This is a genomic window from Psychromonas sp. MB-3u-54, from assembly GCF_002836415.1.
Taxonomy (GTDB): domain Bacteria; phylum Pseudomonadota; class Gammaproteobacteria; order Enterobacterales; family Psychromonadaceae; genus Psychromonas.
Genome location: NZ_PJBP01000172.1, coordinates 1 through 57,671, shown reverse-complemented (window position 1 = coordinate 57,671; position 57,671 = coordinate 1). Strand labels below are relative to the sequence as shown.

Here is a 57,671-nt window from a genome sequence, read left to right as displayed (position 1 = left end):
AAGATGATGTAGTTAATGCCGAAGGTCCTGTTTTAGTTGATTTTTGGGCTGAATGGTGTGGACCTTGTAAAATGATTGCTCCTATTCTTCACGAAGTTGCGACTGAATACGCAGGTAAAGTGACTATCGGTAAATTAAATATAGACGAAAACAGCGCGACCCCGCCTAAATTTGGTATTCGCGGTATTCCAACTCTGTTATTATTTAAAGACGGTAAAGTTGCCGCTACGAAAGTGGGTGCACTTTCCAAAACCCAACTTGTCGAATTTTTGGATGCAAATATCTAAAAGATTAAATACGGATTGAACAAGTTGTGATCTGCAGCATGTTCAATCTGGACTAACGCGCAATTAAGTGCTACCCTTGTGCTCAAAATACAAACAAACAAACAAACAATAAATAAATCCCTGACATCACTTACTATCACTCACTTCAAAGCTGCATACCTAAAAAACTTATGAATTTAACTGAATTAAAAGATACACCGGTTTCTAACCTTGTTACGCTTGGGGAATCGATGGGGCTAGAAAATCTAGCTCGTTTAAGAAAACAAGACATTATATTCGCAATTCTTAAGGCTCACGCCAAAAGTGGGGAAGATATTTTTGGCGCCGGTGTGCTTGAAATATTGCAGGATGGTTTTGGTTTTTTACGAAGCTCCGAAAGTTCATATCTCGCCGGCCCCGATGATATTTATATCTCGCCAAGTCAAATTCGTCGTTTCAATCTTCGAACCGGTGATAGTGTTGATGGTAAGATTCGGCCGCCTAAAGATGGTGAGCGTTATTTTGCATTATTGAAAATTATTGAAGTTAACTTCAATAAGCCAGAAAACTCCCGCAATAAAATTCTTTTTGAAAACTTAACGCCCATTCACCCCGATGAACGTTTTCGTTTAGAAAATGGTAATGGCAGTACCGAAGATATTACGGCACGTATTTTGGATCTAGTCTCGCCAATTGGTAAAGGTCAACGTGGTTTGATTGTTGCACCGCCGAAAGCGGGTAAAACAATGTTACTGCAAAATATTGCTCAAAGTCTCAGTATTAATTACCCGGAAGCTGTCTTAATTGTATTATTAATTGATGAGCGTCCGGAAGAAGTAACTGAAATGAGCCGGTTAGTGAGAGGCGAGGTGGTTGCATCAACATTTGATGAGCCGGCTAGTCGTCACGTGCAAGTTGCTGAAATGGTTATTGAAAAAGCAAAACGTCTGGTTGAGCATAAAAAAGACGTGGTTATTCTGCTTGATTCGATCACACGTTTAGCACGTGCTTATAATACTGTTGTGCCAAGCTCAGGTAAAGTACTGACAGGTGGTGTTGATGCAAATGCTCTGCAACGCCCTAAACGTTTCTTTGGTGCGGCTCGTAATGTTGAAGAGGGTGGCAGTTTAACTATCCTTGCGACTGCTCTGATCGATACTGGCTCTAAAATGGATGAAGTTATTTATGAAGAGTTTAAAGGTACCGGTAACTCTGAAATTCATCTGAACCGTAAACTGGCTGAAAAACGGGTTTATCCTGCTATTGATATTACGCGTTCAGGTACTCGTCGTGAAGAATTACTTACTAAGTCCGATGAATTACAAAGAATGTGGATTTTACGTAAAATTGTACATCCAATGGGTGAAACAGGTGCAACTGAGTTCTTGATTGATAAGCTTGGTCTAAGCAAAACAAATGATGACTTTTTTGACGCAATGAAAAACCAAAAATCAAAATAATCAGCTTTATTGCGAAAAAACGCTACTTTTAAGTAGCGTTTTTTTTTGTTTTTTTTCCATTATAAATTGGATCCCTTATGAAATTTGATGATTTACGTGACTTTATCGAGCAACTCGAGGAGCGGGGACTTTTAAAACGTATTAAACAAGAGATAGATCCTCACTTAGAAATGACGGAAATCTCAGATCGCACTTTACGTGCAGGTGGGCCCGCTCTTTTATTTGAGAATCCGAAAGGTTTTGATACTCCTGTTCTGACTAACTTATTTGGTACAACCCAGCGAGTGGCATTGGCGATGGGCCAGGATGACGTTGCAGCTTTAAAAGAAGTTGGGAAATGGTTGGCTTATTTAAAAGAGCCTGAGCCGCCCAAAGGGTTTAAATCGTTATGGGAAAAACTGCCAATATTTAAGCAAGTGTTAAATATGCCGACCAAAAAAGTGCGCTCACCGGCTTGCCAGCAGGTGATTATGGAAGGTGATCAGGTTGATTTAACTAAACTGCCTATTATGACCTGTTGGCCGGGTGATGTTGCACCTTTGATTACCTGGGGTTTAACCATCACTAAAGGTCCCTATAAAAAGCGTCAAAATTTAGGAATTTATCGCCAGCAGTTGTTAGGGAAAAATAAGATAATAATGCGCTGGTTATCGCATCGCGGCGGGGCGCTTGACTTTCGCGAGTGGCAAGAAGTTAATCCGGGTAAACCTTTTCCTGTTTCGGTTGCCTTAGGTGCTGATCCGGCCACCATTTTAGGTGCGGTAACTCCTATCCCTGATACTTTGTCAGAATATGCCTTTGCGGGTTTATTACGCGGCTCGCGCACTAAAGTAGCAAAAAGCATAAGCAATGATCTTGATATTCCAGCAACGGCTGAAATAATATTAGAAGGTTATCTGCAGCCTGGAGAGGAAGCGCCAGAAGGCCCTTACGGTGACCATACGGGTTATTATAATGAAGTTGACGATTTCCAGGTAATGACAGTGACGCATGTGACGCATCGCGAAAATCCTATTTACCTGAGCACTTATACGGGACGTCCGCCCGATGAACCTTCAATTTTAGGTGTCGCGCTTAATGAAATATTTGTCCCTATTTTACAAAAGCAGTTTCCCGAAATTGTCGATTTTTATCTGCCACCGGAAGGTTGTTCATACCGTATGGCGGTTGTTTCGATTAAAAAAAGTTATCCGGGTCATGCCAAGCGAGTGATGTTCGGCATTTGGTCTTTCCTACGTCAGTTTATGTACACCAAGTTTATTATTGTTTGTGATGATGATGTCAATGTGCGTGATTGGAATGATGTGATTTGGGCGATTACGACACGTATGGATCCATCCCGAGATACCACATTGGTCGATAATACACCCATTGATTACCTGGACTTTGCTTCTCCCATTTCCGGATTAGGCTCAAAAATGGGCATGGATGCAACCAATAAATGGGCTGGAGAGTCGGACCGGGAATGGGGAACACCTATTTTAATGGATAAAAAAGTAAAAGAAAAAATAGATGATCTTTGGCAAGACTTAGATATCCTGTCATAATCTGGATGTTATTTTTTTGTTACATTCCTGTTTTTCTGGGACCTATTATAAAAAGAGAGATTAATGCAACCTGTTACTTGTAAGATCACTTCCATCGAAAAGTTAAATACTTTTTTATACCGCGTATTTTTACAACCCGTTGAGCCCGTTTCTTTTAAGGCCGGACAATACGTTTCAATTGTGATGGGGGAAAATGATAAACGTCATTTTTCAATAGCGAACGCACCAACAGGAAATCAAATTGAGTTGCATATAGGGGCGACACCCGACAACAACTATGCCATGCAGGTTATTGAAAAAATGCAAAATGAAGGCGTAGTTGATGCTGAGATTGGCAATGGTGTTGCTTATTTACGTGAAAACTCGAAGCGGCCGATTATTTTGGTGGCAGGGGGAACAGGTTTCTCATATGTAAAATCTCTGTTAGAGCAAATTGTTGATCTGCAATTAGAAAATCCGGTTTATCTATACTGGGGAGTGAAAGAATACTCGCATTTTTATTTTGCAGATGAGGCTTGTGGTTGGGCAAACGATCATAAAAACATCCACTTTCATCCGGTGATTGAGCTGCCTGAAGCGCAGTGGCAAGGTCATCAGGGTTATGTTCATCAAGCTGTTTTGAATGAATTTAAAGATTTAAGTGCCTTTGATATCTATGTCGTTGGCCGATTTGAAATGGCAAAAATTGCTCGGGAAGATTTTGTCAAACAAGGTGCGTTGATTGAGCATATCTATGGAGATGCGTTTGCCTTCATTTGATTTATCCAGTCACTTTATTGTTGCCTTCTAGTGTTAGCGGTATTCCATTTTTTTGAGATACCGCATCTCCGCCAGACTTAACTGCCTCTCTTATTTAATTAAATTCGCTGAAGCCTTTAAAAGAAGGTAAAATGCGCCGATATATTTTATAGAGAGTATGAAAATGCCCAACGAAGTCGATAAATTTAGAGATATCCGTCCTTATAACGATGATGAAATTCAACCTGCCATTCAACGCGTTATTAAAAATGATGAATTTATTAATGCCATTATCAGCTTCCGTTTTTCTAAAATTGCTAAATTTATGGGATTTTTATTAAAACCTTTATTACGCCGTTATTTTTTATATAAATGGGGCGGAATTAATAGCATTGATGAGATGCAAAAAGTGGTTGGCGGTTATATGGAACACATGATCGCATCGACGACAACTGGCTTTACCTATTCTGGCCTTGATAAAATTGACCCGGCCCAAAATTATCTTTTTGTTTCAAATCATCGAGATATTGCAATGGATCCGGCCTTTGTAAATTGGGCTTTATATTCAGAAGATTTTAAAACCGTGCGTGTTGCTATTGGAGATAATCTATTAAGCAAACCTTATGTTTCCGATTTGATGCGCATGAACAAAAGTTTTATTGTGCAGCGTTCCGTTTCGGGTATACGTGAAATGATGAAATCACTGGCGCAGTTATCTGATTATATTTTTAGCTCTTTACAGGGTGAAAGTAATATCTGGATTGCGCAAAGAGAAGGGCGGGCAAAGGATGGTTTTGATAAAACTGAGCCTGCTATTATTAAAATGTTTTACGTCAACGGTAAAAAACAAAAAATAGATTTCTCAGATTATATCAATAAGTTGAATATTGTGCCCGTTGCAATTTCCTATGAATTGGACCCCTGTGATCAGCAAAAGGCGCAGGAACTATATGACAAAGCGCAATTTGGCGAGTATAAAAAATCAAAATATGAAGATATTGAAAGTATTGTCCGAGGCATTACCGGGCAAAAAGGGCGAGTTCATGTGGCTTTCGGAGAGCCGCTAAAGGGAGAATTTAGCGATGCAGAGGCAGTTGCACAGGAAATCGATCGGCAGATTTATAAAAATTATCATTTACACTCCTCTAATTTTATTGCCGCCAAGCAAGACTTACCTTCTATTGATAGTGCTGCTCAGGAGCTCTTTCATGCCCGCTTACAGGGTATTAAACCGGAGTTACAAGAAATAGTATTAAAAATGTACGCAAATCCGGTCAGTAACCATATAAAGTGATCGAGCGTTCCTCAACTAAAAAACATTTCTGTTATGCACATATCGAAAAATTCCTTATGTGCCTATTTTTGTCATACTCAATGTGTAACATATTGAAAATAAATATTTTTAATTTCCCTGTTGTGACAGTTTAAATTTAGTGTAAAACAACTCACAGAGTTATCCACAGACATTTCTGCAGGAAAAGTGAACAAGCACTTACATTTACCGGTAGATATTTAAGTCTTCGCTCAACAAAAAACGCTTAGTGGAGAATAATTATGCGCAAACTTATTAACAATAAAAATTTATTGATGAATTTGTCAATAAATTAACGGCTCATCGATTGAACCATTCTCACCTGCATTTGCGATTACTTAGCGCGTAACCGATACCGGCACTTCCAAGTTTTCAGCGGATCGGTATAATCAAAACTAATTTCTCTTTTATTTTGGTAACAATCCGATGGCAACTATTCCGGAAAATCCTTTTATCCTTGTTGATGGTTCTTCATATCTCTATCGCGCTTTTTTTTCACCTCCACATTTAACCAACTCTGCAGGAGAAGCTACGGGGGCTGTTTATGGCGTGGTTAACATGCTGCAAAGTTTATTAAAACAATTTAATCCCAGCCATGTTGTGGTGGTTTTTGATGCGAAGGGAAAAACCTTTCGAGATGATATGTACACTGAGTACAAATCTAACCGTCCCAGTATGCCCGATGATTTACGCATTCAAATTGAGCCTTTACATGAAGTTATTAAGGCGATGGGTCTGCCTATTTTAACTATCCCGGGTGTTGAAGCCGATGATGTTATTGGTACGCTCTCCCGCCAGGCAAGTGCACGGGGGATCACCACCTTAATCAGCACCGGTGACAAAGATATGGCACAACTGGTTGATGCGAATACGCTATTGATCAATACCATGACTAATACCGTGCTTGATGTGCAAGGCGTTAATGAAAAATTTGGTATTCCGCCTGAATTGATTATTGATTACCTTGGCTTAATGGGAGACAAGGTCGATAATATTCCCGGTGTACCGGGTGTCGGCGAAAAAACGGCTCTGGCTATGTTACAGGGGCTGGGCTCGATGGATGATATTTACCTAAATCTAGAAAAATTGGCAGCTCTCGGCTTCCGTGGCAGTAAAACCATGGCTAAAAAGATGCAGGACAATGAAGCGATGGCACGGCTTTCCTACCAACTTGCCACCATTAAAACCGATGTTGAATTATGCGAAAGTTATGATGACTTTAAGCCTAAAGCGCAAGATACGGATGCATTGATTAAACTTTTCGGACAATTGGAGTTTAGGCGCTGGTTATCTGCCCTGTTAGACAATGGCAGTATGGTTAACCATCAAGGTGCTGTTTCCAGCCCTGCGACTAGTTCGACTAGCACTGCCGCTGCTAACTCCGCAACCTCCAGCATTGATCGCAGCGGTTACAAAACGATTTATACGCAGGGGCAATTAACCCAGTGGATTGCCAAATTGGAAGCTGCGGAGTTATTTTCCTTTGATACAGAAACAACCAGCCTTGATTACATGCAGGCCAGAATAGTAGGTCTCTCTTTTGCTGTTCAAAGCAATGCCGATAGTGACGATCAGCCTATTATCGAAGCGGCATATTTACCGCTGGATCATGATTATATTGATGCGCCCAAGCAATTAGATTTAACGACTACCTTAGAAAAACTAAGACCCTTATTAGAAAGTGACAAATTTAAAAAAGTCGGCCAAAATTTAAAATATGATCGCAGTGTATTGCTCAATCACGGTATTGAATTAAAAGGTATCAAGTTTGATACTATGCTTGAATCCTATGTCCTTGATAGCACCGGGCGACATGATCTGGATACGCTGGCGCTGAAATATCTTGGTCATCAATGTATTTCATTTGAAGAAATCGCAGGGAAAGGTAAAAAGCAGCTTCCCTTTAATCAAATCAGTATTATAGAAGCTGCGCCCTATGCAGCCGAAGATGCAGATCTCACCCTGCGTTTACATTTACAGTTATTTGAACAATTGTCAGCTGAGTCTAAGTTGTTATCTGTTTTTAATAATATTGAATTACCTTTATTAACCGTTCTTTCCAACGTCGAACGTGGTGGTGTTGAGATTGATAGTGATTTATTGACTAAGCAGAGTGCTGAAATAGGTAAACGCTTATTGGAGCTTGAAGCCTTAGCCTATGAAGAGGCAGGTAAACCCTTTAATTTGAGTTCACCAAAACAGCTGCAGACCATTCTTTATGATGAGCTGGCGTTACCGGTTTTAAAGAAAACACCCAAAGGTGCGCCATCAACAGCCGAAGAGGTCTTACAAGAATTGGCCTTAACTTATCCTTTGCCCAAATTAATTATTGAGCATCGTGGTTTAAGTAAATTAAAATCGACCTATACCGATAAACTGCCAAAAATGGTTAATGAAAAAACCGGACGTTTGCATACCTCATATCAGCAAGCCGTCACTGTCACCGGGCGCTTATCCTCAACCGATCCAAACCTGCAAAATATCCCCATTCGCAGCGCCGAAGGACGCCGTATCCGTCAGGCTTTTATTGCCCAACCCGGTTATAAAATTGTGGCCGCCGATTACAGCCAAATTGAATTACGCATTATGGCTCACCTTTCACAGGACAAAGGGCTGCTAGACGCCTTTTCAGCGGGCAAAGATATTCATAAAGCAACGGCTTCAGAAGTGTTTTCGGTGCCCTTAGATGAGGTTACTACGGAGCAAAGGCGCAGCGCTAAAGCGATTAACTTTGGTCTTATTTATGGCATGAGTGCATTTGGCTTGGCTAAACAGCTTAATATTGGTCGTCACGAAGCACAGTTATACATGGATAAGTACTTCAATCGCTATCCTGGGGTGCTTACCTATATGGAAGATACGCGCAGCTTGGCTAATGAAAAATCTTATGTTGAAACGATTTTAGGCCGCCGCCTGCAACTGCCTAATATTAAATCGCGTAATGGCATGCTTAAAAAAGCGGCCGAGCGTGCTGCAATCAATGCGCCGATGCAGGGGACTGCTGCCGATATCATTAAAAAAGCGATGATTGACATGGCGGATTGGATTGCACAAAAGAGTCCAGGCAGCGTACAGATGTTAATGCAGGTACACGATGAATTGGTTTTTAGTATTAAAGAAGAGTTAGTTGAGTCTTACACCAAAGAGATTCAAGCCATTATGGCGAAAGCCGCTGATTTAGATGTGCCACTGATTGCCGATGCGGGTGTGGGTGATAATTGGGACGAGGCGCATTAACTAATATTTTTGAAGTTTTTTTGAAATCCTATGAACTTAATCGAAGTGCCGTTGACTAATCTTATGAATTAGTTAAATTCATAGTTACTTCCTTAGTTTTCCCCGTTACAATTTTTTGTAACGGGGTTTTTTTTTGCTTTGAATAAAGTGTGCTGCTAAACCCGGTTATTATTATACTTCAATCGCTGAAGCGCGCTGGCATTGAGCACAAAATCCGTGAACTTCTAAGACCTTATTGGTGATTTGAAAACCAGATTGTGTAGCCTGCTGAGCAAAAGCATCATCAATAACAGGATCACTTAATTCAATTACTTTTTTGCAACTATCACAAATCAACAACTGCATCGGGTGTTCACAGCCAAAATGAGCACACATCAGATAAGCATTTAAAGATTCAATACGATGAATAAAATGGTTCTCTAACAGAAATTCTAAAGCGCGATAGATAGTCGGCGGTTTAGCATTTGCTTCATGCTGTTTTAATCGTTCCAGCAAATCATAGGCGCTTACCGCTCCTTTTTGTTCAGCCATCAGGAGAAACACCTGTTGGCGTATTGGCGTGAATCTGATTCGTTTTTGTTTGCAGATATCGGTAGCGCGTCGTAATAAAGATTCTTGCATAAAGATGCTCGCGATAATTAAATTTGATTTGGAATAATGACTGATATTAACATAAGCAGTAATATTTCTGTGTTGATTAGATAAAATTGTTTTTTGTGTTGATGCGCTCATTTAATATGAATGCATTTATTCAACTTATTTTCTCCCGTCCTATCCTTACTGAGCACCTTAATTTTCACTATTCTTACCTCACTGTATTTCTGATTGGATTTATTTGTTGCCGTTTGCACTAAAATAAAGAGGTCATTGCGCGCAGAATGCAAGGAGAGAGCAAATGTTGAATAACGTTAATTTCGCCGTTCATTGTTATTATTCCTGCAATAGTGCTGGACGAGATTTTTTTGTCGGAGATAGTCATGGAAAATATTCACTTTTGATGCAATCTCTTAAGAAGATTAACTTTGATTCGAGTGTGGATCGATTATTCTCGGTGGGCGATCTGATTGACCGGGGAGAAGCTTCTTTTGAGTGCCTGAAACTGGCGGAAAAAGAATGGTTTATTCCCGTTATCGGTAACCACGAGCAATTTTTACTGGAAATGGGAGACGATAATCCTGATAACAAAATTAACTGGTATTTAAATGGCGGCGTTTGGTGGGAGGCGTTAAATGAGGAACAACGGAAAAGAGCAAAGCGCATTGTGGAAAGAAACTATAGCTTAACGCTGACTGTAGCAACTGGTGCTGGAGAGATTGGTGTGATTCATGCTCAATATCCCTTTGATAAATGGCCTGTTAATGAAAAAGAGATAAGCAGTGAGGATTATAATGAACTGCTGTGGGGAAGAGACTGTGTTAAAAATGATTACCAGCGATTTTTTGCAGGCGTTGATTTTATTGTCTCCGGCCACACACCCGTCAATAAATCCTTTTTAAAGGGGCAACAATTATTTATTGATACGGGGTGCGGACATCAAGTCAGTCAGGATCTGCAGGATCCTCGTTTGACGATCTGCGAGTTTGCAGAGAGCTGTATTAAAATAGTTACTATGTCCGAAAGAATGTCCGGATCATCAAGTATTCAGATTTAACTGTGGGGTATTGCGTTAGATAGGGTGGGTGCGTCAAAGAAATGGAAACGCTGACCAGCAATTGGTAAACGGCTTCAAATCGCTTATGATTGCGTTTGAAAACCATCTTAAAGATAATCTTTAAAAACCGCAGTACACCGCATTATTTACCGGGTCCTAAAATATTAACCTTTAGATAGGCTTTATATGTGTTAGCGCTCTGACTGATAACTGCTTATCCTTTTCTAAATAAGCTGTTACAGCATTTTTATTACCGTATTTTGTTAACTGGCCGCAGGAAATTTAAGCGGTATTTTTTTGAACCTTTTCGTCAATATAAGCCGTCACTTTAACTTGTTGTTCTGTGCTTAAGTACAGGTCCAGTTTAGTTCTGCACCATAAAATATCTTCTGCAGTTTTAGCAAATTCCTTGGCAATAAAATAATCGCCTTCCCAGCTGTATAAGCCGTTGCCGAAATAAACGCCAAAATCAGCTTCTGATGTACAGCCATCGAATAACTGCCACGCTAAGGTTCCAAACTGAATGAGATAACGATTTGCTGAGCCAATTGTGTTGCGCGATTAAATTCTCAGGCCGTCATCGAAAAACTGTTTAACCCATGGATCGGCCGCCTTAATGATCGAACATGCTTTACGCTGAAAACGGGTGTTGGTCTTTTCATTAATTATGGTCACCAGCCATAAACCATCGACCCGCTGCACTTTTTCAGCCCGACGCAGTTTGACTCGGCCGACATTGCATTAAGAATAACCATCCGCGCGTCATCAACCCAGCAGTCTGAATATTCGAAACCTTTAGTGATCTCTTTTGTCATCAGACCTGATTCAGCCAGGTTAACCTGCCGGCTTGAGTCTAAGATTGTCCGCTTACCCAGGTGATCATATAAAAACAGGCCAATACGAATCATCCAGGCCGGACGTAAAAAGGGGCAATGCGGTAAACTGAAGCGCATTGCTTTAACAATATGGGGCGTTTTTTTAGTATGGCTTCCCGTTCTGACAGTGCTTCAGAGACCAAACGAAACTGATCATGTTCTAAATAACGTAAACGGTCATGAACCAGCTGGGAATTTGCAGATGAAGTTGCTGAAGCAAAATCAGCCGCCGTCATATAATCCGACAGTTAACCCTCTGCCGGCAGCATCTGTGGCAATACTTGCGCCATTGATGCCGCCACCAACAACAAGCAGATCTAAAATTTGTGGGTTTTCCTGTTTTTGCTTGTCGTTATGCATATTAAGATCTTCTTCTTTATTTAATGGGGCTCGAACGAACATTATCGGGAATATAAAGCAAGTTTAGATCATTTATAGTGTAAAGCCTTTTTATTTTCGAGAACGAACCTTTGGTGTTCTTTCGAGATTTTATTTTTATATTTAAGCTGTGTTGAGTGATGTTTTTTGGCTTTCTGAATTTTTTAATGACTAGATTAAAATTTATTTTTCCATGTATCTTATTGTTAATAATAATTAAATGTTTATTTTAAGTGGCTAGGTTTAAAAAGATCCTGTTTTTCATTGGATGTTCGTTTGTGATCGACTTCATGGATTTATCTGTTCATATCTGTGATGATAGTGTGATAAATTCGTGATAACGAAACTATCGTGAGCGGAAACGCTTTTTTTATTGTTTTTTTTTTGGTTCGATTGCTCAAAATACACTCGCTAATTACATTGAGGAACCGTTTATGTTCGGTTTATTTAAACCCGTCGCACATATTGAGCGTCTGCCTGAAGGGCAGATTGATCCAATATACAAACGCCTGCGCTGGCAACTATTTTTAAGTATTTTTATCGGTTACGCGGGTTATTATTTGGTTCGTAAAAACTTCACTTTAGCAATGCCGTTTTTGATTGAAGAATATGGCTACAGCCGTGGTGATCTTGGTGTGGCGCTGGCAGCCGTTTCCATTGCTTATGGTTTATCGAAGTTTTTAATGGGGAGTGTATCGGACCGTTCTAATCCGCGTTATTTCTTGGCAGCCGGTCTAGTGATGTCGGCTTTGGTTATGCTTTGTTTTGGGTTTATGCCTTGGGCGACGGGCAGTATCACAGCGATGTTTATCCTTTTATTTTTGAACGGTTGGTTTCAGGGAATGGGCTGGCCTGCCTGCGGACGAACGATGGTTCATTGGTGGTCTCATAAAGAGCGCGGCGGTCTTGTTTCGGTTTGGAATGTGGCGCATAACGTCGGTGGAGGCTTGATTGGACCGCTATTTTTATTAGGTTTATGGGCCTTTAATGATGACTGGCATGCCGCATTTTATGTGCCGGCAATGTTTGCTTTATTTATCGCTGTTTTTGTCTTCCTGACCATGCGCGATACGCCGCAATCTTGTGGTTTACCAGCCATTGAAGAATATAAAGACGATTATCCTGAAAATTATACTAAGTCATTTGAGACGGAATTAAGTGCTAAAGAGATCTTCTTTAAGTATATTTTGAAGAATAAACTTTTATGGTATATCGCAATCGCTAATGCATTTGTTTATATGATCCGTTACGGCGTACTCGACTGGGCACCGGTTTATTTAAGTGAAGTAAAAGAGTTCTCGGTTGATAAATCATCATGGGCTTACTTCTTATACGAGTGGGCAGGCATTCCCGGCACATTATTATGCGGCTGGATGTCGGATAAATTATTCAAAGGACGACGGGCACCTGCCGGTATCTTATTTATGGTACTGGTAACTATTGCTGTTTTCGTTTACTGGTTTAACCCTGCTGGTAACCCTATGGTTGATATGTTTGCTTTAGTGGCTATCGGATTCTTAATCTATGGTCCGGTTATGTTAATTGGTTTGTATGCACTTGAGCTTGCACCGAAAAAAGCGGCTGGTACAGCGGCGGGTCTGACCGGTCTGTTCGGTTACCTTGGCGGCGCTGTAGCAGCGAATGCTCTTTTAGGCTATACCGTTGATCATTTCGGCTGGGATGGTGGTTTCTTAATGTTAACTATCTCCTGCGGGTTATCTATTGTGTTCTTTACACTGGCGATGTTCGGTGAAAATAAGGTACACGCACAGCGCAAACTTGATAGGGAAGCTGAAGAACTGGTTCCTGCCGCTGTATAAGCTGCGAAAGGTTTTTCTTATTTAATCAGCATCCGGATCTTACTATTAATAGTCAGATCCGGATTCAATGTTTTTTACCCGCCTCAATTAATAAAATTTTATAGTGCCTAGTTAGAATGGCTTATAAAAAGTTAGGCTGCAGTGTCTGAGCAGACTTATATATTTAATCATAAGGAATAATGAAACTATGTTAAAACAGTTATTAAATCAGAAAAAAATGCTCCTGAGTTTACTGATGATTTCATCAGCAGCAAGTTTTGCTCACGCTGAAAAAATAGTTGTCGCCCATCGCGGTGCCAGCGGTTATCTTCCAGAGCATAGTATGGAAGCTAAATCGATGGCTTATGCCATGGACGCTGACTACATTGAACAAGATGTGGTGATGACCAGAGATGATTTCTTAGTGGTACTGCATGATCATTATCTGGATCGTGTTACTAATGTCGCAGATATATACCCTGATCGTAAACGTAAAGACGGCAGATATTACGCTATCGATTTCACTTTGGCAGAAATCAAAGGTCTTAAAATGACTGAAGCATTTAATATTAAGGATGGAGAGCAAACGGCGGTTTATGCACAGCGTTTTCCAATCTGGAAATCTGATTTTAAGGTACATACTTTAGAAGACGAGATCGAAATGATTCAGGGCTTAAATATAAGCACGGGTAAGAATATCGGTATCTATCCTGAAATTAAAGCGCCCTGGTTTCATCGACAAGAAGGTAAAGACATTAGTGTGGCAGTATTAAAGGTGCTTAAAAAATACGGTTATACCAGCAAAACTGATTTAGTCTACTTTCAGTCTTTTGATCCAGAAGAGTTAAAACGTGTTAAATATGAGCTGCTTCCAAAATTGTCTATGGACATCAAGTTAGTGCAGTTAATGGCCGAAACAAGTTGGGGTGAAACCATGACGTATGTCGATGGTAAACCTGTTGCTTATGACTATGACTGGATGTTTAAGCCTGGTGCGATGAAAAAAATAGCAGAATATGCGGATGGTGTAGGTCCCTGGTATCCTATGGTCGTTGCGCCAGAATCAGAAAAAGGGAAGTTAATATTCACCTCTCTTGTTAAGGATGCACATCAGGCCGGCATGCAGGTTCACCCTTATACCTTCAGGATAGATGAAGGACAAATTCCGGAGTATGCTCAGGATTTTGAAGGTTTCTTAGATATTTTCTATAATAAAGCCGGCGTAGACGGGGTCTTTAGTGATTTTCCGGATCGTGTGGTTAACTTTTTAAAGACACAAAAAAAGTGATTCAGGTTGCTTATTAATAATAAGCACTTATCAAAATGATAAGTGCTTATTTTTTTAACGCTCATCTGGAACCACTTCAAAGGGAATTTTGTGCGCTTTTAATAATGCAGTAATTTCTTTCGGCGGCGGCCGGTCGGTAATTAGCATATCTATTTCTGCTATATTACCAAGGTTAACCATCGCATTACGGCCAAATTTTGTATGGTCAACCGCCAGATAGACACTGCGGCTGTTTTCTATAATGGCTTTTTTAACCCGTACTTCATGATAATCAAAATCTAATAACGAACCATCATAATCAATCCCGCTGATACCCAAAATACCAAAATCCAAACGGAACTGTTTAATAAAATCTAAAGTCGCCTCACCGACGATACCACCGTCTTTATTACGCACTTCCCCCCCGGCCAGGATAACTTTAAAATCCTCATTACCCATCAATATAAACGCGACATTGATATTATTGGTCACAATCTGTAAATCTTTGTGCGTTTTTGCTAATTCTCGCGCAATGGACTCCGGTGTCGTACCGATATCAATAAACAGTGTTGCACCGTTAGGTATGTATTTTACCAAGGCTTCTGCAATGCTGTCTTTTTCGTTTAGCTGCATGGCTTTGCGGGTATTATAAGCCGTATTGATCGAGCTGAGTGGGGTCGTTGCGCCACCATGATGGCGACGTATTTTATTTGCATCGGCCAGTTCATTTAAATCTCGGCGAATAGTCTGAGGACTTACTTTAAAGTGCTCAACAAAGTCGTCGGTGCTTACATAGCCATTTTTCTGTACAAGATCGATGATTTTCTGATGTCTGGTAGTTTGCTTCACGAAATACTGCTCCTTGTTCTCTGTATTTAATCCTCTAACTCCAATGAAATAAGTTTACCGTGACGGTAATGAATAGCAATGAAATAACAAGGTTGCTGAGCGATATGATGGTTATTAGTTTCGAATTGAAAGTAATTGGATATTAAAGCCCACGTTTATACGCGAACACTCGATATGATGAGCGATTCGATTAGATTTCGAATGACTAAACCTTCAGCTTTACCTCAAACTATCCCGGTAATCCGCAGCAATGAGAAGTCATTGTAGGAAAAACACTGCAATTGGCCTTAATCACTGTCCTGAAAATTTATAATCCCAGTGTGGAAGTTGTACTTTCGCCGATTGATTAAAAGAATAGTGGTAGGGCCTAAATAAGGGGAAAGCAACTTGCTGGGAGCCTAAGGTCATTATGATTTTATTTAAAACCACTCTCACGCAGGCGTTTATAAACGGTATTTCTGCTCACGGATAACTTTGCTGCGGTTTTTGAAATATTACAATTAAGCGACTGATATAACGCCACTATGTCGTTTTTGTTCGAATCTGTATCGTCTGCCGGTGATTTATTTTCCGGTCTGGTAATTAAAGGCTGATCATGACTTTCATCTGCTTCCATATCAATAAAAAAATCATCGGGGAGGTGCTCAAAGTCAATCGCTTCATTATCTGACATTGCCTGCGCAATTTGAATCACACTGACCAATTGACGAATATTACCCGGCCAGGGATGACGGTAAAAGCTCTCCATGGCGCGCTCTGTGATCCCGGCAGACTGTTTGTTTTCTGCGTAATAGTTAAGGAGAAACTGAATCAGTTTATGACGGTCATGCCGGTGGCGGAGTGCGGGTAATTCTATATTTAAACCGCTTACCCGGTAATATAAATCCTGACGGAAGGTGCCTGCTGCGACCGACTCTTTAAGATTGCAGTTGGTGGCAGAAACAAGTTTGAAATCGACCGGATAGGACTCGGTGCTGCCCAGAGGATTAACCCTGCGCTCCTGCAATACCCGTAATAAACGCGCTTGAACATTGAGTGGCATATCTCCAATCTCATCTAAAAATAATGTCCCTTTATCGGCTTTGCGGATTAGGCCGATATAACCTTTACTGCTTGAGCCGGTAAATGCGCCTTTCTCATAACCAAAAAGTTCTGATTCAACTAACTCCTGTGGAATAGCGGCACAGTTTACCGTAATCAAATTCTGTTTGCTGCGCAGGCTTGAATAATGCATCGCTTTAACAAATACTTCTTTACCCACTCCCGTTTCCCCGGAGATTAAAATAGGAATATCTTTGTCAATAATGCGCTTGCTTTGGGCGACTGCTTTCTCGATAACGGGATCACCAAGGTTAAGCTCATCCAATAGAAACTTGTGTTGATCCGATACATGCCTGGCTGACTTTTCAGGCTTAATCTCGGTTCTAAAATCCAATGCTCGGGGTTTTACTTGTACGGGCTTATGTACTATCCCATGTACTCTGAATTGTTGAGTGGTCACTAATGGAACCTGAAAACCTTCGGGTTGATTGACTAACTGACTGACATTAATCATAAACAGATGCGATATATTCACTAGTTTTAAATCACAGCCAAGCATGATTTCTGCTCGGTGATTCGCTGAAATAACTAAACCATTTTCATCAAATACGATTAATCCTGACCACTGACTATCAATATTTTCGATGCTGGTATTAAAGCGCAGTATAAAATATTCACTCTTAAAGTGGGAGGTAATCAGTTGATTCTCTACTGCTTGCGACATTATTTTGACCAGCCCCAGAGTATGTGATTCAGGCAGGTAAGTATCTGTTGATATATCGATGACCCCAAGCATCTCGCGGTTTATACCAAAAATAGGAGCCGCTGAACCGGTCATAAAACGGTTGGAAATTAAAAAATGCTCATCCCGCTCAATCTGCACTATGTTGCCGGTTTTCAGCGCAGTGCCTATTGCATTTGTGCCTAATGTGGATTCCTGCCAACCGCTGCCGGGAGTAAATATCTCTTGATTATCCCGCTTAAAGCGCTGATCACCCCAATTTTCAAGCACATAACCCTGATGGTCAGCCAGCATTACCTGACTCTTACTGTTGAGCAGTAAGTTTTCATAATAGGGTAGTACTTCATTGTGCGTTGTTGTCAGAAGGCGATGATGCTCATCAAGTAATGAAGACAGCGAGCCACCACTTAGGCGTTCAATATTTGGCTTTGAATTGTGGGTCAGTCCGGACTCTCGGCAGCGTTGCCAGGACTGTACTATCATCGCTTCATGTGTCCTATGATGTACTGGTTTTGTGGGCATTTTATTGCTCCCCTATTCTTCATTGTCGCGATTAAAACATTGTAAGCTTTGCGTCTTCATGTTCGAAAAAGAGCCTATTATGATTACAAACGCGCATTAATACATTTACATTGATCACGCAATGAGTACAAATACATCTGGCGGGTATTTAATTATAATATTTGTGATTAAGATCGCCTCATTATAAATATTTTATGTTTTTTTTAGTTGAATAGTGAGTTGGATCACGCTCATGAATATACTTTCTCTTTGAAATAGAAGGATATTTCAAAGAGAAAGTAACCGTGTTACGGAAAAATATTAACAATAATCCCCTCTTAGTGGGCCTTTCCCCCGAAAATTAATGCTTACGATTGATTAATGCCAACAGAAACAATTAGTTTAAAACACTTCAACTATTGATTTAAATGAGTATTCCGACCTTATTAATTCAGATCATCATTTTTTTGCTATAAGCGTCCTATTCAATTTTAGCCTGTGAATGAGTAGAAGATGAATATATTTATTTACAAGCTGTTCACATTTTACTGTGATCTGTTCACACTTACTCACATCCTGTTCACATTATGTTAACAAGAGTGCTCATTAATCTGTTTGTTTATTTTCAAAAAAAAAGAAAAAAATTTTATTCACTTTAAGTATCAGTCGGTTACGTTTTTTTGTAAAAGTTGGCATGAATTTAGCTTTGTAGTATGAGAATTGGACAAATTGCACAGAAAATGATTTTTTGTCTCACTGTTAATCAAAATGGAGATTATCGCCTATGTCCCTGACATTGGAAAATGTAACCCAAATAGTAGATGGCCAGTACTATATCAATAATGCCAACCTGACTTTTGAATCAGGCTCTTTTAATGTACTGCTTGGCCGCACCTTATCGGGAAAAACGAGCTTGATGCGTTTAATGGCCGGATTGGATAAACCGACTTCAGGTCGAGTGCTGGTGAATGGGCTCGATGTAAGCGGTGTGCCAGTGCGAAAACGCAACGTATCAATGGTTTATCAACAGTTTATTAACTACCCAAGCATGACCGTATTTGACAATATTGCTTCTCCGCTGCGTTTAGCTAAGGAGTCTGAAGCCGTCATTAAACAGAAAGTGATAGAAATTTCCGATATGTTGCAAATTACCCCCTTTCTTTCGCGCATGCCTCTAGAATTGTCGGGAGGGCAGCAGCAACGCACCGCGATGGCCCGTGCATTGGTAAAAGATGCCGATATTATTCTCTTTGACGAACCTCTGGTGAACTTGGATTATAAACTGCGTGAAGAGTTGCGTGAAGAGATGCGCGAATTATTTGCGAGGCGCAATACCATTGCTGTGTATGCAACCACCGAGGCTAATGAAGCACTGGCACTCGGCGGCACGACCACTATATTGCATGAAGGGCAGATTGTTCAGAGCGGCCCAACGGCCGAAACTTACCATAAGCCTTGTAACGTGATCGCCGCGACGCTGTTTAATGAGCCGCCGATTAACATGATTCCCGGGCGTATCACTAAAACCGAAGTCACCTTTGATAACACCGTTCATTTTCCGCGAACCAGTGAGCTTCAGTCTCTGCAGGAAGGCGATTATCAATTTGGAATCCGCCCCAGCCATTTGAGTTTATTACCTAAAAATGACGATGATCTGGAAATTTCAGTTCAGGTGGAAGTCGCTGAGATAAGTGGTTCCGAGACCTTTTTACACGTGCGTAATCCGCATTTTGAAATGGTCCTGCATTTATCCGGTGTGCATAACTATACCGTAGATGAAAAAATTAAAATTTATGTACCCACCCATAAACTCAATGTATTTCATGAGGATGGCAACTTAATCCAGGCATGTAGCCGCAGAGTTGAGGATAATTATCATGGCTGAAATTCACTTAAAATCGTTAGCGCATAGTTACAATAGACATGCAGAAAAACCAGAATACGCAATCCGAGAGATGGATCATGTGTGGCATGACGGAGGAGCTTTTGCGCTATTAGGGCCGTCCGGGTGTGGTAAATCTACCCTGCTTAATATCATTTCCGGTTTATTGAAACCTTCCGATGGTGAAGTGTTATTTAATGGTGTGAAAGTTAATGACATTCTACCGCAAGACCGCAACATTGCTCAGGTTTTCCAGTTTCCGGTGGTCTACGACACTATGTCGGTGTTCGATAACTTGGCCTTCCCGCTGCGTAATATGGGCGCGGGCGACGCCAAAATTCAATCCAAAGTAAGCGAGATTGCAGAAATACTTGAGCTGACCGAGGTACTCAAGAAAAAAGCCGCCAATCTTACCGCCGATGAAAAACAGAAAGTGTCCATGGGGCGCGGTTTGGTACGTGATGATGTATCGGCCATTTTGTTTGATGAGCCGCTGACGGTTATCGACCCGCAGTTAAAATGGAAACTGCGCCGTAAGTTGAAACAGATTCACCAGAAGTTTAAGACCACTATGGTCTATGTCACCCATGATCAGCTTGAAGCCTCTACTTTTGCAGACAAAATCGCCCTGATGTACCAAGGCCAGGTAGTACAGTTTGGTACACCGCGCGAACTGTTCGAGCAGCCTAACCATACTTTTGTTGGTTATTTTATTGGCAGCCCGGGAATGAACTTTTTGGAAGTAAAGCGCTGTGAGCAGGGTGTCTGTTTAGGTGAAAAAATATTTCCACTCAATGAGCTGGAGAAACAGGCTCTGCAAATGATCGATTCAAATAACCTCAAGGTGGGTATTCGACCTGAATTTGTGCATGTGTGGGATGACCCCGATGATAGTGCTTACCGGGCTGAAGTCGAGTTTGTTGAAGACTTGGGTACCTACAAAATTGTCAGCCTGAGATTAGGTGAGCATTTGATTAAAGCGCGTCTGCAGGAGGATCAGAAAGTCCCTAAAGAACACGCCTTTATCAGTTTCCCTGAGCAGTGGTTAATGCTTTATATCGACGAATTTCTTGTCGCCAAGGATGATCATAATGAAGAAAACTAAATCCAACAAAGCATGGTTCTTAGTTCTACCGGTATTTATATTGGTGGCGTTCAGTGCCATTGTGCCTTTAATGACAGTTGTAAACTATTCCATTCAAGATATTTTTGGGGCGACCCGTTATTTTGTGGGTGTCGAATGGTACCGCGAGATCCTGAATAATTCACGTCTTCAGGATTCATTAGTCCGCCAGTTTGTGTTCTCGGGAAGCGTTTTGCTGATTGAAGTTCCATTAGGGATAGCGGTCGCATTGATGATGCCCAAAGCCGGTAAATGGTCGGTAGTGACCTTGCTGGTATTAGCACTGCCGCTCTTAGTGCCGCTTAATGTAGTGGGTACAATTTGGCAAATCTTCGGGCGTGCCGATATCGGATTGTTTGGCTGGGGGCTTAATGCGTTAGGCATGGATTATAACTATGCCGCAAATCCAATGGATGCCTGGTTTACGGTACTTCTGATGGATGTCTGGCACTGGACATCACTGATAGCCTTATTGTGTTATTCAGGTTTGCGTGCTATTCCCGATGCCTATTATCAGGCTGCAAGCATTGACCGTGCCTCAAACTGGGCGGTATTTAGATACATTCAATTACCTAAACTGAAAAGTGTTTTGCTGATTGGCGTACTGCTGCGTTTTATGGACAGTTTTATGATTTATACCGAACCCTTCGTATTAACAGGCGGCGGACCGGGTAATTCAACTACTTTCTTAAGTCAGGCATTAACTAAGATGGCGGTTGGGCAATTTGATATTGGACCTGCCGGGGCATTCTCGATCATCTATTTCTTGATCATTCTATTAGTCAGCTGGCTGTTCTATACCGCAATGACCCATGGCGATAGTAAATAATTAACGCAAAGGATGTACTTATGAATAAGAAGAAAACACTGGGGCTTAGCGTATATATTATATTCTTGCTATTGCCTATCTACTGGCTGTTAATGATGTCGTTTAAGAGTAACTCAGAGATATTGGGTGGCTTGAGTTTTTGGCCTGATACTTTCACCTTTGACAACTACATGACGATCTTTACCGATCCTACATGGTATACGGGTTATCTTAACTCTATCTATTATGTAGCACTGAATATGATTATTACGTTAACGGTGGCATTACCTGCGGCCTATGCCTTTTCACGTTATAACTTTATGGGCGACAAGCATCTGTTTTTCTGGTTATTGACCAACAGAATGTCACCTCCCGCGGTATTTTTGCTGCCATTTTTCCAGCTCTATTCATCGGTGGGATTGTTTGATACTCACATCGGTGTTGCTCTGGCGCACTGCTTATTTAACGTGCCCTTAGCAGTCTGGATTTTGGAAGGTTTCATGTCCGGTGTGCCGCGTGAAATTGATGAAACTGCCTATATTGACGGTTACACTTTTCCTAAGTTTTTTGCGAAGATATTTCTTCCCTTAATCCGCTCCGGAATCGGTGTGACAGCATTCTTCATCTTTATGTTTAGTTGGGTGGAATTATTGTTAGCAAGAACATTGACATCAGTTGACGCCAAACCTATTGCAGCGGTAATGACCCGTACGGTCAGCGCATCGGGTATTGACTGGGGAGTATTAGCGGCGGCGGGGGTACTGACTATTCTACCTGGCGTAGTGGTTATTTGGTTTGTTAGAAATCACGTGGCGAAGGGCTTTGCTCTTGGCCGTGTATAGGAGAAGAATATGGAATGGATGGCTTGGACTACGCCTTCGGCGCTGTTTTTTGTGGGTATTGGCTGCATTATATTAACCATGGTTTGTTGGGAAATAGTAAGCCCTACTGTGGCAAGCAAAGGCTTTTTACCGATTATAACTACCCGGGGAGATAGAATTTTTATCAGCTTATTGAGTGCTGCATTTATTCATTTAGGGTTCATAGGATTAACAATGTTGCCGTTATCGGTTCCGTTAACTATAGCCATAATTTGGCTGTTTATTGTAATGAAATGGGGGTGAAATGACAGAGAGAGTACCGATTACCTTACTTAAGGATGTTTACTGGCACTATTGGGTGCCTACCGTAAAACTATGCACTTTTAATAATAAAAGGAAGAACAGAATGATAGATAACAAAAAATCAGTATTTAAACTCGGTCGTTTGAGTGTTGCTTTGTTGATTGCTGGATGCAGTAGTATGGCGATAGCCGATCAATTTAGTGATGCTGCCCAAAACTGGGTTGGCAGTGAATTCACCCCATCAACACTCACTGAAAAGCAGCAAATGGAGGAAATGAGCTGGTTTACTGAAGCGGCAAAACCTTATCGTGGTATGGAAATAAATGTTGCTTCAGAGACGCTTACGACTCACGAATACGAGTCTAAAACCTTAGCCAAAGCCTTTTTTGAGATTACTGGTATTAAAGTAAATCATGATTTGATTCAAGAGGGTGACGTAGTTGAAAAATTGCAAACTCAAATGCAATCCGGGATCAATATTTATGATGCTTATGTTAATGACTCGGACTTAATCGGTACCCATTTCCGTTACGGTAAAGTTGTGCCAATCAGTGACTTTATGGCTGGTGAAGGTAAAGCGGTTACCAACCCAGACTTAGATCTAGAAGATTTTATTGGTTTGGACTTTACGACGGGCCCGGATGGAAAAGTCTATCAATTGCCTGATCAACAATTTGCAAACTTGTATTGGTTCCGTGCCGATTGGTTTGCAGATGAAGATCTTAAAAAGAAATTCAAAGCCGAATACGGTTATGAGTTAGGGGTGCCTTTAAACTGGTCTGCCTATGAAGATATTGCCGAATTCTTTACTGTCAAAGTGAAAGAAATTGATGGTGAACGTGTCTATGGGCACATGGATTACGGTAAAAAAGATCCTTCTTTAGGATGGCGTTTTACGGATTCGTGGTTATCCATGGCAGGGGCGGGCGACAAAGGTCTTCCTAACGGTTTACCGGTTGATGAATGGGGTATTCGTGTAGAAGGTTGTAATCCTGTTGGTTCAAGTGTTTCACGTGGGGGCGCAACTAATGGTCCTGCTGCAGTGTATGCAACAGCTAAATACGTAGAATGGCTTGACAAGTATGCCCCACCTGAAGCACCTGGCATGACCTTTGGTGAAGCAGGACCAGTACCCGCTCAGGGTGCTATTGCACAGCAAATATTCTGGTATACCGCCTTTACTGCCGATATGACTAAACCTGGACCCGTAGTAAATGAAGACGGTACGCCAAAATGGCGTATGGCACCATCACCACTCGGACCCTACTGGGAAGAGGGGATGAAGGTGGGTTATCAGGATACAGGCGCGTGGACTTTCTTAAAATCTACACCGGTTGACCGTCGTAAGGCTGCGTGGTTATATGCGCAATTTGTTGTGTCTAAATCAGTTTCTCTGAAGAAGACAATTGTTGGCTTAACACCTATTCGTGAATCGGATCTGAATTCACAGGAAATGACCGATTTGGCACCTAAGTTAGGTGGTCTAGTTGAATTTTACCGTAGTGATGCACGTGAGCAATGGACTCCAACGGGTACAAATGTGCCAGATTATCCTAAGCTTGCACAATTATGGTGGCAGTATGTTTCTGAAGCCGCTAGCGGTGAAAAAACAGCACAACAAGCTATGGATGGTCTAGCCGCAGCTCAAGATAAAGTAATGAGCCGTTTAGAGCGTGCTAATGCTCAAGGTGAATGTGGCCCTAAGCTTAATCCAGAGAAAGATCCAGAGTTCTGGTTAAGCCAACCTGGTGCACCTAAAGCTAAGTTAACTAATGAAAAACCACAAGGTAAAACGATTGCTTACAAAGATCTGATCGGTGGTTAATTAACTGAGATATGATCATAACTAAACCGGCCTTTGTGCCGGTTTTTTCATTTTTAAGCTGTTGTTTTTAAATTCAAATGGACTTTCAGGGTGAATGTCCATTTGAATTTATTTCATAAGAGATTGGTTGTTAGTTTCATAATGTCGCTATTCCCTGCGGGTGAACAGCAGATAAATTGTAGATATATTACCTAAATTTACTCTCACATTAGGGGCGAATTATGTATGCTCAACCGTGAGTTATACCAAAAGCATTAAGTTTATGATCACTTTATTCAAAGGAAAAATTTACGCTAACAAAGCCGTCAGGATAAATTTCAATAGTAAATATGATCACTTTATTAATACCTTTGGTATTCATAAATGTAGCCGAGCGTGGAAGATTTTTATCAGTGATCTAGAAAGAATGTAAACACTCTGTTCAATGGATTGAATTGACATGATAAGTTAATTAATGGAGTGGCTATTATGTTATCCGTAGGATGCGCTCTGCGCAGAGCGCACCCTACGGGCTGCTCCATCGCCAATTTATTGCACAAGTCAGGTAATTCAATTCGATAATTTAGCTATTATGTACCTTCCCTTTATTCGCCAGAGCTAAATCCAATCGGGCAAGTGTGGGCACGGTTAAGAGACTATTATTTGGTCAATTTTGCATTTAAAGATGATGAACATATAGTTGTTAAGGTTAGTGGAGGATGGAATAACTTTAGGCATCAGGTAGAAGAGGCAAAAACACTCTACCAAAGGGAGTGGGGTAGTTGCGCAACTATGATGGCGTTGCATCGGCCAGTTCATTTAAATATCGGCGAATGGTCTGAGGACTTACTTTAAAGTGCCCAACAAAGTCATAGATACTGAGATATTCATTTTTCTGTACGGGATCGATGATTCTCTGTCGTTTGCTTCGGGAAACTGCACTTAACTCCTTCAGTTTAATGAAATAATAAGTGGGTATGAGTTTCGAATTGAAATAAAGAGGAGATTAAAGCCTGCTTCTACAGGCGGACACGCGATATAATCGGCGATCCGATTGAATGTCGAATGACGAAATCTTAATGCCGTTAATATGGCAGGCTTCGGCTGGTGGATTATGTGTTTTGAGGCCGATTGATGATACAAAAGAGTGTCTTATGACACTCTTTTGTAGGTTACTACTCTTGATATGAGTATGAGTGATGTTTTCTACTTATATTTTCCTAAATAGCCGTTATTCAAAATCTTGATCGTGCATTTCAGCCCATACCTGCGCACACTTTACTGCACGTTTCCAACCACTGTAACGCTGCTTACGTTTAATTGGATCCGCATGAGGTTCGAATGAATGTTCAATGACAGCTTTACCTGCCAGTTCTTCCAAACTATCCCAGTAGCCGACAGCAATACCCGCCAGATAAGCGGCACCCAGTGCGGTGACTTCAGTGACAGCAGGTCGTTGAACCGTGGTATCTAATACATCTGACTGGAACTGCATTAAAAAGTTATTCGCTACAGCGCCGCCGTCAACTCGTAACGCCGACAGTTTAATACCCGAATCGGCCTGCATTGCATCCAGCACATCACGTGTTTGGTACGCAATACTTTCTAATGTTGCCCGAATAATATGGTTTGAATTGACGCCGCGTGTTAAGCCAACAATAGTACCTCGTGCATAGGGGTCCCAATACGGCGCGCCTAAGCCTGTAAATGCCGGCACTACGTAAACACCGTTTGAAGAATCAACTTTAGTGGCAAAGTATTCAGAATCCTTAGCATCCGCGAGTAATTTCATTTCGTCGCGCAGCCACTGAATAGAAGCACCACCCATAAATACCGCGCCCTCAAGTGCATATGCGGGTTCGCCTCTCGGACCACAGCCCAGAGTCGTTAACAGACCATTGCTGGAGGTTACTTTTTCTTTACCGGTATTCATTAATAAGAAACACCCGGTGCCGTAGGTATTTTTAGCCTGACCTTTATTGACACACATATGACCATATAAAGCCGCCTGCTGATCACCGGCAATACCTGCAATAGGGATACGTGTACCACCGACGCCGCCAATGTTGGTCTCACCGTAAACTTCAGATGAGCTTTTTACATCAGCCATCATAGAGCGCGGAATGCCAAATGCTTTCAGGAGTTTTTCATCCCATTCTAATGTATTGATATTAAACAGCATGGTACGGGAAGCATTAGTATAGTCAGTTATAAAAACGCGGCCCTGGGTCATTTTCCAAACTAACCAGGTATCAACCGTACCAAACATTAACTTACCTGCTTCAGCATCTTCGCGGGCGCCTTCAACATTGTCTAATATCCATTTAATCTTGGTACCGGAGAAGTAGGGGTCAAGCACCAGACCGGTATTTTCACGGATATACTCTTCTAAACCTTCCTGTTCTTTTAGCGTTTCACAGATAGAAGCGGTACGACGGCACTGCCATACAATGGCATTATATACTGGCTTGCCTGTTTCTCTATTCCAAACAATGGTTGTTTCACGCTGATTGGTAATGCCAATAGCGGCTATTTGATCACTGCGAATGCTTTCTTTCGCTAATGTTTCAGTTAATACCGCACTTTGTGTTGCATAAATTTCCATCGCATCATGTTCAACCCAGCCGGCCTGCGGATAGATTTGGGTGAATTCTCGTTGAGAAACACTGACGATATTTGCATCGTGATCAAGAATAACGGCGCGAGAACTGGTTGTACCCTGGTCTAATGCAACAATGTATTTTTTATCTGTCATAATATTATCCTTTGTCTATAAGTTTTCAGTTGTAATTTGTCTGCATACTTCTTGGTTAATTAAACGTCTATGACTATGCTTCTGCTTTTGCCTCTACTAGGCCTTCACTTGCTTGTGCTTCGTCATCGTCACACAGGTTTGGAATAGTGCAGCCGTGACCTGCACCTGGTAAATATTGTGCAATCAGTTTCGGATAAGCCCAGCCGCCGAAACATGCACCAAAGATAGGGGCTAAAATAGGGACAATAAAGTAAGGAATATCTTTTGCACCGCTCAAAGCAAAATCCCAGCCTGCAAAGTAAGCAAATAACTTCGGGCCAAAATCACGCGCCGGATTCATCGCAAAGCCTGTTAGCGGGCCTAAAGAACCACCGATAACCGCAACGACAAGGCCTACCAGAATAGGGGTCATTGCACCGCGCGGTGCACCGTTGCTTTCATCGCCGAGCGCTAAAATAGCAAACATAAGTACGGCAGTAATAACAAATTCAACTGAAAATGCACCCAATATAGATAATGACGGATGCGGGTAGGTTGAGAAAATACCGGCAGTTGATAACGCGGCTTCACTACTGCGTAAAAAGCCGTGGGCTATTTCGTAATCAGTAAACAGGTTGCTGTATAAAGCATAAATTAAAGCGGCAGAACAAAATGCGCCTGCCAGCTGTGCAATTATATAAGGCAGGACTTTTCTTTTTTCAAAACCGTGAAAAGCTGCCAGTGCAATGGTAACTGCAGGATTAATGTGCGCACCAGAAACACCAGCAGTACAGTAAATAGCAATTGCAACGCCCATACCCCACATAATACTGATTTCCCATTGGCCAAAACTTGCTCCTGTTAATACCAGCGCCGCAACACAGCCGACACCAAAAAATATCAGCAGTCCTGTTCCGATAAATTCGGCTATGCATTGCCCCAGTAGTGTATGTTGTTTATTTTCGGTCATAATCCATTCCTTGGTATGTAACATTTATTTTAGATTGATACTTTTTTAGATTGCGCAAATGTACGTTATTTTAACATTTATGAAACGTACAAGGCCTAAAAGTGAGCGTTCGAGCATGTTTGTGTTCTAATTAGAAGATTGAGTTGTTTGTGTAGAAGATTGAGTTGTTTGTGTCGAAACACTTGAGATTACCTGCAATCCTGTCCTTGCAGACTTGGTTAATACATGTCCCCCTGCGTTGTGGATTTTTAGGTAAGGGGTATATTTTTATGCACTTTCTATTTGGCATAAAAGACTGAATATTTGTACCTCCGGATATTGTTATTGCTCTTTTAGTGTTGCTGGATAATCCTCGGGGGTTTTTGCATCTTATTGTTTTTCATGTATGTTTTATCTATTTTTCATGTTTTATTTGTTTTTTTCTATCGCGGTTAGTAAAAGGCAATAGCTCGAATTTTGATTCTAAATAGGAACGGTCAGTGCCGCTGCTAGGGTAAAGAGGGGCTGCTCGGTGATAAGTTGTTTGTTAATGCTTACCGGGCTTTTTAGCATTATTAAAAACGCTATTATAAGAGTCGTTATATAAGTAATTTAAGGCGTTCTAAAGCGCTGTAGGACGATAATATAATACTCGTACTGCTTGGCGTAAAAGTTCGTTCGAGTGTGTTTTGTTTTTTTTTCTTCATTCTTCCCGTCATTATGCTTTTGCAACAGAAAAAAGATCAATTAAAACAGAGGGTTATTTATTATGCTAGGCTGACGTATAACACATAATGCTTAATGTCCTATACCGTTCATAACTCCAAACTATTTATAAAAACTGGAGATGTACCTAATTCGATTGCATTCTAAATTCAGATAGCTAATAAAATAATAGTTGGACCGCAATTGATGATTGTTTAGCCATTGTAATTAATGGATGTCTGCAATTAATAATACATCTAGCTGAGATGGATGCCGCAAAGAAATGGAAAGCGGCCTTAAATCGCTTTATAATTGCGTTTAAAGACCGCCTTAAAAACTACGTTTAAAAACAGCAGCTACACCATATTATTTACCGGTGCATCTAGCTTTCTCAGCCCGGTGTTATTTCTTCAGTAAGAAGTTAACCAACGCCATATACACCATATTATTTACCGGCGCATCTCGCTTTCTCAGACCGGTGTTATTTCTTCAGTAAGAAGTTAACCAACGCCATATACACCATATAATTTACCGGTGCATCTAGCTTTCTCAGCCCGGTGTTATTTATTCAGTAAGAAGTTAACCAACGCCATATACTTATCTTGAGAGTTAATGCTTTTATCTGGAGTAAGATGGTACTTATTGTTCACAATAACTGCTGGAACACCTCTTAACCCCGCATTTTTGAAATCTTTATCAAAGCGTCTCTGCATCGAATCAACCACGAAACCATTGAAGGCCGCATCAAATTTCGATGCTTCAACACCGTTATCAATAAATATTTGGCGCAATTCTTTCTCATTACGAGGTGTCTGGTTAAGATCATGAATCTGTCTAAACATAACAGGAATCATCTTTTCTTCGACTTCCAGGACAACCATAGTGGCATAAGCTTTTGCCATTGGTACGCCCATGCTGCCACCCATAAATGAAACGTGCGTCTTCTGTAATTTAGCATTCTCAGGAAGCCGCTCTTTTACCTGTCTGATAAAAGGTTCAAATTTGTTACAGTGGGGACAGAAGAAGGAAAAGTATTCAGTCACTTCAGGCTGAGAAGAGGGTTGAGTATCGAGTACCTGATATTGTTGGCCTTCTGTAAACTGAGCTGCGTGTGCTGCAAAGCTAAGCAGCAGAGTGATAATGAGTGCGAAATTTTTTTTCATGGTTATTGTCTCTCAAAGTATTGGTGTTTTTTATTACGATCTCTTCAAATCAGAGATTTGCTCCCGATTGGTGAGCATATTAGATTTCTTAAAATGGAGAAGTTAACCGATTGGAGGGCGGTATAATATTTCAGAGAATGAGTGTGGGTTTCCCATTGTCTCCTCTGTAATTAATGCTCGAGAGAATGCCTGTGCTTTGTGCAGTTTTGCAACTGCTGTTGCCGGAAATAGAGTAACAACGTTGATTAAGCGCTCGCAATTCTGGGGCGTTTTTGAATTAATATTGATGGCTTTAATAACGTCATACCATGCCTGTCGACATTTTTGTCTGATTTCTAATTTATTATAGTATTTACAAGCGAGTATTGGTGTGGTTATTTTTAATAAGGAAGCACTACTAACATTGGGATAAGTAAAATTATTAGCTGATCCAACAGCAAATACAGATGTTAGCAGGGCAACTACAAGCAGATAACAAATAAATAGATTACGACGAAAAAACAACATCAATTCACACTTGTAATACGGATAGAAAATGAGAGTTAAAAAGCCTTCAACAAAGAAGGCTTTAGCTATTATGACTTATAATATCTAATCTTATAAAAAGATTAAAGTGTTTTCACTTGCCGACAGAACAACATTTTGAGGTTAGCAATAATTTTAAACTTCTACCATAACAGCTGGACAGATGTGGAGCGTCCATTTATGTCCATAATTTAATGGATGTCCATGATTTACGTTTGCAGACTAACGTTTACCGTTTCCACCCGCTTTAATAAGTAGAACATCTAAAAGTCGGTTCGGTAAAAATCGCTTTAACAACGCAAAAGCGATAGTGGGTACGGTAACTCTATAGCGAATTTTAGGCTTTGATTTTTGTAAAACATGCAGCACACATTTGGTCACGGCTTCAGGCCCTAGCGTAAAGGGGGCGCTTGGTCCAACGGTTTCTAAACGAGCGACCATGGCTTCATAACTGCTTTGATGGGCGCTGCCTTGCTCAGGCATCCAACGCTTAAACTGCTCAAAGGCATTTTTTCTGAAATCAGAAATAATCGCTCCTGGTTCAATTAAACTCACTTTAATATTATCTTTTTTAACTTCAAGCCTTAAGGTGTCCGCAAAGCCTTCAATTGCAAATTTGCTGGCATTGTATGCACCACGATACTGCATTGCTGCAAAGCCTAAAATAGAGCTGTTATAAATAATTTTTCCGCCACCTTGCTTGCGCATAATAGGCACAACCAAATTGGTCAATTCCTGAGTACCAAACACATTGGTTTGAAACTGATACTCCATCGCTTCACGGCTTAAATCTTCAACGGCACCCGGTAGACCGAATGCGCCATTGTTAAATAACAGGTCGATTTTTCCTTGGGTTTCTAAAAGAACTTGCCCTAACGCTGATTTGATTGATTGGCTATCTGCTAAATCGAGTTGCAAACAAGTAAGGCCTTGATCGTTCAATCTCCTGACATCTTTCTGTTTTCGACAAGTCGCAATCACCTGATAGCCCATTGATTGTAGGTGTTTGGCACAATGATAACCGATGCCCGTTGAGCAACCTGTGATTAGGATTTTAGTCGTAGAAGGTGAGTGTGTTGTCATGTGTAAGACTCTCAATTTAATAGGGTAAATAGATTGTAAGGGATTTAATTTAGACCTCTTAATCAATTGACTGAATGCTCTTGACCTTAGCGCTGGGCTGCTCAAAAGTCTCTTAAAGAATTATTTATGATTAAGGAGATAAGTAATAAAGTTATTGTTCATTCGCCAATCAGAAAGACAGGACAACCGATTTTCATTATAACCTGTCAAATACAACTTATTAAATGGCCATTATAGGAAGTTGTTGAAGAGTAAATCCGATCACTTGATATTAAAAGAATGAATAAAGTAATCAGATTGTAAAGCAGGACAAATCTTCCAAATATTAATTTAAACGGGGATTTTCCCGATAAAAACTGGCTTTGTAATACGTTGGCCTCACTGCTGCAAGTTTCAATGTTAATTTTAGCTGGTTTTATTACCTGTGATAATAACGGGACTCAAAGATTAGTAATATAACCCATTAATTTTAAACTTCTATAAAAAAGCCTCAAGCAGTTAAACAACTTGAGGCTAACAATATAAACGGAAATTTTATGTCATGCCTTTTTCCATTTAGGCTAAAATGCTTTTATTCTTCTTATACGCGTATAAGTGAAGGACGAGCAATACTCAAAAAGTATCTAAAAACAAGGCGATCATAACCGGAATGGTGACAATAGAAATCGCTGTGCTGATAACCACTGCCAGAGCTGCTTTTTGAGGGTGAACATTTAAAAGTGATGCCACTGCTACGGTATTGCCTGCCATGGGAGGAATCGCAAAAAGAAACATTACTTTATAGAGATCAGAATTAAAAAAATTAAAATAATAAGCATCAATCCAAATGATGATAAGAACGCAGAGTGGATAAATAAGAAATTTAATAGTAAATGCAAACGTCATAAACATTTTGTCTATCCCGACATTTGCCAGGCCTTTAAGGCCCATACCTATCATCATCATGCCTAAAATGGCATAGGCGCCTTTGAAATAATCGAGATAATCAAGAAGATTTGTATTTAACTCAATCTGTGAAATATTAAAAATTAATCCCAAAATAAGTGCATAGATAGAGGGGAGTTTAGCCACTTTTATCAGGCTTTGATTGATTGTGTAATGACCTTTTGCAACCACAAAAAAGCCGACGGTACTTTCATAAAGTAAGGATGCGAGCACAGTAAAAATATAAATATTTGCTAACTCTTCACTTAAAATCATAATGGCTAAGGGAATGCCAAAGTATCCGGTGTTTCCAGTTCCCGCCGAAAAAGCTAAAATATTTTTGGTGTTATCGGAGAAAAAGTTTCTACTTATTCTCAATGTTCCAAGGGACAAAAGGCTGTTGAGGAGGAAAAGAAGTATAGGCAGCATAATGACAGCTAAATTTAACTGCACTTTGTATGAAGCCATAAAAATAACTACGGGGCCAATCAGATAGATCAGTAAAGAGGCTATACCGTCACGCTCTCCTCTTAGATAACGTGAAAAGAGATACCCCAGTGCGATTGTAATATAAAGCGGTAGTATCTTTAGCCCTAAGGCAGTTGCTAATTCAAACATTTTGATCCTAATTTTTTCAGAAGCGAATATTTTGTTATTGCTAGGGGCTGTTTAGGAGCGGCTTTTTTGAGGAAGTAAAGCACGCGCATCGATTGTTTTTTTCGCTTTTAATTAATCTCTTAGATTCAAATAAGTTGTGTACAACTTGAATCGGTAGAAAAAACAGTCGCTCAAATATAACAGGTCTGAGTCAAAATAAAATATTAAAAAACTTAATGCCAGTCAACCTGTGCTTAGCAGAAAGCCCTCTCGTCAGGCAGGTCAACGCAAGTTAAAAGCTCTCAATCGCTAAAAGAAGAACAAGTCTCATTAAATTAATCGCCTTTAAGCTTCAGGAGAAATGGAGCTCTGAGCCAATTTCCTACTGGCTTGATGAAAACAATCCGCTCTCTATTTTCCATGAAATATTTGTCAGGATCTTTGCTCAGAGAAGAAAAAGGGGGGTAACTTATTTAAAAATCTATGCGGAAAAGGAAAAATATAGCCATTAAGAAATCAAGCAGAAGGATTATCAGGAACGGCATCAATATTGATGAACGATCACTGATTTTCGCGTGAAGTTGCATTCTTTAGGTCGAAGGATGTCAAAAGTTATTGAAGTAGAGTAAGTGATTAGGAGATGGATTTGGTTATTGGAAAGAGACTCAGAGGCTATTGTTAAAGGTCGCTCTAATTTCACCGTGTCGACAGTTGCAGATTGCAATTTATTAAAAATAGCAATATAAACAAATGGTTATGTTGTTAAGTGCTAAGCTAAAATAGTGTGCAAAAGTGGTGAGTCGTTGTTGCCCATCAAAGGTAATCGGATTTGATTACAATCTGCATTGTATGATTTGTTGTCTATTAATCAGCTGGAAGACAAAAAAAGAAACACTCTGTACTAAAGAAAAGGGGGATGGCCGTGAATAAATTCGTCATTACCTGATCTTGAATGCTAATAAAATGGGTCATTTAATGCTTGAAGGCCCGCTTTATAAACCTGGCAAGGGTACGACTTACAAGTTTAAGCTTGCCGAAAGCAGATAAATAATTTTCAGGAAGAATAAAAGGAAGTACAAGCAGGAAAATAGAAATAATGTGTATTGCAAAAAAAATTGTCATCGTTTTTTTATTTTAATGCGAATACATATCAATTAATATTTAGTTTTGTGAACCTGAGCATTCTTGATTTCGCGCTTTGTGGTAACTTCTGAACTAGTATGGGTTGGTGCGAATTTTAATCAAGTAAATGCCTATTTTAGGTACGTATACTATCAGTAAAACAATAAGGATGGAAGATGAATATATTAAAATATAAATCGACAAAGCTAGTGATAGCTTCTGTATTGTTAGCCGGATTCACGACAGCCTCTTTTGCTGCAGAGAGAGTCTACACTTGGAAGCTGGCAACAACTTGGGGACCGACACTCTCACCCTTTATTGATGCTCCGCACCAGATGGCTAAGATGGTTGAAGAGATGTCTGATGGCAGACTAGTTATCAGAATAGATGCATCAAATAAGCATAAAGCAGCACTTGGTGTTTTTGATATGGTTAAAGGTGGTCAATATGATATGGCACACAGCGCATCATATTACTGGAAAGGTAAAGATATTAACACCTTACCTTTTACGACAATGCCTTTTGGTATGACGACACCTGAACAATACGCTTGGTTCTATGAAGGTGGTGGAATGGAGCTTATGCAAAAAGCCTACGCACCTCATAAGATATTGTCATTCCCTGGTGGAAACACGGGAAATCAAATGGGAGGATGGTTTAGAAAAGAAATTAACTCACTTGAAGATTTAAAAGGGCTCAAAATGAGGATCCCTGGATTCGCTGGTGAAGTAATGGCGAAACTGGGTGTTGCTGTTACAAACATTCCATCTGGTGAATTATATACTTCACTAGAGCGTGGTGTTCTTGATGCGCTGGAATGGGTTGGCCCTGGCATGGACGTAAATATGGGCTTTCATAAAGTAGCGCCATTTTATTATACAGGTTGGCATGAGCCAGCGACAGAGCTGCAGTATTTAGTCAATGAGAGAAAGTTTGATAGATTGCCAAAAGATTTACAAGTAATTTTGAAAACTGCGATGAAACTTAGCGCATATGATATGTATATTAAAAACTATGCAATGAGTGCTGAGGCATTGTCTGAGATGGATACTAAATATCCAAATATTAAAGTAATGACTTTTCCAAAACCGGTTATGGATGCCATGAAAAAAGCTAATAGTGAGTTAATAGCTGAAATAACGAAAGAAAATCCATTGTTAAAAGAGGTGATAGATTCACAAACTGCTTTCCAGAAAAAAGCGAGAGCGTGGACTATTATGTCTGACTACAATTATTTAAAAGATAACTTACAGTAAGAGTAAGAGAAATAGAATCCCCTTTATAAAAGGGGATTTTTTATAGCAAGCCAAAGGATTTTTATTGTGTTAAAACTTGAAAAACTATTTGATCGATTTGCAGATTTTATTGGAGCCATTACCTCTATTGCCATGGTTCTAATGATTCTAAATGTATTTTATGATGTTATTACAAGATACGTTTTTAACATGAGCAGTATTGGCATGCAGGAGATGGAGTGGCATCTGTTTTCAGTGATTATCTTACTGGGCGTGGCTTATACGCTAAAAGGGGATGGACATGTCAGAGTAGATATAATTTATGATCGACTTTCATATAGAAAGAAAGCGATGATAAATATGCTCGGTGCTATTTTCTTTATTTTACCTATCTCGCTACTGGTTGGCATCAGTTCCATTGATAATGCAGTTTCTGCTTATGCTTCCATGGAACAAAGTGGTAACCCCGGTGGTTTACAATACAGATGGATTGTCAAAGCATTGATTCCACTTTCATTTCTTTTATTAATTATTACATCGGTAGGTTTTTTTATAAAAAATTTAAATGTATACAATGGATTGCACCCCTTAGAAATGGATAGAATCAAACACGAAGTTGAAGATATTAAGCATGATATTGAGGAACATAAGCACCATATTGTAGATACTGATAAAAAAGGAGAGTCAAAATGATTGGTATCTCAATGTTTTTTACCGCGCTTCTTTTGTTACTGATTGGATTTCCAGTGGCTTTCACCTTTGCGGCTGTTGCTGTGCTTTTTGGCATGATCGCGGGTATTGTCGAAATTTACTCTTACGGCGGATTTGATGCAGGGCTGATATCAGGTCTCATGGAGGGACTCGATGAAGGCGTAGCCATGTTTGGCTATATGCCATATCGAATCTTTGCAATACAGCAAAATACCATTTTAATGGCTATTCCTATGTTCATTTTTATGGGAATAGTATTACAAAAAACAGGACTTGCTGAAAAACTGTTAGAGTCCATGGGCTTTTTATTTGGTGAGATTCGAGGCGGAATAGCCATATCAACTGTGTTGGTGGGCTCTTTATTAGCGGCATCCACCGGTGTTGTTGGCGCATCCGTGGTCGCGATGGGAGTGATTTCACTTCCGGTTATGATGAAATATAAATACAGTACAGAATTAGCCACAGGCACTATCTGTGCGTCGGGTACGCTTGGACAAATAATTCCGCCTTCAATAGTGCTGATTATTCTTGGGGATGTTTTTCAAGTACCGGTAGGCGATCTTTTTAAAGCAGCTGTATGGCCGGGGCTAACGCTGGTTGCAGCGTATATTATTTATATATTGATTGTCTCATATCTTAAAAAAGATGTTGCACCCGCAATTCCTGCTGATCCGAGTCGTGGATCAAAGAAGAAACAAGTATACAAAGCGCTTATTGATATCATCCCATCACTCACCCTGATAATTTTAGTGCTTGGTTCAATTTTTGGAGGCGTTGCAACACCAACAGAATCTTCAGCGGTCGGGTCAATCGGCGCAGTCGGTTTAGCACTGATGTATAACACTTTTTCAATCGATATGATAAAAACAGCAGCACAGGAATCGGTAAAGATAACATCAATGGTTTTTGCTATTTTAATAGGAGCCACTGCATTTTCAATGGTATTTTCTTATACCGGCGGAGAAGAGATAGTTACCGAGTTTATGAATAATCTGCCTGGTGATAATAAAACTTCATTCATTCTCTTTACCATGCTTGCCATTCTTATTTTAGGATTCTTTATCGATTTTGTTGAGATATCTTATATTATAGTGCCGATTATAGTGCCAATAGCGGCAGCCTTAGGAATAAACCCCGTATGGTTTGCAATATTGATAGCCATGAATTTACAAACGTCATTTTTGACCCCGCCGTTTGGATTTTCACTGTTTTATTTAAAAGGTGTCGCTCCTCCATCGGTGAGTACCATGCAAATTTATCGAGGCGTAATACCTTTTATAATTATACAAATTGTAGTCTTAGGTATTCTCGCCTTTTATCCAGAATTTTTTGGTATTGACTCAATGATATAATAGTTAGCTTTAGGCAATTATAGCGCTAGATTTAAGTCATTAAATCTAGCGCTATTTTTTTATAATTATTATTGTTGTTATTTATCTACATCCCCTCAAAAATCATTCTTTTTTAATTCTATAAAACTCCCCACAATAACCAACATTATCCCAAAATAAATTAAATTAAATTATTATCTTATCGGTAGGGTACATTCTATGCACCGTCAGTAGCGGTAATAGATGCGCGGAGCGCATCCTACGAGCACCCCGCGAGCTGAACCGGCCCCTATCACGGGCGTGGGTTTTTTTTATCAATGAGCTAGAAAGAGTGCAAACACTCTGTTCAATGGATTGAATCGAGATGGGGAGTTAATTATTAGAATTGGTATTATCTTCTCGGTTCTATGCACCGCAAGCAGCGGCAATAGGTACGATTGTTATCATGAATAGTGCTGCGCAAATAAGACAGCCATTAAATTTAATGATTTATCCGTTATGCACTTTATTCACCAGCGCTAAATCCAATCGAATAGCTGTGGGCATGCTTAAGATAATAAAAGGTTTGCTCGCCCGTTTTTTATTGCCAGCGATTGACTTCATTCGCACTTGGTTTATAGTTAATTCGGCTTAATCAAGTCGATGGCCGACACCGCAGTAACAATAATCCACCCATTATAAGGAAGTTTTTATGGCAGATCCAAAATCATGGCCTGATATGGCAATCGATCTTTACGACAAGCTGACCGGTCGTGGCGCCGAAATTACCTATGCGTTCGAAGACATGGAAATCTCTGTTCCGAGCGGCACCGGTGATGATGTTACCCATGCCAAATGGAAAATTAACGGTGCTATTAAAATCAGCAGCCGGGATACCTCCAAGGGGAGCTAGCTGCAATGAGCGCTCCACTGAATGTATCAGCCCAGCTGTCGTTGACTGATGAGAGCGGCAAACAAATTTTGCTGAGTGCGGAAAAAGAAATCATGACGGTAACGCTACCCAGTCTGTGGGTAGGTCGCCCTATTTTACGGCTGCTCAGCAATCGTGGGCAGCGTACCCGGATGATCGAAAATGTCTATGGCGGTCTGCAGCTCACCGATTTGACGATCGAATTCCGAATAGCTGATCGTGTTATTGCTCTGATCGCTCCACAGTCGCGTCCCGACTTAGTTTCTCGAATTCTGGGATTTGGCCCGGTAGAGCTGAAAATAGTTCCGATCCTACTCTCTTTGTTTAAAAGATAACCTTCATACTTTGACTGCATTTCAGAGCATGTCCTGCCTCAGACCTTAGTATTTTTGCTGTACTGCCTTGGGTCTGTTGAGCTTTTTATCTAAATTTTAAACCCTCAGGTTAGTTGGCATAATTAGTTCCGCCAAAAATCAACAGCAGCAAACCACCCTACCCATAATAATATTGTCCATACTGAAGGGCTCAGATAATATAGATATAAACAGAGTGCTATTCGTTTCATTTCTGCCGGAAAAAGCAATCATAAAGGAAATAATGAGATTCTATGAAAATATGGATATCTAGTGTCTTCGGACTTAAATAAGAGAACTTATTTTTCTTGTTAACTTTCTTTTAAAACAAGGGGTTGAGTTAGAATGTAATAATGTAAACTTAGTTTTTTTGATCCTCGTATCACTTTTCCCACCTGAAGTCGGGACTCCAACTGAGCCGGTCACTTAACAGCGGAATTTTTGTGTGTTTTCGGAATTGAGCCTTCAGGCTCGGCGTGTAGCAGTTTTTTAGGATTTAAACTTTATTATCTATGCACGTTATGTTTCATTATAAATCCTTTAATAATAAAGGCACTTGAAAATCATCATAATGAATTTTATGCTTCCCCGCACCGTTGGAAATATGACAACAGGGTACTAAAAACTTAATTACTATTAATAGGGCTGCGATAATCGGTGCATAGAATGCGGAATGCACCCTACGAGCTATGCATTTGTTATTACAAAAGAAATGATGACATTGACTGATGCCTATATAATACCAAAAGAAATAATTAAGTGATCAGATTTGCCCACTCCCTTTGGCAGAGTGTTTTTACCTCTTCTACCTGATGCTTAAAGTTATACCAAACGTATTAAATTTATGATCAATGCCTTCAAAGGATAAAGTGTGCAGCAGCTCTCGGAACCGGGCCTTTAGGCTCGGCCTGTTGCTTTTAAGCCTGAACAGCACTTTAAAGGGACTACCACAGAGAACACCGAGGCGCTGCGCACTACACAGAGAAAGACCAGCCCGTAGGGTGCGCTCCGCGCACCGATTGCCACTGCCTGTGGAGCATAGAATGCACTCTACCCATTCCATTAATTAACTTCAGATCACAATTTAATTTCTTTTGGTATAAATATAGATACTTGGTTGAATACATCTTTGCAAGAATTAAAAATTTCTAGCAAGCGCAACAAAATACAATAAATAAAAGGGAAACTATGCGAGTATAGTTGCCTTAGCTTCCACTCTCGTGCGGCTTGCCATGCATTACTAAATAATTATTGAGCAGCAAAGATCAACTGGCAGCAGTGAATAATACTTTGAAGGATCTGTCTATGAACTATCTTAATTCCACCAACAATCAGTATGGTGGAACTTATGTCTCCCCAAAAAATCTCCCTGACAGCAGTGCTGCTTTTGTATCACAACTCAAGGAGTCATTAACAATTTGGCAGACCCAGAAGATTAAAGTTGTGTGGATTAAGATTCCCAATGCGCGCGCCAAGTTATTGCCGCTTTTATATCAGGCCGGCTTTATTAATCACCATTGCGATCTAAATTTCATGATGCTGACTTTAAGGTTAGAAGAGGGCGCGGTTATTCCACCTTTCGCCAAGCATACTATCGGCGTCGGAGGACTGGTTATTAATGACAATAACGAGCTGCTAACGGTCAGGGAAAAAGACCACATTAAAACGCATCCTCACAACTGGAAGTTTCCCGGAGGAATGTTAGACCCCTATGAGCATATCGAACATGGTGTGATACGAGAAGTGCTTGAGGAAACCAGTATTCAAACCGAATTCCATAGTTTTATCGGTTTTAGGCACCACCACCAGGGGCAATTCAGCACATCCAACATTTATGCAGTGTGTCGCCTCAAGCCGCTAACATTGGATATTACCATTCAGGAAAGCGAGATCTTTGACGCTAAATGGTTTCCGATTGAGGATTATCTGGCTGACGAGAAAATCGGTAAATACAACCAGCAGATTTTACAGAGCGCGCTCAAACACTCGGGGCTAAAAAACATTAATTTGCCCGGTTATATGCCATCGGATCAAGATTATGAAGTGTTTATGACACCATAGTTAAGCAGGATATCTAACCCATCAAACAGGTTTTATGCTTTTGGTATTAATAGTAAACTCTTTCAGTTCTGGGTTTTGTTTTTCGCCCAGGTTCGGGCCCATTATTTCTTTTGAAAGTTTGGGCTTCTCTGGATATTATTGATCCACAACCAAGCTTGCTTTAAAACGAGCTGCACCGTTTGTGAGCGAGCGTATTTGTATTGAAGATGATGCCATTCGTCCTACTCCAATAAGGCGTACCATCATATTGTCATAGGTATCATTGCTTTCAAATGATTCATAAACTAATTCTATTTGTTGATTAAACAAAACAAACCATCAATCAATTTAGCACCCAACGAAAAAAAGGAACTAATTGGTTAAAATATCATCATGGCTTAAGCCAATCTCAGGTTACTTTAGTCGGCGGTTGTTGAGTTTGCAGATCCCTTATTGTTTGTGGCAACGAGGATTGAATGAAAACATCAATCAGCTATTAAGACAATATTGGCCGAAATCTACAGACTTCAAAAAAGTATCGCAATCAGAAGTTCAAGATGTAATTGTCAGCTCAATGATTGACTTAAAAAGAACATAAATCATAAAATGCCAGCCAAATTAATGGCTGAACATAGGGTCTATAGCTGCAGAGTAGTTATGTACTTCAAAGTTGAATATGCCTCTTATAATAATGTATAACTCTAAATGATATATATTTTGAGAACATCATTAACCTATTGTCGGTATGATACCTATGGCTTGCATTAGTTGAGCGGCAATAATTGTTACACCACAAGTAGTCGCTAATACTAATGCTGGAATTCCCCCGCACACTTGATAATCATTACTATTAGCTTCTTTTTGCTTGCGTTGTACCCAGACCATAGCGACAGGAAGAAATACTGCCAGCACTACTAATGCTATGGCGGCGTATCCTAATGCTGATATAAAGCCTTGAGGGTAAAAAAGAGCAAAGCCAAGAGGTGGAAGAAAAGTTACAGCTGCAGTAACTAAACGATCTTGTTTTGAACTACCACGATTTAGTGAATCACGAAGAAAGTCAAATAAACCCAAACTAACACCAAGAAAGGATGTTGCGAGGGCCAAATCTGCAAATATGGTTATAGAACTTCTAATGCTTGGACTATTCAATTTAATTGATAAGATGCTGATAAACTCATTTAAGCCACCAACACCTTCTAAGGCTTCTTGATTTATTACTCCTTGACTAACCGTTTGCCATAACAAATAAATAAATAATGGTAATGTAGCGCCTATTATCATCACCTTACGGAGTGATTTAATATCAATACCGATATATCGTACAACGGAAGGTATTGAGCCATGAAATCCAAATGCAGTAAAAATAATAGGAAGAGCAGAAATGATTAAACCTTGTTGCATCGGCATTGCAAGTAAATTTTCACCTTGAATACTAGGGGTTAGTAGATAGAAAATTGATATAAGTACGAATATTTTTATCGTAAATAGAACACGATTCACTTTATCTACGGTTGCAGTTCCAAGGGTGATGATAGCACCAATAACTACAGCAAAAACAATAGGGCCTATTTGCGGGGCTACCTGAACATTTAAGATGCTCTTAATATTATCTTGTAATTGTGCTCCTCCCCCAGCAATGTAAGCAGAACATAAAGCATAAAATAAAAAAAGCATTGAAAGATTAGCAATAAGCTGGCCTTTTTTTCCTAATAGTGATTTTGCTAAAGTATTTAATGTTGCCTCTGCGCTTGCATACTGGTGTACTTCTAGCATTAATAAAGCAGTATAAGTCATTAATAACCACATTATTAGTAGAACAATCATAGCGGTAGAAAAACCAAGCCCAGCTGAAGCAATTGGAAGTGCTAGCATTCCCGCACCTATTGATGTACCTGCTATTATTAACATACTACCTATTGTTTTATTTAGGATCATGATAGGGCCTCTTTATTTAGTAACGAATGATACCAATTTAAAAAATAATAGTATCAATTGTTACTAATGTCAATAATATGTATCATATATTCCCATTGTTATTATAATATAGTTACCCCGTTCACATAAAAACTATAGGTGATAATGTGTCATTAAATTTGAATACCTTCTTCCCTTATCAATTTTCGGTGTTAGCACAGCAGGTGACTGAGTTTATTGCACAAATATATGAAAAATTCGGGATCACGAAAATGGAGTGGCGTGTTCTGGCGACAATTGGTTATCATAATGAACTATCAGCTCGAGAGATATGTAAATTTACTCACCTTGATAAAATGCAGGTGAGTCGTGCTATTAATAAACTTATTCAGTCTGAACTTTTATTTCAACAGGTTAGTTCTCAGGATCGGCGGAAGAACTTGTTAAATCTCACAGCCAAGGGACATGAGCTGTATCAAGAAATTATTCCATTAGCTAAAAATCAAGAGCAACGGTTACTTGAGGGATTAACAGATCAAGAGTGCGAACAGTTGAAAATATTGACAGTTAAGCTCAGTATGCAATTAGATGTGATTTCTAATAAAAGTGTGTTTAAGAATAGCGATGATGATGTTAGCAGCTAGACTTTGCAGTATTTATCAATCCATCTAAAAACATTAACTTAATGAACCAGGACTAAATCACGAAACGCCTATAAAATGAACAGATAAATTGCTTATATACCCATGTTACTTCAAAATGCTTTGTCAGGCGCAAGGTCGGAGACCAGAGCAAGACGCAACATGAGGTAATGGTTATTCCCTTTTCGATTGGTGCAACGCAGCGCTGGTTTTCGACCTTGCGCCCCGTAGGGCAAGGTAAATTGTGCTAATCTGCGTTGTTATAAAATCTCTATGTAGAATAACTAACCTTCAATTTTATGCCTCGCATCTCAGCATAATTTTCCTTGCTGACTTTGCATCTTGAAGTATCATGGGTATATATAGTGACAAATATCACAAGATCATATTTACCGGTGATCTTATACTTCTCTTTACGGATCAGAGAACCACGTCAAGAGTGGAAAGTTATGCATAAATTATCTGAAATTTTGTTTTTAGCAACAACTGCAACTATAGAGGGTGCTGAAGCTTGGTATTAAGCATCTGATTTTTTTGAGGATAATATATGTTTTCTAAGGGCGTTCTCTCACTTTGAAAATGGTATTCCATGCTATCTCAGGATAGTGCGTATCTTCTCCGTGATGAATCCAAAGGTATTCCAAAAAGCGTTTATTGCCTATCTGAATGACTGTCATAAAGCCATGCATGTTGACATGATTGCAATAGATGGGAAACGAGGGCAAAGATTGCTTTTATCGATTCCACAAAAATTGTGCTATGCCATATTATCAGAGCAAAACGTAACAAAGTTTTTAGCGCAATTGCGAAGCATGGGAAAGCACAATAGGATGTTTTTTTGGTTTAAAATTACAATACAAAGGTGTGGAAATAATAACAAATTTTCGAAAAAAATAAAAAAGGCAGCGATAAGCAAGTAGAATAAAGCGATGCTCAGCAAGCGTTATCTTATCGGAAAAATCAATGATCAAGTAAAAAACATTTCATATATAGAGCATACTCGACACCGCAGCATCACTGGCTTTGTTGTAAATATACGGGGTGGTTTAATTGCCTATTGCCTGCAAAAAAAACATCAATCAATTTAACACCCAATGAAAAAAAATGCTAATTGGTTAAAATATCATAATGGCTTAACCCAATCTCAGGTTAATTAATAATGTATTCAATTACGACGGGGATTGATGGGGATGTTAACGCTCGAAAGAGCCATAAAACCAGTTAAAAATGGCAGATATTTCAACTGGTTCTATTTTTTACATACACTCAAATAAAGAAGCAATCCCTTGACCACCTCCAATACACATAGAGACAACAGCATATTTACCTGATGTTCTTTTTAACTCATATAATGCTTTTACTGTAATAACAGAGCCCGTTGCGCCAATAGGATGACCGAGAGAAATCCCTGACCCGTTTGGATTTACTTTAGCGGGGTCAATTTTTAAATCTTTTACCACGGCTAAAGCTTGTGATGCAAAGGCTTCATTAATCTCCCAAACATCAATATCATCAACAGATAAGTTAGCTTTTTCTAATAGTGTTTTGATTGCAGGTACAGGGCCAATGCCCATGTGTTTTGGTTCAACACCAGCAAAAGAATAATTTACTAATTTAGCCATAGGCTTAAGGCCTTTAGCATCAGCGACAGATTTATCCATCATCACAATAGCTGCTGCAGCATCATTTATACCTGAAGAATTACCCACAGTCACTGAGCCATCTTTTTTAAATGCAGGAAGTAATTTAGAAAACTGTTCAGCTGTAGAACCAAAACGCACATGCTCATCTTGCTCAAAAACAGTGACGCCTTTACGGTTTTTCAATTCAACAGGCAATATTTGCTCGACAAAACGTTTATCGTTTATTGCATGCTCTGCTCGTTTGTGACTTTCAAGTGCTAAAGCATCTTGTTCTTCACGAGAAATATTCCATTTTTCTGCAACATTTTCAGCCGTAATACCCATATGAGTATCATTAACTGGGCACGTTAATGCGCCCACCATTGGATCAACCATATTAGTATCGCCCATACGAATGCCAAAACGTGCTTTTGGTACCCAATAAGGCACTCTACTCATAGACTCTACGCCACCAGCAACCGCAATATCACAATCACCAAGCAATATTAATTGTGCTGCTGAAATAATAGATTGTAAACCAGAGCCACATAGTCGGTTAACCGTAACAGCTGGTGTAGTTACGGATAAACCACCCTTAAGCGCCGCAGAACGACTCATGTACATATCTTTTCTGTCTGAATGAGTAACACTGCCGATAATGCAATGGCCAACATCCTCACTATCAATCTCAGCGCGTTGTACGGCTTCTCTAATGACTAATCCTGCTAAGTCAGTGGGAGCAATATCTTTTAAGCTACCGCCATATTCGCCAATAGCTGTTCTAACAGCACTTACAATCACAACTTCTCTTTTGTTCATCTTAAAATTCTCCTAATAATATTCATTTGACGCGACTAATTAGAATTGCATTTCAGGCACATTTTCAGGCACAACTAACTCACCTTGGGTAAGTCTAATGATTTCTTCTACTGTAACGCCCGGCGCGTGTTCTAAAAGATGAAACTTGCCGTTTTTAATTTCAATGAAAGCTAAGTCGGTTAGCACTTTTTTAATACAACCTTTACCAGTAAGTGGTAAAGTGCAATTAGTTAACAATTTTGATTCACCGTATTTTGATGCATGTGTCATAGTGACGATAATATTTTCTGCCCCAGCAACTAAGTCCATTGCGCCCCCCATTCCTTTGATTAATTTTCCGGGGATCATATACGAAGCTATGTTGCCATTAACATCTACTTCAAAAGCGCCTAATACCGTTAAGTCGATATGACCACCACGGATCATGGCAAAAGATTCAGCCGAGTCGAATATTGATGCGCCCGTTGCCATCGTCACGGTTTGTTTTCCGGCATTGATTAAATCAGCATCTATTTCATCTTCGCTTGGAAATTGTCCCATACCTAAAAGACCATTTTCAGATTGCAGCATGACTTCCATATCAGCAGGTATATAGTTAGCTACAAGGGTGGGAATGCCTATACCTAGGTTAACGTAATAGCCATCTTCTAATTCACGAGCAACACGTTGTGCTATTTGATCTCTTGATAACGCCATGATTACTCTCCTGCAGGTCGAGTGGTATATTGTTCAATGCGCTTTTCAAAAGTACCTTGAATTAACCGATTAACATAAATACCTGGAGTATGAATTTGATCCGGATCAAGTGCTCCGGGCTCTACTATTTCTTCCACTTCGACGACAGTAATTTTACCTGCGGTTGCCGCCATAGGATTAAAATTACGCGCTGTTTTTCTAAAAACCAAGTTCCCAAATTTATCGGCTTTCCACGCTTTTACAATGGCAAAATCACCAGTGATAGATTCTTCTAAAATATAATTTCGACCATTAAATTGACGCTCATCTTTCCCCTCTGCGACGGGCGTACCCACACCAGTTGCAGTGTAAAAAGCAGGAATACCAGCACCGCCAGCACGCATTTTTTCAGCTAAGGTACCTTGTGGTGTTAATTCAACCTCTAGCTCACCCGACATCATTTGTCGTTCAAACTCAGCATTTTCCCCAACATAAGAGGCGATAATTTTTTTTATTTGACGATCGGGTAACAGCACGCCTAAGCCAAAATCATCAACACCACAGTTGTTAGACACAAGTGTTAATCCCTTTGTGCCTTTACGTTTTATTTCCGCAATTAAATTTTCTGGAATGCCACACAAGCCAAATCCACCAGAGATAATTGTCATATCATCAGTTAATCCAGCCATTGCTTCTTGATAGCTACTCACTACTTTATTAAATCCTGCCATGTCACTTTACTTTACTTTCTTATCTGACTATTTAATTAGATAAGAAAGCCCTTATGTTGTGATGTCTAGAGATCCAGCATCTTACAATTGACTGTATATGTAAAATTGATTAATATTACCGATTAATAAATAATTTTAATAAATGATTAATTTACATGAATATAACCATCAAACAAATTAGAACCTTTTTAGCGGTTGTTAAGGTAAACAGTTTTGTCGAGGCAAGTGAGTTACTTCACCTATCACAGCCAGCTTTAAGTACTGCGATTAAAAAATTAGAAGAAACGGTTGGAGGAAAGCTCCTGGCAAGATCAACAAGAACACTCGCATTAACACCTGAGGGTGAGATTTTCTTGCCTGTTGCCAGACGATTGTTAGCTGATTTTGATAATGCTTTCATTGAGCTTCATGATTTATTTTCATTGCAGCACGGTAACTTATCACTATCTGCTATGCCTTCATTTGCCAGCACACACCTGCCGCAGCACCTTTTATCTTTTAATAAAGAGTATCCCGCTATAAAGGTGAAAATTCATGATGTGATTGCTGAAGATGCGGTTAAAATGGTACAAACAGGTAAAGTAGAATTTGCCATAAGTTTTGATCCTGATACTTCAGACGATCTCAGTTTTGAAACATTATTCTCAGATAAATTCGTCGCCGCTTTTTCTAAAAATCATAAGTTGATGAAAGTTAAAAAAGTCGGTTGGCAACATTTAATAAAACATCCTTTTATCACCTTAAAACACCCTTCAAGTATTAGGCTGCTAATGGACAACATACTTGCAGAGCAAAATATATTCTTAAATGTGACTTTTGAAACCAATCAATTAGCGACAGTGGTCCAAATGGTCGCTACAGAGTTAGGTGTTAGTGTAATACCCTCTCTTTACAAACAACAAATGCAAGCTTTAAACCTTGAATTTAGAGAGCTGTCATCGCCAGTGATTAGTCGTCGTGTTGGTATTATTACGCGTCGTAGGTATCCATTATCGCAAACAGCACAGGCTTTTATAGAAATTTTACGAAGTTATTATCAATAGTTACTTCTATAGAAGTACCATTTTGATTAGCTGGTTGCTGAGAGGTTGATCAGATCATTACATTTGCACGATTCCTGATGCAACTGTAGTAAAGTGATATTAATACTCACAAGTAAATAATAATTCGATTTATTAAATAACCTGAATTCGGGATAAGAATTAAAATAAATTGAACGAAATACCGGTTCCACGATCTGATCTTTTAACTAAAAAAATCAGACACAGAAAACGGGATCGGCATGATGAATTTAACGGGTATATCTTGCGATGTAGATGATTTTTGCAACATTTCATCCCATAATGGGAAACGCGTTTAATCACCAATGGTGAGATAAAAAGACGAAAAGCCAAGCACATGATTAATTAAGAAATAATGACAATTATCATTAGCTTTCATCAATCTTATTACATAGATTTTAAGAATTATTCCTTAGGCTATGTAGCAAAATATTTAAAATCGCATTTCCCCTCACTACTAAGCGATATAAGGTTCATAGAGGTTATCCCATTAGCCATCATTCTTTTAAATACCTATCTAACAACCTCATTCAGCAAACCAACGGGGATAGTTTTTTGATTTCAAATGACACCTCGTCGTTAATCTCCTTGGCGATATATTGAGTGTAACAATAACAGAAGACAATTTAGACCCGCTCTTGACATGGTTGCCACTTTATCAGGAAAACTATACGGTGATAAAAGCTACTTAAGCGCAGCGTTAGCGGATAAATGGTAAGTCGCATGGTGGTTTTCTGTGGTTAATTTTTGGTAAAACCAGCTATACCAAATCACCATGCTGTTCAAAATTCAAAATTCAAAATTCAAAATTCAAAATTCAAAATTCAAACTTCAACAGCCTCTGGAAATTTTGTAAGCCAAAGAAAATGCAGCCTCAAACTTAACAAATGAAAGACTATTTTTATGTAAGCGGCATGTTCTAAGACTGTAAAAATTTCTATAAGCCTATTTAATCACCTCGCTAATTGACTTCGCGAGATAATCTATATTGTTATGACTAATCCCTGCTATGCTAATCCGAGAAGAATCAACCATATAAATACTGTAATCATTAGTCAGACTTACTACTTGTTCTGGAGTTATTCCCAAGAAAGAAAACATCCCTGACTGACGCGTAATAAAGCTAAAGTCTTGTTTCACTCCATTAGTAATTAATTTTTCTACCAGCAAGTGTCGATTATGCGCAATTCGATCGCGCATTACCGCTAGTTCGTTATACCACTGTTGTTTTAACTCATCAGAACTGAGAATAATATTTACTAAGGCGGCGCCGTGAGCCGGTGGCATAGAGTAAATACTACGTACTACCGATAAAGCAACAGATAATGAAATATCAGCACTGCTGCTACTTTTTGCAACAATAGTGAAAGCGCCAATTCGTTCACGATAAAGCCCAAAATTCTTTGAACATGAGCTGCAAAGTAATAATTCAGGTAACTCATTTGCCATTAATCTAGGTCCAAAGGCATCTTGCTCCAGCCCTTGACCAAAGCCTTGATAGGCCATATCAATCAATGGAGTGAAACCTTTGTCTTTAGCAAGCGCTGTTACTTGTTGCCATTGCTCTTGTGTCAAATCCATACCACTTGGGTTATGGCAACATGCGTGAAGCAAAACGACATCACCGGCACTAACTTGTGACAAGGTTGTCATCATACCGTCAAAATCAAGAGACTTATTTTCATAATCATAATAAGGATATGCCTCAACCTTTATCCCCACACTACTAAACAAACTCTGATGATTAGCCCAAGTCGGGTTACTCACCCAAATGCGCGCATCATTTTTGCAGGATTTGATAAACTCTGCAGCAACTCTCAAGGCGCCAGTACCACCAGGTGTTGAGATAGTACGACTACGGTTTTGTTCAATAATATTATGTTCACCAAAAATGAGTTTGGTCATTTGTGTATTAAAGCCAGAATCACCTGCTGGGCCAATATAGACCTTAGACATTTCATTTTCAGTTCTAAATATTTCTGCCGTTTTTACACATTGCAGAATAGGGGTATGACCTAAGTCATCTTTATAAACACCAACACCAAGGTCTACCTTATTAGGATTATTATCTTGATTACAGGCTGTGAGTAGGCCAAGAATTGGATCTGCTGGCTGAGCATTCAGATGTTCAAACATATTTTACTGTTCCTTATATTAAGTTCTTAAAGTTAATAAAATGCCAATCTTTGATAAGTTTTCATTTACCTCTGCTATAGCTTGCCAAATAAATATGCTATTGCACTGTGATCATTAATAAGGGTATGGCAATCCCTTTAATATTTTTTTCGATGTGATTTATACCAGATAATCAACTACCTGCAAGATTAAAACAAAGATCAACAGTCCGAATATTCGGTTAATTTAATTAAGTTTATCAGTATCTAGTTAGCCCAATTATAAATATTTTTTCAATATTTTGAGTCGCATCATTATCAGCTTCAGGAGCCTCGGCTGCTTGTGCAGAAAGAGCAGAACTACCTAGATTAATACCTATTGCGAACATTACTTTACAAAGTAGACAGGTTTTTATCATTGAATCCCCCCCGTTACATTCTCACTTTAGTATCATCTGTTACTAATTTCGTTGATTTTAGTGTCATCCGTTACTAAAGTCAAAGTAAAATAATAATAAACAATATATTTAAAAAAATTCTTAAATATATTACTTATCACTTTGACATTGATAATAAATGATATTACATTAGATTATAATAGTAACAACCGTTACTAAGTTAAAGTGATTTGGAGATAAAAATGTCTGATTTATTTGAAAACCCTATGGGGTTAGATGGCTTTGAATTTGTAGAATTTACTGCACCAGAAAAAGGTATTTTAGAGCCTGCATTTACAGCAATGGGTTTTACTATGGTCGCAACACACAAATCTAAGGATGTAATGTTATGGCGACAAGGAGATATCAGTTTAATCACTAATTATGAAAAAAATAGCCATGCTTATCATTATGCTAAAGAGCACGGTCCTTCTGCATGCGGACTCGCTTTTCGTGTTAAAGATGCTCAGTTTTCCCATGCTGAAGCAATTAATAAAGGTGCACAATCGGTAGATATTCCAACTGCGCCTATGGAATTACGATTACCCGCTATAAAAGGTATCGGTGGCGCGACGCTTTATTTAATAGATCGCTATGCTGAAGGGCAGTCGATATACGATATCGATTTTAACTGGATTGAAGGGGTGGATAAAAACCCTGAAGGTTGTGGTTTCCATACATTGGATCACCTTACACATAATGTTTACCGTGGCAGAATGGAACATTGGGCCAAATATTATGAAGATCTTTTTAACTTTCGTGAAATTCGCTACTTTGATATTAAAGGTGAATATACCGGTTTATTGTCAAAAGCAATGTCGGCACCAGATGGAAAAATCCGTATACCGTTAAATGAAGAGTCGGCTGGCGGTGGTGGTCAAATTGAAGAATTTTTGATGCAATACAATGGTGAGGGTATTCAACATATCGCTTTTTCTTGTGATGATCTTATTAGTTGTTGGGATCGTTTGAAAAAATCGGGCGTTAAGTTTATGACGGCTCCTCCATCAACATATTATGACATGTTGGAAGAGCGTTTACCTGGTCATGCTGAGCCTGTTGACCAACTGCAGCCTCGAGGCATTTTGTTAGATGGTACTACTGAAGATGGCCCTCCTCGTTTGTTATTACAAATTTTTTCAGAGGCAACTCTGGGGCCCGTATTTTTCGAATTTATCCAACGTAAGAAAGATGATGGCTTTGGTGAAGGTAATTTTAAAGCGTTATTCGAGTCTATTGAACGTGAACAGCTTGATCGTGGTGTTATTGGTAATGAAAAGTAAGTTTTTTTATTGTGAAGAGGGATGAATTATTCCCTTTACATCACTGATCAAACTCATTATTTAATAATTGGAAGTTATCGTTATGATTAAAATAGATAGAATTCATCATGTGGCTTATCGCTGTATAGACGCAAAAGAAACCGCACAATGGTATAAAGAAAAACTTAATATGGACCTCGTCTTATCGATTGCAGAGGATGAGGTTCCGTCAACGAAAGAGCCTGATCCTTATATGCATATTTTTCTCAATGCAGGTAACGAAAATGTCTTAGCATTTTTCGAAATCCCAAATTCACCCGATATGGGACGAGATGAGAGTACCCCAATCTGGGTTCAACACCTCGCCTTAAGAGTTAATAGTGTTGATGATTTACTTAAAGCTAAAATTGAGCTTGAAAGTCAAGGTGTGAAAGTATTGGGCCCTACAGATCACACTATTTTCGAGTCTATTTATTTCTTTGATCCCAATGGGCATCGTTTAGAGCTTGCGGCAAATACCGGAACAGCAGAGCAATATAAAAAACTGAACAGCGTCGCTCAAATAATGATTGATGAATGGGCAGAAACTAAAGTGGCTCCAAATCACGCCGCTTGGTTACATAAGAAAGATTAACTATGGACAACATATCATGACTTTATTAAATGAAACGCACGACATCACCCTGTCTAGTTGGGTAACATCGGCCAATAACAAGAGTGACTTTCCAATTCAAAACTTGCCTTTTGCTACGTTTCGTAAAAAAGGCTCAGAGCAAAGAAATAGAGGCGCGGTGGCTATAGGCGACTATGTTTTAGATATGGCTGAGGTTGCAAAACTTGGTATTTTTACGGGTATTGCTCAAAAAGCCGCTGAAGCGGCTGCACAATCAACATTAAATACGCTTATGGCATTAGGCAAAGATGCCAATTCAGCATTACGTTTAGCTTTGTCAAAAGCATTACGTAGCGGAGCTTCAGAAGAGGAAAAACTCCATAACTGTCTCGTTTTACAAAGCGAGGTGATATACGGTATGCCTTGCCAAATTGGTGACTACACTGATTTTTACACTTCTATTCATCATGCAACAGCGGTTGGCTCACTATTTCGTCCAGATAACCCGTTACTCCCGAATTATAAATGGGTTCCTATTGGCTATCATGGAAGAGCTTCTACGATTGATGTTTCTGGGCAAGAATTTCCTCGTCCATATGGCCAGCTTAAGGCAACAGATGCCGAAGCACCAGTATTAGCACCTTGTGAGCGCTTAGATTACGAAGTGGAAATGGGTATTTTTATTGGCCAAAGTACCCGATTAGGGGAACGTATTGATATAGAAAATGCAGAAGATCATATCTTTGGCTTGTGCTTGTTCAATGACTGGTCTGCAAGAGATATTCAGGCATGGGAATACCAGCCTTTAGGTCCATTCTTAGCAAAAAACTTTGCTTCAACTATCTCTCCTTGGATTGTAACAACAGAAGCATTAGCGCCATATAGAATTAATTTTTCTCATCCTGAAAATGACCCCCAACCTTTGCCCTACTTAAGCAGTGAAAATAACAGTCAATTTGGCGGTTTAGATATCCATCTTGAATGCCTTATTCAAACAAAGGAAATGCGAAGTGCCAATGAACAAGCGGTTAAAATCAGTGACTCTAACTTTAAATACTCTTATTGGACTATTGCTCAATTAGTTACACACCATAGTGTTAACGGTTGTGCAATGAATGCCGGAGATTTATTAGGCTCTGGAACACAATCTGGCCCGGAACATGAACAAGCTGGCTCAATGTTAGAGTTATCTCGTGGCGGAAAGGAAGCGTTCACTTTACGTAATGGGGAAAAACGAACTTTCTTAGAAGATGGTGATACTGTCGTTATGCGTGGTTACTGCCAAAAAGAAGGTGCTATACGTATTGGTTTTGGTGAAGTATTAGGTACCGTACTTCCTTCTGTATAATAATTTTAGGCAAAAATATGGAACTTTATACTTATTTTCGTTCTTCAGCCGCATATCGTGTGCGTATTGCGCTTAATATTAAAGAGATAAAGCATACGCTGATAGCGGTTAATTTATTGGAAGGTGAACATGCTAAGTCAGAATATACGGGCATCAATCCACAAGGGTTAGTTCCCTCATTAAAACTTGATGACGGTAAGATAATTAATCAGTCAACCGCTATATTGGAGTATTTGGAAGCAGAGTATCCTGAGATCCCATTACTTCCAAACGATAGTTTTACTGCAGCTACTATTCGAAACTGGAGTAATATTATTGCTTGTGATATTCATCCTCTTGACAATTTGCGCGTTCTAAAATATTTAACAAATGAGCTTAATGTTAACGCTGATGATAAAATGAGTTGGTATCATCATTGGATTATTGAAGGATTTACTGCCCTAGAAACTCAATTATTGGCAACGCCATATTGTTTTGGAACTACGGTGACGTTAGCTGATGTTTATTTGATTCCTATGGTGTATAACGCATTGCGTTTTAATTTATCTATGGAAAAGTTCCCTAAAATTTTAGCCATTTATGAAGCTTGCAATACTTTAGAGGGCTTTGATAGAGCTAAGCCAGAAAATCAAGCAGACTGTAAAATAGCATAATGGAAGATCATACATAAACTTTAAGAGCTTGTACTGCCCAACAAACTCTACTGCTTATTCCCGTAGAGTTTGTTTTGCTTCTCCCTCTAATACTTTATTTCATCCCTATATAAACTGAATTCTTATCCCGAATTCAGTTAACTGCAGTCATTGCGACTTTCCACATCTATCAACGGGCAGATGATGCTCACTGGCCAGGTCTTCTTATGCTCAGTAAGAAACGAATACTTTATTTCGTTTCTTTTGCAAAGAAGACCGTCGCCTTTGGATTTCACGCTCCATTTTAAGTTTTCGCTTTTCTTTTTTGGGTTGACTGATTTCTAATTGCGCAGGCGTTAACTTAGCATTGCCTCTAAAGGCTAGCCCATCATCTTTTTCAGCTTCTCTAATCCATTTACCAAGTAAAATTGGGTAATACCTAGTGCGTCAACATTATTGTAACCTTGCTCATTGATGATCGATATTGCATCCAATTTGAATGTTTTTGCGTGTTATCATTCTGTTTCTCTAGTTAAGTTTATGATGTCTTAACTGAGGTGTGTGAATCCATTAAATCACGTCACTCATATTCAAATAATCGGCTTGCACCTTCTCGCCTTAAGTCGTGATAGCGTAAGTCTTCAATGGCTTGCTCATTACGAACGCGCTGAAAACCTGCTGTTACACTACGTGAGTTACACGGGAAAATCAGCCCGCTTGTTTACGGCTGTTTTTTTGCAATGTTAAAAAATCCAGCTAAAAAAGGGGCGATTAATGGTTCCCCCTTTTAATCGCTTAACCTCATTGCTAGTAGTGTGCTGGGGGCGTTTGTTACTTTTACCCATTAACTTAATCTCAATAAGCACGGGAACAGTTTCTTCAAATATCTCAAAGTCGGCTTTGATATTAAAAATGGGAAGTGCTTTTTTTATCACTGACCGAAGGTAGGCAATATCATGGTAAATTGTTTGCGGTTGAGCTCCTGCCGCGAGTCTATTTTTGCAATGCTCAATCTGAGTGAGTCAGTTTGGATACTAGCAACATCACAATCACAGAGCATCTGATACCAATCCGCATAAGTAAAGGGTCTAAAATTGCGCAGGAAAAAGTAATGATAGCAAGACGTTTGATTGAGCAATAGCTGGCTATTGGAATTGAAAACAACGACGCGAGCGTGAATTTTAACAAGTAAGATAAGTCAGATATTTATGCGGATTGGTATGAATCATATATTGCTTAGTCCGCCCGGTGTTATCCCAAAGAAAGCGAACATTGATAAACTTATCAAACAGATCACCCCTCAAACAGGTTTTATGTTTGTGAACGCCAAACTCTTGGGTTTTGTTTTTCGCCCAGGTTCGGGCCGATTCTTTCTTTTTGAAAGTTTGGCCTTCTCTGTGTATCATTGCTCCGTTCTTTTTCGCAATAACAATCGCTTTAAAGTGCAGATTACCATGACATAATTTTCTTGTTTCAATAGAGAGTGCCGCCATAAATCCTATTTTTTGAGGGGGACTATAGGGGTGCTATAAAACGAAACGGGAAGTGATTAAACGCAATTCAACGTAAAACTAGTATATAGAAAAGTGAGCAATACCAATGACAAACCCAGACACAACCTGCCTTTACCCTTCAAACCGTTTTTCCATAGCACCGATGCTCGATTGGACTGACAGGCACTGCCGATACTTTCATCGTGTCATGAGTAAAAACACTTTGCTCTATAGCGAGATGGTAACAACCGGCGCTATTTTATACGGCAAAGGGGATTACCTGCAAAAAGATGCGGCTGAACATCCGGTTTGTCTGCAGTTAGGTGGATCAGCCCCGCTTGATTTAGCCACCTCGGCACTGGCAGGTAAAGAGCGCGGCTTTGATGAGATTAATTTGAATGTTGGCTGCCCCTCGGATCGTGTGCAAAACGGTCGCTTTGGTGCTTGTTTGATGTCGGAAGGTAAGTTGGTTGGTGATGCCATAAAAGCCATGAAAGATGCAACGGGTTTGCCCGTCTCGGTGAAAACGCGGATCGGCATTGATGATTTAGATTCATACGCTTTTTTATGTGACTTTGTTAGTCAAGTTGCGGAAAAAGGCTGTGATACTTTTATAGTGCATGCACGTAAAGCCTGGCTGAGTGGTTTAAGCCCTAAACAAAATCGTGATGTACCACCACTTGATTATGAGCGTGTATACCAACTAAAAAAAGATTTCCCGCAGTTAACTATTGCTATCAATGGTGGCATTAAAACGCTTGATGAATGTGAAACTCATCTGCAATATCTTGATGGTGTGATGTTGGGCAGAGAAGTCTACACTAATCCCTATTTATTAAGTTCTGTTGATCAGCGCTTGTTTTCGGGCAAGGATAAGATCTTAACCCGCTTTGAGGTGTTAGATCAGATGTATCCCTATATTGAGCAGCAACTCAGCGATGGGGCATATTTTAAGCATGTTGCCCGCCATATGTTAGGATTATTTCAAGGTTTGCCGGGTGCGCGGGCTTGGCGTCGCCATTTAAGCGAAAACGGCCATTTGCCGGGTGCGGGCATTGAAGTGATGGAAAAAGCAGCGGCATTTGTTGTTGATGGTTAACCTTTAACGGAGATAATATGAGAAGAATAGTTTTACTGGTTGGTTTGCTGTTTGCTGGGTTAAGCCTTAGCGGTTGTAGTACCCCTTCCTCGGAAGCGCAACTGCAACAGGCTGAAATGCAGAAAAAAGCAGAGCGTATCACACTGGTCAGCAGCGCGAACCCCAAAAAGGTATTACCTGCCTTTAGGGATTTTACCTGGGAGAATGAATATAACCTGGTTTTATCAGCGGTTGATAGTAAAAGCGAATACCAGCTTAAAGCCTATATTCGCAGCGAAATAATTCGTTACTTAGAGACTAAAGGTTATGTCTATCAACCTGATCCTGAGCAGGCTGATGTTGTGATTGGTTTTTTATTTGCACTGCAGGATGATGTCGCCAATGCGGATATTCAAGAAAATTTTGGTTTATTACCCCGATT

The 57,671-nt window shown here is 39.7% G+C and carries 48 protein-coding genes and 5 pseudogenes (1 of these 53 running past the window's edge); 32 read left to right on the top strand and 21 right to left on the bottom strand.

The features are described from left to right. The 6 genes from trxA to polA all read left to right on the top strand — a co-directional run. Positions 1–287: the 3' portion of a thioredoxin TrxA gene (gene trxA / locus CXF72_RS14305; RefSeq protein ID WP_101039864.1), read on the top strand. Its footprint begins 40 nt before the window's first position; 287 of the gene's 327 nt are visible here — the last part of the coding sequence; its start codon lies beyond the left edge, outside the window; its stop codon occupies positions 285–287. 170 nt (positions 288–457) lie between these two features. Further along, complete coding sequence (gene rho, locus CXF72_RS14300) at positions 458–1,726, top strand: transcription termination factor Rho (RefSeq protein ID WP_101039862.1); 1,269 nt, start codon at positions 458–460, stop codon at positions 1,724–1,726. A 77-nt stretch (positions 1,727–1,803) separates the two neighbouring features. After that, a complete protein-coding gene (gene ubiD / locus CXF72_RS14295; RefSeq protein WP_101039860.1) occupies positions 1,804–3,273 on the top strand; it encodes a 4-hydroxy-3-polyprenylbenzoate decarboxylase in 1,470 nt (489 codons plus the stop codon). 63 nt (positions 3,274–3,336) lie between these two features. After that, on the top strand, positions 3,337–4,032 hold the full coding sequence (gene fre, locus CXF72_RS14290; protein ID WP_101039858.1) for an NAD(P)H-flavin reductase: 696 nt from the start codon (positions 3,337–3,339) through the stop codon (positions 4,030–4,032). Between the two features lie 163 nt (positions 4,033–4,195). Further along, entirely contained in the window at positions 4,196–5,305 is a 1,110-nt protein-coding gene (locus tag CXF72_RS14285; RefSeq protein WP_101039888.1) for a 1-acyl-sn-glycerol-3-phosphate acyltransferase, read from the top strand. A gap of 444 nt (positions 5,306–5,749) precedes the next feature. Then, positions 5,750–8,560 carry a DNA polymerase I gene (gene polA / locus CXF72_RS14280; RefSeq protein WP_101039856.1) on the top strand — a complete coding sequence of 937 codons (2,811 nt, stop codon included), beginning with the start codon at positions 5,750–5,752 and terminating at the stop codon, positions 8,558–8,560. A 171-nt stretch (positions 8,561–8,731) separates the two neighbouring features. On the opposite strand, the gene CXF72_RS14275 is transcribed toward polA, so the two are convergent. Continuing rightward, positions 8,732–9,181, bottom strand: coding sequence for a transcriptional repressor (locus tag CXF72_RS14275; protein WP_101039886.1), 450 nt, complete (start codon positions 9,179–9,181; stop codon positions 8,732–8,734). Between the two features lie 274 nt (positions 9,182–9,455). Here CXF72_RS14275 and CXF72_RS14270 point away from each other — a divergent pair, with 274 nt between their 5' ends. Further along, a complete protein-coding gene (locus tag CXF72_RS14270) occupies positions 9,456–10,211 on the top strand; it encodes a metallophosphoesterase (RefSeq protein WP_101039854.1) in 756 nt (251 codons plus the stop codon). Between the two features lie 671 nt (positions 10,212–10,882). Here CXF72_RS14270 and CXF72_RS19900 read toward each other — a convergent pair. Continuing rightward, entirely contained in the window at positions 10,883–11,164 is a 282-nt protein-coding gene (locus CXF72_RS19900) for a hypothetical protein (RefSeq protein ID WP_232784994.1), read from the bottom strand. Positions 11,165–11,308: 144 nt separating this feature from the next. After that, positions 11,309–11,446 carry a hypothetical protein gene (locus CXF72_RS19895; protein WP_232784993.1) on the bottom strand — a complete coding sequence of 46 codons (138 nt, stop codon included), beginning with the start codon at positions 11,444–11,446 and terminating at the stop codon, positions 11,309–11,311. 452 nt (positions 11,447–11,898) lie between these two features. Between CXF72_RS19895 and glpT the strand changes: the two genes are divergently transcribed. Together glpT and glpQ are read left to right on the top strand one after the other, a co-directional pair. Next, positions 11,899–13,284 (top strand): glycerol-3-phosphate transporter, encoded by a 1,386-nt coding sequence (gene glpT, locus CXF72_RS14260; RefSeq protein ID WP_101039851.1) that lies wholly within the window; start codon positions 11,899–11,901, stop codon positions 13,282–13,284. Positions 13,285–13,471: 187 nt separating this feature from the next. Then, positions 13,472–14,551 carry a glycerophosphodiester phosphodiesterase gene (gene glpQ / locus CXF72_RS14255; protein ID WP_101039849.1) on the top strand — a complete coding sequence of 360 codons (1,080 nt, stop codon included), beginning with the start codon at positions 13,472–13,474 and terminating at the stop codon, positions 14,549–14,551. A gap of 54 nt (positions 14,552–14,605) precedes the next feature. Here the strand turns inward: glpQ and CXF72_RS14250 are convergent, their stop codons facing one another. Together CXF72_RS14250 and CXF72_RS14245 are read right to left on the bottom strand one after the other, a co-directional pair. After that, positions 14,606–15,379 (bottom strand): DeoR/GlpR family transcriptional regulator, encoded by a 774-nt coding sequence (locus tag CXF72_RS14250; protein ID WP_101039847.1) that lies wholly within the window; start codon positions 15,377–15,379, stop codon positions 14,606–14,608. 415 nt (positions 15,380–15,794) lie between these two features. Further along, a complete protein-coding gene (locus CXF72_RS14245) occupies positions 15,795–17,684 on the bottom strand; it encodes a sigma-54-dependent Fis family transcriptional regulator (RefSeq protein ID WP_101039845.1) in 1,890 nt (629 codons plus the stop codon). Between the two features lie 763 nt (positions 17,685–18,447). Here CXF72_RS14245 and CXF72_RS14240 point away from each other — a divergent pair. The 6 genes from CXF72_RS14240 (at position 18,448) to CXF72_RS14215 (ending at position 24,425) form a co-directional block, all read left to right on the top strand. After that, on the top strand, positions 18,448–19,548 hold the full coding sequence (locus tag CXF72_RS14240; RefSeq protein WP_101039843.1) for an ABC transporter ATP-binding protein: 1,101 nt from the start codon (positions 18,448–18,450) through the stop codon (positions 19,546–19,548). Next, positions 19,541–20,650: an ABC transporter ATP-binding protein gene (locus tag CXF72_RS14235; RefSeq protein ID WP_101039841.1), complete on the top strand. Its 1,110-nt coding sequence runs from the start codon at positions 19,541–19,543 to the stop codon at positions 20,648–20,650. Before CXF72_RS14240 ends, CXF72_RS14235 begins: the two co-directional genes overlap by 8 nt. After that, positions 20,637–21,497, top strand: coding sequence for a carbohydrate ABC transporter permease (locus CXF72_RS14230; RefSeq protein WP_101039839.1), 861 nt, complete (start codon positions 20,637–20,639; stop codon positions 21,495–21,497). Before CXF72_RS14235 ends, CXF72_RS14230 begins: the two co-directional genes overlap by 14 nt. A 20-nt stretch (positions 21,498–21,517) precedes the next feature. Continuing rightward, positions 21,518–22,318 carry a carbohydrate ABC transporter permease gene (locus tag CXF72_RS14225; protein ID WP_101039837.1) on the top strand — a complete coding sequence of 267 codons (801 nt, stop codon included), beginning with the start codon at positions 21,518–21,520 and terminating at the stop codon, positions 22,316–22,318. 9 nt (positions 22,319–22,327) lie between these two features. Beyond that, a complete protein-coding gene (locus CXF72_RS14220) occupies positions 22,328–22,600 on the top strand; it encodes a DUF2160 domain-containing protein (protein ID WP_101039835.1) in 273 nt (90 codons plus the stop codon). Between the two features lie 103 nt (positions 22,601–22,703). Continuing rightward, positions 22,704–24,425 (top strand): ABC transporter substrate-binding protein, encoded by a 1,722-nt coding sequence (locus CXF72_RS14215; protein ID WP_101039833.1) that lies wholly within the window; start codon positions 22,704–22,706, stop codon positions 24,423–24,425. Between the two features lie 769 nt (positions 24,426–25,194). Here the strand turns inward: CXF72_RS14215 and CXF72_RS19890 are convergent. The 7 genes from CXF72_RS19890 to CXF72_RS14180 all read right to left on the bottom strand — a co-directional run bounded on the left by CXF72_RS19890 (position 25,195) and on the right by CXF72_RS14180 (position 33,105). After that, positions 25,195–25,281 carry a DeoR family transcriptional regulator gene (locus tag CXF72_RS19890; protein WP_232784995.1) on the bottom strand — a complete coding sequence of 29 codons (87 nt, stop codon included), beginning with the start codon at positions 25,279–25,281 and terminating at the stop codon, positions 25,195–25,197. Positions 25,282–25,635: 354 nt separating this feature from the next. Then, positions 25,636–27,159, bottom strand: a complete 1,524-nt coding sequence (gene glpK, locus CXF72_RS14205) for a glycerol kinase GlpK (RefSeq protein ID WP_101039831.1) — start codon at positions 27,157–27,159, stop codon at positions 25,636–25,638. A 73-nt stretch (positions 27,160–27,232) separates the two neighbouring features. Next, complete coding sequence (locus CXF72_RS14200) at positions 27,233–28,108, bottom strand: MIP/aquaporin family protein (protein WP_101039829.1); 876 nt, start codon at positions 28,106–28,108, stop codon at positions 27,233–27,235. Positions 28,109–29,352: 1,244 nt separating this feature from the next. Beyond that, positions 29,353–29,955, bottom strand: a complete 603-nt coding sequence (locus tag CXF72_RS14195; RefSeq protein WP_101039827.1) for a thiol:disulfide interchange protein DsbA/DsbL — start codon at positions 29,953–29,955, stop codon at positions 29,353–29,355. A gap of 102 nt (positions 29,956–30,057) precedes the next feature. After that, a complete protein-coding gene (locus tag CXF72_RS14190) occupies positions 30,058–30,462 on the bottom strand; it encodes a hypothetical protein (RefSeq protein ID WP_101039825.1) in 405 nt (134 codons plus the stop codon). A gap of 240 nt (positions 30,463–30,702) precedes the next feature. Then, positions 30,703–31,563 carry an SDR family NAD(P)-dependent oxidoreductase gene (locus CXF72_RS14185; RefSeq protein ID WP_101039823.1) on the bottom strand — a complete coding sequence of 287 codons (861 nt, stop codon included), beginning with the start codon at positions 31,561–31,563 and terminating at the stop codon, positions 30,703–30,705. Positions 31,564–32,175: 612 nt separating this feature from the next. Continuing rightward, the gene (locus tag CXF72_RS14180) at positions 32,176–33,105 is read right to left on the bottom strand and encodes an AEC family transporter (RefSeq protein WP_101039822.1); all 930 of its coding nucleotides are present in this window, start codon (positions 33,103–33,105) and stop codon (positions 32,176–32,178) included. Between the two features lie 1,277 nt (positions 33,106–34,382). Here CXF72_RS14180 and CXF72_RS14175 point away from each other — a divergent pair. The 6 genes from CXF72_RS14175 to CXF72_RS14145 all read left to right on the top strand — a co-directional run bounded on the left by CXF72_RS14175 (position 34,383) and on the right by CXF72_RS14145 (position 40,807). Then, a complete protein-coding gene (locus tag CXF72_RS14175) occupies positions 34,383–35,462 on the top strand; it encodes a TRAP transporter substrate-binding protein (RefSeq protein ID WP_101039819.1) in 1,080 nt (359 codons plus the stop codon). 66 nt (positions 35,463–35,528) lie between these two features. Beyond that, positions 35,529–36,134 carry a TRAP transporter small permease subunit gene (locus tag CXF72_RS14170; RefSeq protein ID WP_101039817.1) on the top strand — a complete coding sequence of 202 codons (606 nt, stop codon included), beginning with the start codon at positions 35,529–35,531 and terminating at the stop codon, positions 36,132–36,134. Further along, on the top strand, positions 36,131–37,504 hold the full coding sequence (locus CXF72_RS14165; RefSeq protein WP_101039815.1) for a TRAP transporter large permease: 1,374 nt from the start codon (positions 36,131–36,133) through the stop codon (positions 37,502–37,504). Before CXF72_RS14170 ends, CXF72_RS14165 begins: the two co-directional genes overlap by 4 nt. A gap of 670 nt (positions 37,505–38,174) precedes the next feature. Continuing rightward, positions 38,175–38,375: a hypothetical protein gene (locus CXF72_RS14155; RefSeq protein ID WP_101039811.1), complete on the top strand. Its 201-nt coding sequence runs from the start codon at positions 38,175–38,177 to the stop codon at positions 38,373–38,375. A gap of 5 nt (positions 38,376–38,380) precedes the next feature. Then, entirely contained in the window at positions 38,381–38,728 is a 348-nt protein-coding gene (locus CXF72_RS14150) for a hypothetical protein (protein WP_101039810.1), read from the top strand. A 1,323-nt stretch (positions 38,729–40,051) separates the two neighbouring features. Continuing rightward, positions 40,052–40,807: an NUDIX domain-containing protein gene (locus CXF72_RS14145; RefSeq protein ID WP_101039808.1), complete on the top strand. Its 756-nt coding sequence runs from the start codon at positions 40,052–40,054 to the stop codon at positions 40,805–40,807. 135 nt (positions 40,808–40,942) lie between these two features. On the opposite strand, the gene CXF72_RS19420 is transcribed toward CXF72_RS14145, so the two are convergent. Next, on the bottom strand, positions 40,943–41,116 hold the full coding sequence (locus CXF72_RS19420) for a hypothetical protein (RefSeq protein ID WP_157823266.1): 174 nt from the start codon (positions 41,114–41,116) through the stop codon (positions 40,943–40,945). A 118-nt stretch (positions 41,117–41,234) separates the two neighbouring features. On the opposite strand from CXF72_RS19420, the pseudogene CXF72_RS20335 reads away from it, so the two are divergent. Next, positions 41,235–41,485: pseudogene (locus CXF72_RS20335) on the top strand (hypothetical protein); the annotation flags it as partial. A 30-nt stretch (positions 41,486–41,515) separates the two neighbouring features. Here the strand turns inward: CXF72_RS20335 and CXF72_RS14135 are convergent. After that, the gene (locus CXF72_RS14135; RefSeq protein ID WP_101039806.1) at positions 41,516–42,724 is read right to left on the bottom strand and encodes an aromatic amino acid transport family protein; all 1,209 of its coding nucleotides are present in this window, start codon (positions 42,722–42,724) and stop codon (positions 41,516–41,518) included. A 146-nt stretch (positions 42,725–42,870) separates the two neighbouring features. Here CXF72_RS14135 and CXF72_RS14130 point away from each other — a divergent pair, with 146 nt between their 5' ends. Further along, complete coding sequence (locus CXF72_RS14130) at positions 42,871–43,347, top strand: MarR family winged helix-turn-helix transcriptional regulator (RefSeq protein WP_232784992.1); 477 nt, start codon at positions 42,871–42,873, stop codon at positions 43,345–43,347. A 724-nt stretch (positions 43,348–44,071) separates the two neighbouring features. Continuing rightward, a pseudogene (locus CXF72_RS20330) lies at positions 44,072–44,455 on the top strand (transposase); the annotation flags it as partial. Positions 44,456–44,600: 145 nt separating this feature from the next. Here CXF72_RS20330 and CXF72_RS14115 read toward each other — a convergent pair. Genes CXF72_RS14115 through CXF72_RS14105 form a run of 3 tightly spaced genes read right to left on the bottom strand, consistent with a single transcriptional unit; the run spans position 44,601 to position 47,191 of the window. Further along, positions 44,601–45,785 (bottom strand): acetyl-CoA C-acyltransferase family protein, encoded by a 1,185-nt coding sequence (locus CXF72_RS14115; RefSeq protein WP_101039800.1) that lies wholly within the window; start codon positions 45,783–45,785, stop codon positions 44,601–44,603. Positions 45,786–45,824: 39 nt separating this feature from the next. After that, positions 45,825–46,481 (bottom strand): 3-oxoacid CoA-transferase subunit B, encoded by a 657-nt coding sequence (locus tag CXF72_RS14110; protein ID WP_101039798.1) that lies wholly within the window; start codon positions 46,479–46,481, stop codon positions 45,825–45,827. 2 nt (positions 46,482–46,483) lie between these two features. Further along, positions 46,484–47,191 carry a CoA transferase subunit A gene (locus CXF72_RS14105; protein ID WP_101039796.1) on the bottom strand — a complete coding sequence of 236 codons (708 nt, stop codon included), beginning with the start codon at positions 47,189–47,191 and terminating at the stop codon, positions 46,484–46,486. A 155-nt stretch (positions 47,192–47,346) separates the two neighbouring features. Here CXF72_RS14105 and CXF72_RS14100 point away from each other — a divergent pair, with 155 nt between their 5' ends. Next, complete coding sequence (locus CXF72_RS14100) at positions 47,347–48,234, top strand: LysR family transcriptional regulator (protein WP_101039794.1); 888 nt, start codon at positions 47,347–47,349, stop codon at positions 48,232–48,234. A gap of 239 nt (positions 48,235–48,473) precedes the next feature. After that, positions 48,474–48,964, top strand: a pseudogene (locus tag CXF72_RS20325) (transposase); the annotation flags it as partial. A gap of 233 nt (positions 48,965–49,197) precedes the next feature. Here CXF72_RS20325 and CXF72_RS14095 read toward each other — a convergent pair. Next, positions 49,198–50,388 (bottom strand): amino acid aminotransferase, encoded by a 1,191-nt coding sequence (locus CXF72_RS14095; protein WP_101039792.1) that lies wholly within the window; start codon positions 50,386–50,388, stop codon positions 49,198–49,200. A 618-nt stretch (positions 50,389–51,006) separates the two neighbouring features. On the opposite strand from CXF72_RS14095, the gene hppD reads away from it, so the two are divergent. The 4 genes from hppD to maiA all read left to right on the top strand — a co-directional run bounded on the left by hppD (position 51,007) and on the right by maiA (position 54,679). Continuing rightward, on the top strand, positions 51,007–52,086 hold the full coding sequence (hppD, locus tag CXF72_RS14090) for a 4-hydroxyphenylpyruvate dioxygenase (protein WP_101039790.1): 1,080 nt from the start codon (positions 51,007–51,009) through the stop codon (positions 52,084–52,086). Positions 52,087–52,168: 82 nt separating this feature from the next. After that, positions 52,169–52,699, top strand: coding sequence for a VOC family protein (locus tag CXF72_RS14085; RefSeq protein ID WP_101039788.1), 531 nt, complete (start codon positions 52,169–52,171; stop codon positions 52,697–52,699). 16 nt (positions 52,700–52,715) lie between these two features. Next, positions 52,716–54,026 (top strand): fumarylacetoacetase, encoded by a 1,311-nt coding sequence (fahA, locus tag CXF72_RS14080; RefSeq protein WP_101039786.1) that lies wholly within the window; start codon positions 52,716–52,718, stop codon positions 54,024–54,026. A 17-nt stretch (positions 54,027–54,043) separates the two neighbouring features. Further along, entirely contained in the window at positions 54,044–54,679 is a 636-nt protein-coding gene (gene maiA / locus CXF72_RS14075; protein ID WP_101039784.1) for a maleylacetoacetate isomerase, read from the top strand. A gap of 149 nt (positions 54,680–54,828) precedes the next feature. On the opposite strand, the pseudogene CXF72_RS14070 reads toward maiA, so the two are convergent. The 3 genes and pseudogenes from CXF72_RS14070 to CXF72_RS14055 form a co-directional block, all read right to left on the bottom strand. Next, positions 54,829–55,152, bottom strand: a pseudogene (locus CXF72_RS14070) (IS3 family transposase); the annotation flags it as partial. A gap of 95 nt (positions 55,153–55,247) precedes the next feature. Then, a pseudogene (locus CXF72_RS20320) lies at positions 55,248–55,442 on the bottom strand (site-specific integrase); the annotation flags it as partial. A gap of 397 nt (positions 55,443–55,839) precedes the next feature. After that, the gene (locus CXF72_RS14055; RefSeq protein ID WP_101039780.1) at positions 55,840–56,151 is read right to left on the bottom strand and encodes a hypothetical protein; all 312 of its coding nucleotides are present in this window, start codon (positions 56,149–56,151) and stop codon (positions 55,840–55,842) included. Between the two features lie 106 nt (positions 56,152–56,257). Here CXF72_RS14055 and dusA point away from each other — a divergent pair, with 106 nt between their 5' ends. Both dusA and CXF72_RS14045 read left to right on the top strand, forming a co-directional pair. Next, positions 56,258–57,250, top strand: coding sequence for a tRNA dihydrouridine(20/20a) synthase DusA (gene dusA, locus CXF72_RS14050; protein WP_101039777.1), 993 nt, complete (start codon positions 56,258–56,260; stop codon positions 57,248–57,250). 17 nt (positions 57,251–57,267) lie between these two features. After that, the coding region (locus CXF72_RS14045) for a DUF4136 domain-containing protein (RefSeq protein WP_101039775.1) at positions 57,268–57,671 on the top strand (404 nt) is incomplete at its 3' end.

Bases quoted from the DNA above. Each gene is read 5' to 3' on its own strand.
- CXF72_RS14095 (WP_101039792.1), bottom strand. From the start codon at position 50,388: ATGTTTGAACATCTGAATGCTCAGCCAGCAGATCCAATTCTTGGCCTA.
- CXF72_RS14220 (WP_101039835.1), top strand. From the start codon at position 22,328: ATGGAATGGATGGCTTGGACTACGCCTTCGGCGCTGTTTTTTGTGGGT.
- CXF72_RS14085 (WP_101039788.1), top strand. From the start codon at position 52,169: ATGATTAAAATAGATAGAATTCATCATGTGGCTTATCGCTGTATAGAC.
- CXF72_RS14100 (WP_101039794.1), top strand. From the start codon at position 47,347: ATGAATATAACCATCAAACAAATTAGAACCTTTTTAGCGGTTGTTAAG.
- CXF72_RS14235 (WP_101039841.1), top strand. From the start codon at position 19,541: ATGGCTGAAATTCACTTAAAATCGTTAGCGCATAGTTACAATAGACAT.
- CXF72_RS14155 (WP_101039811.1), top strand. From the start codon at position 38,175: ATGGCAGATCCAAAATCATGGCCTGATATGGCAATCGATCTTTACGAC.
- polA (WP_101039856.1), top strand. From the start codon at position 5,750: ATGGCAACTATTCCGGAAAATCCTTTTATCCTTGTTGATGGTTCTTCA.
- maiA (WP_101039784.1), top strand. From the start codon at position 54,044: ATGGAACTTTATACTTATTTTCGTTCTTCAGCCGCATATCGTGTGCGT.
- CXF72_RS14055 (WP_101039780.1), bottom strand. From the start codon at position 56,151: ATGGCGGCACTCTCTATTGAAACAAGAAAATTATGTCATGGTAATCTG.
- CXF72_RS14275 (WP_101039886.1), bottom strand. From the start codon at position 9,181: ATGCAAGAATCTTTATTACGACGCGCTACCGATATCTGCAAACAAAAA.
- CXF72_RS14110 (WP_101039798.1), bottom strand. From the start codon at position 46,481: ATGGCGTTATCAAGAGATCAAATAGCACAACGTGTTGCTCGTGAATTA.
- CXF72_RS14150 (WP_101039810.1), top strand. From the start codon at position 38,381: ATGAGCGCTCCACTGAATGTATCAGCCCAGCTGTCGTTGACTGATGAG.
- CXF72_RS14200 (WP_101039829.1), bottom strand. From the start codon at position 28,108: ATGACCGAAAATAAACAACATACACTACTGGGGCAATGCATAGCCGAA.
- CXF72_RS19895 (WP_232784993.1), bottom strand. From the start codon at position 11,446: ATGCATAACGACAAGCAAAAACAGGAAAACCCACAAATTTTAGATCTG.
- rho (WP_101039862.1), top strand. From the start codon at position 458: ATGAATTTAACTGAATTAAAAGATACACCGGTTTCTAACCTTGTTACG.
- CXF72_RS14195 (WP_101039827.1), bottom strand. From the start codon at position 29,955: ATGAAAAAAAATTTCGCACTCATTATCACTCTGCTGCTTAGCTTTGCA.
- fahA (WP_101039786.1), top strand. From the start codon at position 52,716: ATGACTTTATTAAATGAAACGCACGACATCACCCTGTCTAGTTGGGTA.
- CXF72_RS14165 (WP_101039815.1), top strand. From the start codon at position 36,131: ATGATTGGTATCTCAATGTTTTTTACCGCGCTTCTTTTGTTACTGATT.
- CXF72_RS14245 (WP_101039845.1), bottom strand. From the start codon at position 17,684: ATGCCCACAAAACCAGTACATCATAGGACACATGAAGCGATGATAGTA.
- glpT (WP_101039851.1), top strand. From the start codon at position 11,899: ATGTTCGGTTTATTTAAACCCGTCGCACATATTGAGCGTCTGCCTGAA.
- ubiD (WP_101039860.1), top strand. From the start codon at position 1,804: ATGAAATTTGATGATTTACGTGACTTTATCGAGCAACTCGAGGAGCGG.
- CXF72_RS14145 (WP_101039808.1), top strand. From the start codon at position 40,052: ATGAACTATCTTAATTCCACCAACAATCAGTATGGTGGAACTTATGTC.
- CXF72_RS14135 (WP_101039806.1), bottom strand. From the start codon at position 42,724: ATGATCCTAAATAAAACAATAGGTAGTATGTTAATAATAGCAGGTACA.
- glpK (WP_101039831.1), bottom strand. From the start codon at position 27,159: ATGACAGATAAAAAATACATTGTTGCATTAGACCAGGGTACAACCAGT.
- CXF72_RS14115 (WP_101039800.1), bottom strand. From the start codon at position 45,785: ATGAACAAAAGAGAAGTTGTGATTGTAAGTGCTGTTAGAACAGCTATT.
- CXF72_RS14270 (WP_101039854.1), top strand. From the start codon at position 9,456: ATGTTGAATAACGTTAATTTCGCCGTTCATTGTTATTATTCCTGCAAT.
- CXF72_RS14215 (WP_101039833.1), top strand. From the start codon at position 22,704: ATGATAGATAACAAAAAATCAGTATTTAAACTCGGTCGTTTGAGTGTT.
- CXF72_RS14185 (WP_101039823.1), bottom strand. From the start codon at position 31,563: ATGACAACACACTCACCTTCTACGACTAAAATCCTAATCACAGGTTGC.
- CXF72_RS14285 (WP_101039888.1), top strand. From the start codon at position 4,196: ATGCCCAACGAAGTCGATAAATTTAGAGATATCCGTCCTTATAACGAT.
- fre (WP_101039858.1), top strand. From the start codon at position 3,337: ATGCAACCTGTTACTTGTAAGATCACTTCCATCGAAAAGTTAAATACT.
- CXF72_RS14105 (WP_101039796.1), bottom strand. From the start codon at position 47,191: ATGGCAGGATTTAATAAAGTAGTGAGTAGCTATCAAGAAGCAATGGCT.
- hppD (WP_101039790.1), top strand. From the start codon at position 51,007: ATGTCTGATTTATTTGAAAACCCTATGGGGTTAGATGGCTTTGAATTT.
- CXF72_RS14190 (WP_101039825.1), bottom strand. From the start codon at position 30,462: ATGTTGTTTTTTCGTCGTAATCTATTTATTTGTTATCTGCTTGTAGTT.
- CXF72_RS14225 (WP_101039837.1), top strand. From the start codon at position 21,518: ATGAATAAGAAGAAAACACTGGGGCTTAGCGTATATATTATATTCTTG.
- CXF72_RS14240 (WP_101039843.1), top strand. From the start codon at position 18,448: ATGTCCCTGACATTGGAAAATGTAACCCAAATAGTAGATGGCCAGTAC.
- CXF72_RS14175 (WP_101039819.1), top strand. From the start codon at position 34,383: ATGAATATATTAAAATATAAATCGACAAAGCTAGTGATAGCTTCTGTA.
- CXF72_RS14230 (WP_101039839.1), top strand. From the start codon at position 20,637: ATGAAGAAAACTAAATCCAACAAAGCATGGTTCTTAGTTCTACCGGTA.
- CXF72_RS14180 (WP_101039822.1), bottom strand. From the start codon at position 33,105: ATGTTTGAATTAGCAACTGCCTTAGGGCTAAAGATACTACCGCTTTAT.
- glpQ (WP_101039849.1), top strand. From the start codon at position 13,472: ATGTTAAAACAGTTATTAAATCAGAAAAAAATGCTCCTGAGTTTACTG.
- CXF72_RS19900 (WP_232784994.1), bottom strand. From the start codon at position 11,164: ATGCGCTTCAGTTTACCGCATTGCCCCTTTTTACGTCCGGCCTGGATG.
- dusA (WP_101039777.1), top strand. From the start codon at position 56,258: ATGACAAACCCAGACACAACCTGCCTTTACCCTTCAAACCGTTTTTCC.